This window comes from Priestia sp. KCTC 13724 (assembly GCF_056820425.1).
Genome location: NZ_JBXDLD010000084.1, coordinates 1 through 45,581, shown reverse-complemented (window position 1 = coordinate 45,581; position 45,581 = coordinate 1). Strand labels below are relative to the sequence as shown.

Genomic DNA, 45,581 nt, shown 5'->3' with positions numbered 1-45,581 from the left:
AAGATTAAAGGAAAAACCGTTCCTTAAAAATAAATTGTCGTCGTCGCACAAGTCTAATTGTAAATAATTCCCAAATGGATAGAGCCACCTTTAATAAGGTATTTACTTTTTTGGCTCTAAACAGGAAAAAACATTAAACTGAAAATTGCGTCAACATTTATGCAACACTAGTGGTATTTTATCTATAAAAGAGGCAAAAATGGTAGAAGTAAACAGCATTTATTTAAATTTCTAATGTCTTTAGCTAGATGGTTTTCAAAACGTCCTAGAAAATAGTATTATAGAAGATAGAATAAATAGTTGATTTTATTTTTGTTCGAAATACAAAATACTGTATTTGGGAAGTGTTTAAACGGATTTTGGAGGTTATACAGATGGGAAATAATACGTTTTACATTACCACGCCAATTTATTATCCAAGTGGTAAATTACATATAGGACATGCGTATACAACAGTTGCAGGGGATGCAATGGCTCGTTATAAGCGATTAAGAGGATTCGATGTTCGTTATTTAACGGGTACGGATGAGCATGGGCAAAAAATTCAGCGCAAAGCAGAAGAAGAAAATGTGACTCCTCAGCAGTATGTAGATAATATTGTAGCAGGGATTAAAGACTTATGGGGGAAAATGGACATCTCCTATGATGACTTTATTCGCACCACAGAATCTAGACACAAAGAGGTTGTTGATAAAATCTTCAATCGTTTACTGGAGCAAGGTGATATTTATCTAGATGAATACGAAGGCTGGTATTCAGTTCCTGACGAAACTTACTATACGGAACTTCAATTAGTAGATCCAATTATTGAAGATGGAAAAGTAGTGGGAGGAAAAAGTCCAGACAGTGGGCACCCTGTGGAATTAGTAAGAGAAGAATCTTATTTCTTTAAAATGGGTAAATATGCAGATCGTTTATTAGCTTTTTATGAAGAAAATCCAACCTTTATTCAACCGGAATCTCGTAAAAATGAGATGATTAATAATTTCATTAAGCCAGGATTAGAAGACTTGGCTGTTTCACGCACAACCTTTGATTGGGGTATTAAAGTTCCAGGGAATCCTAAGCACGTTATTTATGTATGGGTTGATGCATTATCAAACTATATTACAGCATTAGGATACGGCACTGAAAATGACGAATTATACAAAAAGTACTGGCCTGCTAACGTTCATCTTGTAGGAAAGGAAATTGTTCGTTTCCATACAATTTATTGGCCAATTATTTTAATGGCACTAGATTTACCTCTTCCAAAGAAAGTCTTTGCACACGGATGGTTATTAATGAAAGATGGTAAAATGTCTAAGTCAAAAGGGAACGTCGTTGATCCAGTAACATTAATTGATCGCTACGGCTTAGATGCTTTACGCTATTATTTATTAAGAGAAGTCCCTTTCGGTTCGGACGGAGTGTTCACACCTGAAGCATTTGTAGAGCGTATTAATTTTGATTTAGCAAACGATCTTGGTAATTTAGTTAACCGTACAGTAGCAATGATTAATAAGTACTTTGATGGTGTCATTCCTATGTATGAGGGGAATGTAACAGGGTTTGATGCTCAGCTTGTGCAAGCTCAAAAAGATATGGTGAAAAAATACGAAGAATCCATGGAAAATATGGAGTTCTCAGTGGCATTATCAGCGGTTTGGCAGTATGTAAGTCGTACAAATAAATACATTGATGAAACAAAGCCTTGGACCCTGGCTAAGGATGAAGAGAAGCGTAATGAATTAGCTTCAGTAATGGTACACTTAGCAGAAGCTATCCGTCATACAGCTGTTCTCCTACAACCATTCTTAACGAGAACACCAGAAAAAATCTTTTCACAGATTGGTGTGAAAGAAGATGTGTTAAAGAGTTGGGAAAGTATTGAAACGTTTAACATGCTTCGTGAAGGTACGAAAGTAGAAAAAGGTGAACCAATGTTCCCACGTCTAGATCGTGATGAAGAAATTACATTTATTAAAGAAAAAATGTTAAGTTCATTGCCAGCACAGGAAGAGAAAAAAGAAGAGGTTCAGCCAGAACAAAGTGAAGAAATTAGTTTAGATGACTTCTTAAAGGTTGATTTACGCGTAGCAGAAATTATTCATGCTGAGCCTGTAAAGAAAGCAGATAAGCTATTGAAAATCCAGCTAGACTTAGGCTATGAAAAACGTCAAGTTGTATCAGGCATTGCTAAATTTTATAAGCCAGAGGAACTCATTGGCCGTAAAGTCATCTGTATTGTGAATTTAAAGCCAGTAAAATTACGTGGAGAACTTTCACAAGGAATGATTTTAGCGGGTGAGGATGCTAATGGCTTATCACTTGCAGAGGTTGACCAATCTTTAAGCAACGGAACTAAAGTAAAATAATAAGATAAGGGGGCGTTTCACGTGGAACACGGGAAAGCCCTCTTTTATTTCGTAAATGAAAGGAGCACTAATATGTTATTTGATACACATGTACATTTAAATGCAGACCAATTTAATGATGATTTAGAGGATGTTATTGAAAGAGCAAAAGAGCGCAATGTAGAAAAGATGGTCGTGGTTGGGTTTGATGAACCAACCATTAATCGAGCGATGGAACTTATTGGAAAGTATGATTTTATGTATGCTAGCGTTGGTTGGCATCCCGTAGATGCTATTGATATGAAAGATGAACATTTAACTTGGATTGAAGAACTAGCAGCACATCCTAAAGTGGTGGCTATTGGAGAGATGGGATTAGATTATCATTGGGACAAGTCACCTAAAGATATACAAAAAGAAGTATTTCGTAGACAAATTCGTTTAGCGAGAAAAGTAAATCTTCCAATCATTATTCATAATCGTGATGCAACAGAAGACGTCATAACCATTTTAAAGGAAGAGTCAGTGGAAGAAGTTGGTGGTATCATGCACTGCTTTACTGGGAGCATTGAAGTTGCTAAACAGTGTATGGATATGAATATGTACATCTCATTTGGTGGACCTGTCACGTTTAAGAATGCGAAGAAGCCAAAAGAGGTAGCAGCTGAAATTCCACTTGATAAATTATTAATAGAAACAGATTGTCCATATTTGACACCTCACCCTTATCGAGGAAAGAGAAATGAACCAGCATATGTCTCATACGTAGCAGAACAGATTGCGGAATTAAAAGGTATTAGCTACGATGAATTAGCAAAGCATACTACTGAAAATGCGCTAAAATTATTCCGAATTAATGACTAAATGTTTAACATATCTATTGGTTTAAAACAATGTTAAAATAAAAAGTATTAAATGGAATAACACTTGCAGAGGGTCTTGCAATCCTCTGCCTTTTTTCAGTTGATTTCATACTGATAGGTTAGAAGCAAAATGAAGAGAGAAAGACTTCATTTTTGAGGAGGTTCATAATGAAGATTAAAGAAATAATTGTGGTTGAAGGTAGGGATGACACTGTTACAATTCGTCGAGCAGTACAAGCTGATACAATTGAGACGAACGGTTCAGCCGTAAACGATGAAACCATTGAAAAGATAAAGCTAGCACAACAAACGAGAGGCGTTATTATCTTTACAGATCCTGATTATCCGGGTCAGCGTATTCGTAATATTGTTTCAGAAAAAGTTCCGGGATGTAAGCATGCATTTTTGTCAAAAGAACAAGCAAAAGGTAAAAATGGAAAAGGTATAGGCGTTGAGCATGCGTCTGTTGAAGATATTAGACAAGCTTTACAAGACGTGAAACAAGAATGGCAAGGAATCGATGAACAAATTACACAAGAGGATTTAATTGTTGCTCGCTTAATAGGTGATAGTGAAGCAAAAAGTAGGCGTGAGAGAATAGGTAAATCTTTGAAAATTGGTTATGCAAACGGAAAACAGCTACACAAAAGACTAAAAATGTTTCAAATTCCAAAAGATGAGTTTATCAAAGCTGTTCAGAAAATTAATCAGGAGGAACAAAAATCGTGACAAAAGATATTGCAACCCCAACTCGTACGAAAGAAATTTTAAAGAAATACGGATTTACGTTTAAAAAGAGCTTAGGACAAAACTTTTTAATTGATACTAATATTTTAAATCGTATTGTTGACCATGCTGAGTTGACAGATGAGACAGGAGCTATTGAGATTGGTCCTGGGATTGGGGCTCTAACTGAGCAATTGGCAAAGCGCGCAAAAAAAGTATTGGCTTTTGAAATCGACCAACGCCTGTTACCCATTTTAGCTGACACGCTTTCACCTTATCCGCACGCTAAAGTCATTCACCAAGACGTACTTAAAGCCAACTTGAAAGAGACCTTAGCACAAGAGTTTGAAGGTATTGAAGACTTAATGGTAGTAGCAAACTTACCTTATTATGTTACAACTCCAATTCTAATGAAGTTGCTAGAGGAGCAGATTCCTGTTCGAGGAATTGTTGTTATGCTACAAAAAGAAGTAGCTGACCGTATCGCAGCAAAGCCAGGGACAAAAGATTATGGTTCTCTTTCTATTGCTATTCAATACTATACGGAAGCTGAAACAGTTATGGTCGTCCCCAAAACGGTATTTAACCCTCAACCAAATGTTGATTCAGCTGTTATTCGCTTAATTCGACGTAATGAACCAGCCGTAAAGGTTGAAAATGAAGCATTCTTCTTCAAAGTTGTCAGAGCAAGTTTTGGTCAAAGACGTAAAACCATCTTAAATAATCTAGTGAATAATTTACCTAATGGAAAAGCAAATAAAGCTGCGATTGAACAAGCTCTTTCAGAAGCTTCAGTTGATCCAAAAAGAAGAGGAGAAACATTATCAATTGAAGAGTTTGGTAAGTTAAGCGATGAGCTAGGAAAATCGTTCGCATAGAATAATCACCTTTTTGCTTCGTGTTCATAGGCTATGAAGAGAGTTGAATATTTAGCTTTTAAGTAGTAAAGACGGAGTGAAGTTTATGAATATCAAAATTGGTGATATTGTAACACGTCCTTCTTATGATCGCGATTTGTTATTTCGCGTAATCTCGGTTAATGAAGGAGAGGAACAATATGCAACATTAATTGGAGAAGATATCCGCCTTATTGCTGATGCTCCTTTAACCGATTTAGAAGTTGTAGATGTTCAAGAGCAACAGCGACGAAAAGAACAAGAAAAGCAACTGTTAGAGAGGTCTCTAAAGCTGTTACGTCAAGATTACGACCTCATTCGAGAAAAAGCCGAATATGGTATGACAAATGGGTATAATCATTCACACCGCCTTTTTCAGATGCCAGGCAAGGTGCTACATGTAGATGGAGACCCTAACTATTTACAGAAATGTTTAGCAGTGTATGAAAAGATAGGCGTTCCTGTATATGGTGTACATTGTACAGAATCGGAAATGCCAAATAAAATAAGCGCCTTATTAGAAGAAGTGAGGCCTGATATTTTAGTATTAACTGGACATGATGCCTATTCAAAGTCAAAAGGTAATAAAAAAGATTTATTAGCCTATCGCCACTCTAAATACTATGTAAAAACGGTATACGAGGCAAGACGTAAAATTGCAAATCTAGATCAGCTTGTGATTTTTGCCGGCGCTTGTCAATCTCACTTCGAACAGCTAATACAAGCAGGTGCAAATTTTGCAAGTTCACCATCCAGAGTGAACATTCATGCTCTAGATCCTGTATATGTTGTAGCAAAGTTAAGTTTTACGCCTTTTAATGATCGTATTAACGTGTGGGATGTATTGCGTAATACATTAACAGGTGCAAAGGGGTTAGGTGGAATAGAAACCAGAGGACTTTTACGAACAGGTATGCCTTATGAAGCGGAATAATGAGTATAAGTCTGTTATGCAAAAGAGGATTTTAACCTTTTGTATAGCAGTTTTTTTATCTATATCTATATCATAGGTGAATTTATGTGCTATACATTTCTTTTATAAGAATTATTTTAAATAAATGTAAAACTTATACATATTGTAAGTTTGTTTGCACAAAATATAAAGGAAATGTAGATTTATGTAGAAAATTATTTGTTGACATCATTAGACATACATTGTTATAATTTTATGTTTTTGACTTTTTTATCTTTTTGTGTTACACTACGTATAGTGAGGTGGACCAATATGGCGAAAACTTTATCTGATATTAAGCAAGCGCTGGATTTGCACCTAGGTCAACGATTGACTTTAAAAGCAAACGGTGGACGAAGAAAAACGGTAGAGCGTTCAGGAGTCTTAACTGAAACGTATCCTTCTGTTTTTATTGTGGAGCTAGATCAAGAAGAAAACTCTTTAGAGCGAGTTTCTTATAGCTATGCCGACGTGTTAACTGAAACGGTTGAGCTAAAGTTTTTTTAAACCAAAAGTAATATAGTACGTAGCGGTGAGCAGTGGACGTTTTTGGTTTACTGCTTTTTTTATTGGGCTTTTTTTCAAAACATACTCTCTCTTTGGTGATTTATACTATAAGTACGGTTTGAGGTGTTTTAAAGGAGGCTTTACTAAATGAGCAGACGTCGAGGCGTTATGTCAATGAAATGTAAAGAGGAATTGGCTAAAGAACTTGATTTTTATGATGTTGTAAAAAGCCATGGATGGGGTGCTATTCATTCCAAGGATGCAGGTAACATGGTAAAGCGTGCCGTAGAGATAGCGAAAGAATAGCTGGCTAAGTCTTAGGTAGTAAACATGTTCTACTTGCTTTTTTAGAATAAAGGAATGAGGATCCGAAGTGGAAATCACTTCGGCTTTTTAGTGGTTTTTATACTTTTATACACTGTTTATGTAAAGATATATAAACCTTCCCATTTTGTGATAAAATAACTTTACAATTGATTAGATGAAGTAGGTGAAAGATTTATGAAGTTAATGGTTAAGGCACCAGCTAAAATAAACTTGTCCCTTGATGTATTACATAAGCGTACGGATGGTTATCATGAAGTTAAGATGGTCATGACAACAATTGATTTAGCAGACCGTATTGAGCTTTCGGAGCGTGAAGATGGTCGAATCGTTATTTATTCACATAATCGTTTTGTTCCTGATGATCAGCGGAATTTAGCATATCAAGCTGCACAGCTGCTTAAAAAGCGTTGCAAAGTGGACAAGGGTGTCAATATCTTAATTGATAAGCAAATCCCTGTAGCGGCTGGTTTAGCAGGAGGAAGCAGTGATGCAGCAGCTACCCTTAGAGGGCTGAACCAATTGTGGGACTTAGGTTTGTCTCTAGATATGCTTGCAGAGCTTGGAGCAGAAATTGGGTCTGACGTATCGTTTTGTGTGTATGGTGGCACAGCCCTTGCAACAGGAAGAGGAGAAGTAATTGAACATATTGAAGCACCTCCAAACTGCTGGGTGATTTTAGCAAATCCAGAAATAGGTGTATCAACAGCAGATGTATATCGCAATTTAAAGGTGCAAAATGTGAGTCATCCTAATGTAGAAGGGATGATTGAAGCAATTGAAGCAGGAAATTATAGGGAAATGTGTAAATGTGTAGGGAATGTATTAGAAGAAGTAACGTTAAAGATGCATCCGGAAGTTTTATTAATTAAAGAACAAATGAAGCGATTTGGAGCAGATGCAGTTCTCATGAGCGGTAGCGGACCAACGGTTTTTGGACTTGTACAGCATGATTCTCGTATGCACCGTATTTATAACGGCTTACGAGGTTTCTGTGATAAGGTATACGCTGTCCGGCTTATTGGAGAACGAATAACGCTTGAATAAATACGTATATTAGTGTTATATTTGTAATAAAATATTCGGATTTTAGGGAGGAAGTTATGAAGTTTCGACGTAGTGGACGTTTAATTGATATGACGAATTATTTCATTCAAAACCCTCAGCGCCTTATTCCTCTGACATATTTTGCAGATAAATATAACTCTGCAAAATCATCTATAAGTGAAGATATGGCGATTATAAAGCAAACTTTTGAACAACAAGGTATTGGTACGCTTGTTACTTTACCAGGGGCAGCTGGTGGCGTGAAATTTATGCCAAAGATGTCAAATGAAGAAGCAAGTCAACTTGTTGAAGAGTTATGTGGGATGATTGAAAAACCAGAGCGACTATTACCCGGTGGATATTTATATCTCACAGATATTTTAGGAGACCCTCGTGTTGTAAATAAGATTGGTCGTCTATACGCATCTTTATTTGCTAATCGCAAAATCGATGTAGTTATGACTGTGGCAACAAAAGGAATTCCAGTTGCTTATGCAGTAGCACAATACTTAGATGTACCGGTTGTGGTAGTAAGAAGAGATAGTAAAGTAACTGAAGGTTCAACGGTAAGTATTAATTACGTATCCGGTTCTTCAAAGCGTATTCAAACCATGCTGTTAGCCAAGAGAAGCCTAGCTGTAGGGTCGAACGTTTTAATTATTGATGATTTTATGAAAGCAGGCGGAACAGTTAATGGGATGATTAGCTTGCTTGAAGAGTTTGATGCAACAGTTGCGGGAATTGGAGTTTTAGTTGAATCAGAAGACATTGAAGAGCGTCTAGTAGATGAATACATCTCTCTTGTACAACTGAAAGATGTTAACATAAAAGAGAAACATATCAGCGTACAGGAAGGGAACTATTTAAAATATATTTAAGGTTGGGGGAGGAAGTAATCATGTTACAAGTTCAAACAAAGCAAGCGCCACAGGCTATTGGACCTTATTCTCAGGGAATTGTTGTTAATAATTTATTTTACAGTTCAGGGCAAATTCCTTTACGTCCAGATGGAACGCTAGTTGAAGGGGATATTAAAACACAAACTGAACAAGTATTTCAAAACCTTAAAGCAGTTTTAGAAGAAGCTGGTGCTTCACTGAATACGGTAGTAAAAGCAACTGTATTTATTAAGGATATGGATAATTTTGCTGACCTTAATGAAGTATATGCACAATACTTTGGTGATCATAAACCTGCGCGTTCATGTGTAGAAGTAGCAAGGTTACCAAAAGATGTTTTGGTTGAAATTGAAGTAGTTGCGCTAGTAAAAGGATAAATTAACTAACTAAAACCAAATTATTTCCAATTGTTCACTTTTTTTGCGAAAATTTTCTAAAAACTTTTCTGTAGAAGCAGGAAAAACAAAAATTCCGTGGAATTTATGTAGTAAAGCTTCGCATAGGAAAAGGTGGTGAACAAAATGGAAGTAACTGACGTTAGATTACGCCGCGTAAACACTGAAGGACGTATGAGAGCGATTGCTTCAATCACATTAGATGGTGAATTTGTTGTTCATGATATTCGAGTGATTGATGGTAATAACGGCTTGTTTGTAGCAATGCCAAGTAAACGTACACCTGATGGTGAGTTCCGCGATATTGCACATCCAATTAATTCTAATACTCGCGGAAAAATTCAAGATGCTGTTTTAGCAGAGTATCATCGATTAGGTGAACTAGAAATTGAATTTGAAGAAGCGGGTGCTTCATAACATATGATAGATTAAAAGCCTACTTGACAGTAGGCTTTTTATTTTGTCCGTCTCTTCTATCCATAAACTTTCTTCATTATAAAAATTTAACAAAATTTTAAAATAAAATGAATGACTTTCGAATGATTTCTTGAAATGAGGTCATTTTTGATATAATATTCTTAATGGATAAAAAGGTAAAATTGGAGGCCTGTTATGTCAAAAAGATATGCAGTCATATTGGCAGCTGGTCAGGGTACACGTATGAAGTCATCTTTATATAAAGTGTTACACCCTGTGTGTGGAAAACCAATGGTACAACATGTAATCGACCAAGTGTCAAATGTTTCATTAAGTAAATTAATTACTGTTGTAGGCCATGGTGCCGAAAAAGTGAAATCACATGTTGGAGATAAAAGCTTATTTGCTTTGCAAGAAGAGCAATTAGGAACAGCTCATGCAGTCATGCAAGCAGAATCTTTACTTGCACATGAAAAGGGTACGACAATTGTTGTTTGTGGTGATACGCCACTTATTACAACGGAAACAATCGAAGCGTTGCTCAAGCATCACGAAGAGACAAATGCAAAAGCAACAATTTTAACAGCTCATGCTCAAGATCCAACTGGATATGGGCGAATTATTCGCAATAGCTCTGCCACAGTTGAAAAGATAGTTGAGCACAAGGATGCAACTGAACAAGAGAGAGCAGTAAAAGAAATTAATACAGGTACGTATTGCTTTGATAATGAAAAGCTATTTGAGACGCTTTCAAAAGTATCAAATAACAATGTTCAAGGTGAGTATTACTTGCCGGATGTGATTGAGATTTTGAAAAATGAAGGGGAAATCATTTCAGCTTATCAAACAAGTGACTTTGCTGAAACATTAGGTGTAAATGATCGCTTTGCGCTTTCACAAGCAGAAGAAACAATGAAGAAACGTATTAATAAGAAACATATGTTAAATGGGGTAACAATCATTGACCCATCTAACACATATATTTCAGCAGATACAGTCATTGGACGCGATACGGTTATTTATCCAGGAACAGTAATTCAAGGTGCTGTATCCATCGGTGAAAACTGTGAAATCGGACCTAACAGCGAAATCAAAGATTGCCAAATCGGACATAATACATCTATTCGCCATTCAGTCGCTCATAATAGTGAAATTGGTCAATCCGTAACGATTGGACCATTCGCGCATATTCGTCCACAATCTATGATTGATGATGAAGTAAGAATAGGAAATTTTGTCGAGATTAAGAAAGCATCATTTGGTAAAGGAAGTAAAGCTTCACATTTAAGTTATATTGGGGATGCAGAAGTAGGTCAGAATGTAAACTTGGGGTGCGGATCAATTACCGTTAATTACGATGGGAAAAACAAATTCTTAACTAAGATTCAAGATGGTGCATTTGTTGGTTGCAATTCAAATTTAATTGCACCAGTAACGATTGGAGAAGGCGCTTATGTAGCCGCTGGATCTACCGTTACAGACGATGTGCCGGGTAAAGCTTTATCAATTGCTCGTGCAAAACAAGTTAATAAAGAGAACTACGCTGAAAAGCTTGATATTAATAAAAAATCCTAACGGAGGTTTTACAACAAAATGCCAAATGTATATGCTGATGAAAATTTGAAATTGTTTACGTTAAATTCTAATAAGGCTTTAGCTGAACAAATTGCTAAGGTGATTGGTGTTGAATTAGGAAAGTGTTCTGTAGATCGCTTTAGCGACGGAGAAGTTCAAATTAATATTGAAGAAAGTATTCGTGGTTGCGATGTATTTATTATTCAATCAACAAGTGCCCCTGTTAACGAACATTTAATGGAGTTACTTATTATGATTGATGCTTTAAAACGTGCATCTGCTAAAACAATTAACATCGTAATTCCCTACTACGGTTACGCTCGCCAAGACCGTAAAGCGCGTGCTCGTGAGCCAATCACAGCTAAATTAACAGCAAACCTTATTGAAAAAGCTGGTGCGACTCGTATCATCACATTAGATCTGCATGCTCCACAAATTCAAGGTTTCTTTGACATTCCAATTGATCATTTAGTAGGTGTTCCAATCTTAGGTGAATACTTTAAGAGTAAAAACCTTGATGACGTTGTCATCGTGTCTCCAGACCACGGTGGTGTAACACGCGCACGTCGTTTAGCAGAACGTTTAAAAGCACCAATTGCTATTATTGATAAGCGTCGTCCACGTCCAAACGTTGCGGAAGTAATGAACATTGTTGGTCAAGTAGAAGGCAAAACGGCAATTTTAATTGACGATATGATCGATACAGCTGGTACCATTACATTGGCAGCAAATGCACTTATTGAGTCAGGTGCAAAAGAAGTATATGCATGTTGTACACATCCAGTCCTATCAGGACCTGCAATTGAGCGCATCCAAAATTCTAAAATTAAAGAATTAGCAGTTACAAACTCGATTGCACTAACAGAAGAAAAGAAAATTGACAAAGTAACAGAGCTTTCAGTTGCTCCTTTAATGGCTGAAGCAATCATTCGTGTTCATGAAGAGGAATCAGTGAGCACACTATTCGATTAATTTGTTGAAAAGAGGCTGGGACATAAGTAATTCAGCCAATGATAAACCTGAACGATTGAGAGTTTCTCACTTTTAATCGTTCAGGTTTTTTGGTTGATTGTGAAAACAATGTTGGGGCCGTAGCGCAATGGAACGAACGTGTTCAGACAAACCAAAAAGATTGGAACAGCTATTGTTCGTCTCTTAGAAGCAATCATTTTGTTATGTCCCAAACTCTTTTTTATTGTAATCATAGCACTAATACAAATTAATTTGATTTTGAAGTTTAATCATTTTCTAATTAGGGTACATTTTAATATAGAAAACATACTGGAAGGTGAAGAATATGAGTATTTCAATTCAGGCAAAAGAAAGAACGAGCTTTCAAAACTCTGTAAATAGAAAAATTCGTGAAGAGGGTAATTTTCCAGCAGTTGTTTATGGTAATAAAGTAGAACCTACGTCAATTTACTTAAATAGCGCTGAGTTTATTAAAACGATTCGCGAAGCAGGTCGAAATGGCGTATTAACGTTACATGTAGGCAAGAACAAACATTCAGTTATCTTGCATGAAATTCAAACTGATCCATTAAAAAACGAAATTGTACACGCGGATTTCCAAGTTGTTGATATGTCTGTAGAAATTGAGTCTACGGTTACTTTATCGTTAGTTGGGGAAGCTAAAGGTACAAAAGAAGGCGGCGTGTTACAGCAGTCCCTATACGAAGTAACAGTGCAAGGTTTACCGCAGGATATTCCATCATCAATTGATGTAGACGTAACTGAGTTGGGGGTTAACGATGTATTAACCCTACAAGATGTAAAAGTAGATGGTAAAATTGAAATTACACAAAGTCTTGAAGAGCCAGTTGCTTCAGTACTACCTCCACAACAAGAAGAATTACCTGATAGTGGAGAACAACAAGGTGATGAAGAAAATCAAGAAGTAGAAGCAACAGAACAAAAAGACAAAGAATAATACAAAGGCGTAACCAAAAGGTTACGCCTTTTATGATGAATTGATTATAATAAGAAGGGTAGAGTGTTTAAAGAGAAAGGAGCATTTCGTTGAAATTAATTGTTGGATTGGGTAACCCTGGAAAAGAATATGATCAAACACGTCATAACATCGGTTTTATGACAATTGACGAACTTGCAGATTACTTTGATATTAAGTTGGATCGTACAAAATTTAATGGACTTTATGGCATGGGAATGGTGCGAGGAGAAAAAGTTCTTTTATTAAAGCCATTAACATATATGAACCTCTCGGGAGAAAGCATTCGTCCGCTGATGGAATATTATGACATCGATGTGGAAGATTTGCTTGTTATTTATGATGACTTGGATTTGCCTTGTGGAAAAATACGCTTGCGAACAAAAGGCAGTGCAGGTGGTCATAATGGAATTAAATCAATTATTCAGCACTTAAAAACACAAGAATTCAACCGTGTTCGCATTGGCATTGATCGTCCTAAAAATGGCATGAAAGTTGTAGACTATGTACTTGGAAGGTTTACATCTGAAGAGATGATTGAAATGAATGGAGCCATGGAGAAATCGGTTAAAGCTAGTGAAGAGTGGTTATCTAAACCGTTCTTAGAAGTAATGAATCGATATAATTAACAGGAATAAAGCTCTCTCTAAATGCTAATACTAACAATAAAACATTTAGGAGGGCTTTATTCTGTCTATTCATTATTTCTGTAGACATTGTCATGCAAAAGTCGGTATGATAGAAGGGAAAGAATATAGCACAGAAAAACTAGGCTTTCATCATTTGACAGCTGATGAAAGGCAAGAGCTAGTTCAATACCAAGCGAATGGCGATTTAATTGTCAAAACAATTTGTGAAGATTGCCAGGAGGCTTTAGATCGAAACCCAGACTATCATCAGTATGAAACATTTATACAATAAAAAGCTTTGGTTATATACCAAAGCGTTTTTCTATTTACTTACATAGCAACATGGGAGGAGGGAATTCCTTGAGAGGGATTATACAACGTTTCGTTGAAAATGGTGAAATAAATACAATTGTTAATAGCTTAAAAGAAGGTCTAAAAGAACAATTAATAACGGGAATTTCTGGTTCAGCACGTTCAGTTTTAATGGGGCTACTGAATGAAAATGAAGGTTATCCGTTGTTAGTGGTTACTCATAACTTATTTCAGGCTCAAAAGGTGTATGAAGATTTAGTACATCTTTTACCGAACAAAGATGTGTTTCTCTATCCAGTTAATGATCTTGTAGCAACAGAAGTAGGAATTGCTAGCCCAGAGTTAAAAGCACAAAGGATTGAAGCATTAAACCATTGGAGCCATAAACAATCTGGTATTGTTGTAACCACTGTATCAGGAGTAAGAAAAATTCTTCCACCTAAAGCTAGGTGGGAACAAACTCAGTTAATATTTCAAAATGGTCATGATATTGATGTTGACCACTATTTGCAAAAGTTAATTCAGTTGGGATATGAACGAGTGTCAATGGTTTCAGCTCCAGGAGATTTTAGCGTACGTGGAGGAATTATTGATGTTTACCCACTGACAGAGGAACTTCCTGTTCGAATTGAGCTTTTTGATACGGAAATTGATTCTATTCGTACTTTTACGCTTGAAGATCAACGTTCTCAAAAGCAGTTAAATAAAATTAGTATTGGACCTGCTACAGAGTTTATTTTCTCAGAGGATGAGTTAAAAGATGGAACAGTGGAACTTGAAAAGCGTTTAAGTGATAGTTTAGCCAAAGTAAAAGATAAAGCAATAAAGGAAAAGCTGATTGAAAACATTCAAGGGGAAATTGAACAGCTAAAACAAGGACAAACATTAGACAATATGTTTAAGTATTTGTCTCTGTTCTATAAACAGCCCGCTAGTTTGCTAGATTATCTTCCAGAAGGTGGAGTTGTTTTTTTTGATGAGACAACTCGTATCCAAGAGACGTCTGAACAACTTGATAGTGAAGAAGGCGAATGGGTAACGGAGCTGCTGGGACAAGGTCAGGTTGTACGAGATGTACAGCTTTCGCATCCGCTTGCAGGATTAATTCAATCAACGCCACATCAGCTAATTTACACATCGTTATTTCTAAAACATGTTTCATATACAAATCCACAAAATATCGTGACTATTTCATATAAGCAAATGCAGCAGTTCTATGGGCAGATGAATTTATTAAAAGGCGAAATTGAACGATGGAAAAAAGTAAACTACACAATTGTTATGCTTGGAGCAGATCGTGAGAGAGTTACCAAACTAGAGAGTGTATTAGCTGATTATGATATTGAAGCAGCTATTTTAGACGGCGATGGCCAGTTAATGCCAGGGATTGTTCAAGTCATTGAAGGGGATCTTCAGGCTGGGTTTGAACTTCCAATGCAAAAGCTAGCGGTATTAACAGAAGAGGAACTATTTAAAAAGCGTGTAAAAAAGACAAAGAGACGCCAAAAACTATCTAATGCAGAGCGTATTAAGAGTTACTCTGAATTAAATGTTGGCGACTATGTCGTACACGTGAATCACGGAATTGGTCGCTATTTAGGTATGGAAACTCTTGAGATAAATGGAAATCATAAAGACTATATCCATATTAAATATGAAGGCTCTGATAAATTATATGTTCCTGTTGAACAAATCGACCAAGTGCAAAAATACGTTGGCTCCGAAGGCAAAGAGCCAAAAGTATACAAACTAGGCGGTAATGATTGGAAGAAAGTGAAGCGTAAAGTAGAATCTTCTGTCCAAGATATTGCTGACGATTTAATTAAACTGTATGCAGAGCGTGAAGCCAGCAAAGGATACGCTTTTTCTCCAGATGGAGACCTACAGCGTGAATTTGAACTTTCATTCCCGTACCAAGAAACTGAAGATCAACTGCGCTCTATCCAAGAAATCAAAAAGGATATGGAAAAAGAGCGTCCAATGGATCGCTTACTATGCGGTGACGTTGGGTATGGGAAGACGGAAGTCGCTATTCGTTCTGCTTTTAAAGCGGTCACAGATGGTAAGCAAGTCGCAATACTCGTGCCAACAACGATTTTAGCTCAACAGCACTTTGAAACGATTCGAGAAAGGTTTCAAGACTATCCGATTAATATTGGGCTCTTAAGTCGCTTTAGAACTCGAAAGCAACAGCAAGAAACAATTAAAGGTTTAAAGGACGGTACGGTTGACGTCGTAATTGGAACCCATCGTTTATTATCAAAAGATGTGATATATAAAGACTTAGGACTACTAATTATTGATGAAGAGCAACGTTTTGGTGTAACCCATAAAGAGAAAATTAAGCAAATGAAAGCAAATGTAGACGTGCTAACGCTGACTGCTACGCCAATTCCACGTACACTGCACATGTCAATGCTAGGTGTAAGGGATTTATCAGTAATCGAAACGCCGCCTGAAAATCGTTTTCCAGTTCAAACGTATGTAGTAGAGTACAATCCTGTATTAGTACGTGAAGCAATTGAGCGTGAACTAGCGCGAGATGGCCAGGTATACTTTTTATATAATAGGGTTGAAGATATTGAGAGGAAAGCTGAAGAGATTTCGATGTTAGTACCCGATGCTCGCGTAACGTATGCTCATGGTAAGATGAATGAAACGGAATTAGAAGCTGTTATTTTAAGCTTCTTAGAAGGCGAATATGATGTGTTAGTTAGTACGACAATTATTGAAACAGGTGTTGACATTCCAAATGTTAATACGCTTATTGTTAATTATGCAGATAAAATGGGATTATCGCAGCTGTATCAGCTCAGAGGGCGTGTAGGTCGTTCTAACCGCGTTGCGTATGCATATTTCACATACCACAAAGATAAAGTATTGACAGAAGTCGCTGAGAAAAGGCTACAAGCAATTAAAGAGTTTACCGAGCTTGGTTCAGGGTTTAAGATTGCGATGCGCGACTTATCTATTCGTGGGGCTGGAAACCTTCTAGGTGCACAACAACATGGATTTATTGACTCAGTTGGTTTTGATTTATATTCTCAAATGCTTAAAGACGCCATTGAAGAACGACGCGGCACAGATGAGCAGAAAAAGAAAATACAGGTTGAAATTAATCTAGACCTAGACGCATATATACCGGATCAATACATTACAGACGGGCGTTTAAAAATTGAAATGTACAAGCGTTTCCGTGCTATTGAAACATTTGATGATATTCAAGACTTACAAGATGAGATGATTGATCGTTTTGGTGAATATCCAGTTGAAGTGATGCATTTATTTACGGTAGCTGAAATAAAAGTATATGCCAATACGAACCTAGTGGAATCCATTACTCAATCAAAGCAAGACGTTACGATTTTATTATCTGAAGAAGCTAGCTCTACTGTAGACGGTCAAAAATTATTTATGTTAGGTAATGAGTTTGGCAGAATGGTCAGCCTAGGTATGGAAGGTAAAAAAGTGAAGGTTGTTATTAATACAAAAGAACTTGCACAAAAAGAATGGCTGAAAATTGTTCACCATTTAACGCGTGATTTAGCAAAAGTTAAGAAGGAACAAGTTCCAAATTAAAAAACAAAACCATTTGTCGCTTTTAAACAAATGGTTTTGTTTTTTGAGAAAAAGGGAACTTTTTAACAAAAAAGAGATGGTTGGTGAATAGAAGTTGCATAGTAACGCATACTAACCTCAACACCGGTGAATGATTAATGAATTATTTCACTCATTCACCTACTATTTTTAATCATCAGATGAAAGAGAGGCTTTAATCAATGAAAGCAACAGGTATTGTTCGTCGTATTGATGATTTAGGGCGTGTCGTAATTCCAAAAGAAATTCGAAGAACGCTCCGTATTCGTGAAGGCGATCCATTAGAGATTTTTGTTGATCGTGATGGAGAAGTCATTTTGAAAAAGTATTCACCAATCAGCGAGTTAAGTGATTTTGCTAAAGAATATGGTGAGGCTCTTTACGATAGCCTAGGTCATCCCGTATTAATTTGTGATCGCGATACATTTATTGCTATTGCAGGTATTTCAAAAAAAGAGTATTTAAATAAAAACATTAGTTCTCTAGTTGAATCTACAATGGAAAGTAGAAGCTCAACTTTAGTGAAAGAAGGCAAAAGCTTAGAGTTTGTTGATGGGCATGAAGAAGAAATTTCATCTTATACAATTGGTCCAATTATTGCGAATGGAGACCCGATTGGAGCGGTAATTCTCTTCTCAAAAGAGAAATCCCTTGGTGAAGTAGAGCATAAAGCTGCTGAAACTGCTGCAGGTTTCTTATCTCGTCAAATGGAGCAATAAGCGACAGATCTAATCAATGTTATTTTAATTTATCTATGAAAAGACAGCAGAACTGCTGTCTTTTTTCTATGTGGTTTTTTCTGTAAAACACATAAAGAGCACGCAATGAGAACGTGCTATAATATAAAAGTCTTACAATACCAGGTTAACTGCATATGCCTTTAGAGGTTGATATTGCAAGGTCATCATAAAGAATTGGTATAATACGAAAGGTGTCATGATGCAGAAGAAATCAAATGTTTTAATGTTACTAAATGGCGCTGTTATCTTAACCTTAGCTGGTCTTTTTACAAAGATATTAAGCGCTAGTTACCGAATTCCATATCATCATATTGCAGGTGATGTTGGGTTTTATATTTATCAACAAGTATATCCTTTATACGGGATTATCTTACAAATTAGCACGTATGGATTTCCCGTCATTATTTCAAAACTGGTCTCAGAACATGTGGCGAATAATGAAAAAAAACAAGCTATCCAGGTTATTCAAGTCAGTTTTGTGTTTTTGAGCATGTTAAGCCTCATGCTGTTCGGTATTCAGTATGGGTTTGCAGAGAATATTGCGACCTTAATGGGAGATAAAGAGTTAACGCTATTAGTTCAAATTATTTCATTTTCATTTTTATTTGTTCCATTTGTCGCAAGCATTCGAGGATACTATCAGGGGTTAAATGAAATGCTCCCAACAGCTGTGTCTCAAGTATCAGAACAAACGCTTCGCGTAGCAACAATTTTACTGTTATCTTTTCTGCTCGTTAAAAATAACTACAGTCCTTATATAGTAGGCGCAGGCGCAATATTTGGTTCAGTTGTAGGTATTACTTTTTCATTAATGGTACTCATTTTCTTTTTATTTCGAAGTCGTGTAGTTACTACATGGAGTTTCTCGAAACAAACGTTTACAGGGGCAGTTCCTATTTTAAAAAAGGTAGCCGTTCAAGGCATAATCATCTGTATTAGTGGGATGGGGTTGCTATTAATTCAACTGATTGATTCCTTTACCTTATATCCTTCTCTTCTGACAAGCGGAATTGACGCTGAAAAAGCTAAGGGAATGAAAGGTATTTATGACCGAGGCGTGCCTTTAATTCAGCTTGGAACGGTTGTTGGAACAGCATTCTCACTTTCACTTGTTCCGGTTATATCTTCAGCTATCGCTCAAAATGATTGGGCATTTGTAAAAAGTAAGGTTAACGTTTCAATCAAGCTTTCGTTGGTTGTTGGTGTCGGTGCATCTTGTGGACTAGCGGGCTTAATGGAACCAATTAACCACATGTTATACGGGAACATTGAAGGTTCGCAAGTCCTTAAAATGTTAAGTATGCTCGTTATTTTTACAACGATATCTGCTACTATAGCCGCTGTACTGCAAGGGATTGGTCGAATGAAAGCACCTGCATACGCCATTTGTATCGGTGTGGTTATCAAAACCCTGCTTAATTTGTGGCTTGTTCCTATTATGTACACAGAAGGGGCCGCGATTTCGTCTGCTATTAGCTTCTTAGTTATTACCGTTATGAACAGCATATTTTTGTATAAAGTACTTGGCCCAAAAAACAAGCTCATTCGTCATGCGGTAAAAATTATAGCAGTCGGTCTCTTAATGGTAATGGTATTAAGAGGGTATTTGTGGACAATGAATGGTATACTAGATGCACATTCAGTCAGTAGAGGATTAAATGTGGGTATTGCACTATCAGGTGTTATGTTTGGTGGCCTTTTTTATTTAGCTTTAATTATCAAAAGCAGCATTTTTACCAAAAACGAATTAAGAGACGTTCCCCTAGGAAAGTGGCTCATAAAATACATCTTATAGTTTAACTAGAACATGAAGGAGGATTCCATGACTAATAAAATAACCATTGTTGGTTTAGGTGCAGGAGATCTTGACCAGCTTCCAGTAGGAATTTATCGTTTATTAAAACAAAATCAGAGCGTGTTTTTAAGAACGAAAGAGCACCCAGCTGTGAGAGCATTAGAAGAAGAAGGTTTTTCTTATCAATCTTTTGATGGTGTCTATGAATCATTTGATTCATTCGATGATGTATACGAAAGTATTACAAAGCAACTGTTAGAACAAGCTAAGAATGGCAATGTTCTTTACGCTGTTCCAGGTCATCCTCTAGTTGCTGAAAGAACAGTTCAGCTGTTACTGCAAAACGAAGAAGGTATTGAAATTGATGTGAAAGGTGGACAAAGCTTTCTAGATCCTATTTTTACGTCATTGAAAATTGACCCAATTGAGGGCTTTCAGCTTTTAGATGGCACTGCACTACATCGTGATGAGCTAAGGTTGCAACAGCATATTTTAATAGGGCAGGTGTATGACCAGTTTGTAGCTTCTGATGTAAAGCTTACACTAATGGAGCAGCTGCCAGATGAATATGAAGTATACATTGTAACAGCGGCAGGTAGCTCGGATGAGCATATTAAAAAAGTCAAACTGTATGAGCTTGATCATGGAATGGAGCTCAATAATCTAACAACGGTTTATGTTCCACCTGTAAAAGACTCTGCATTGTTATATCACCAATTTGAAGAATTTCGCCGTATTATTGCGATACTGAGAGGGCCAAATGGGTGCCCATGGGATAAAAAGCAAACGCATGAATCGTTAAAGCGTTATTTAATTGAAGAAGCTTATGAGCTACTAGATGCTATCGATCAACAAGATGACGACCATATTGTTGAAGAGCTAGGAGATGTTCTGCTACAAGTAATGCTACATGCTCAAATTGGTGAAGATGAAGGAATGTTTACCATTGAGGACGTCATTTCTACCGTAGCAGAAAAAATGGTTAGGCGTCATCCACACGTGTTTAGCAACGTAAAAGCCGATAATGAGGAAGAGGTTCTTCAAAACTGGGATGAAATTAAAAAGCAAGAAAAAGGGGAAGAACCTTCTTCATTATTAGATGATGTACCGTCTACCATGCCTAGCTTGATGAGAGCATATAAATATCAAAAGGCAGCTGCTAAAGTCGGGTTTGATTGGGAAACGATTGAGCCGATGTGGGATAAAGTAAAAGAAGAGCTTCAGGAATTTGAAGAAGAAGTGCAGGCGGAGAATCTGGAAGAGATGAGCAATGAGTTTGGCGATCTTTTATTTGCGTTAGTAAACGTATCTCGCTACTACAAAATTGATCCGGAAACCGCATTAGCTAAAACGAATGAGAAATTTGGTGCGCGTTTTCGCTATATTGAAGAGCAGGTAAAGAAATCTGGTCAGTCATTTGCAAACTTTACATTAGAAGAGTTAGACCAATTTTGGAATGAAGCAAAAAAAATAGGTTTGTAATAAAGAAAGGTGAGGGAACTATGAGATTAGATAAGTTTTTAAAGGTATCTCGTCTAATTAAACGTCGTACGTTAGCAAAAGAGATTTCAGACAAAGGAAGAATTTCCATTAACGGAATTGTTGCAAAGGCAAGCTCAAACGTAAAAGTAGGTGATGAGTTAGCTATTCAATTTGGGACAAAGATTGTGACAGTAAAGATAGAAGCCCTTCAAGAAAACGCTAAGAAAGAAGAAGCTGCTAACTTATACTCTTTAGTAAGAGAAGAAAAAGTATCAAACTCATAAAACAGTTAGGACATCTGTGAGCTTGTTCTAAACTTCATTCTCACTTCATATGTTTAAACCAAACGTAATGAAGAGCTTAATAATGAGGTGGGGATGAAGATGAGTCAATTTTACGAAATGGGCAGTGCAAATAAAGATCAAACTCCAAATCATGATTTAGTAATGAAGGGGAGACGCCTCTTAGATATTACCGGAGTCAAGCAAGTAGAGAGTTTTGACAATGAGGAATTTTTGCTTGAAACTGTGATGGGGTTTTTATCTGTACGTGGTCAAAACCTTCAAATGAAAAATTTAGATGTTGAAAAAGGAATTGTATCGATAAAAGGAAAAATCTTTGATATAGTTTACTTAGATGAGAACCAGTCGGAGAAAGCTAAAGGATTCTTTAGTAAGTTGTTTCGATGAGCCTTAATATACAATTCTATACTATGCTTGCGATGATTTCGATGGGTGGATGTGTTGGAGCATCATTGGATACATATCGCTACTTTGTAAATCGGGCTCAAACAGTAAGGTGGTTCGTCTTTATTAGCGACTTACTGTTTTGGGTAGTTCAAGCACTACTCATCTTTTATGTGTTGTTTTTAGTTAATGAAGGTGAGCTAAGATTTTATGCATTTCTTGCTTTATTATGCGGATTCGCAGCTTATCAGAGCTTAATTCAATCCATTTATTTAAAAGTTTTAAAATTTATTGTTTCAAGTGTGTTAGCCGTTTATCGAGCTTTACTAACGATTCTTACTATTATATTGGTCAAGCCTGCTCGAATGCTGTTAAGGTGTATAAATGCCTTGGGCTTATTATGTTATCGCTTTGGATACGGCCTTGTTTCATTTATACTAAAGGTAATTTTTGTACCAATAAGATGGGTATTCTTAATTTCTTGGAGAATCATGCCTAAATCTGTAAGACGATTTCTACAGAGGTGTTTTACGTATTTAGAAGGAATTTTTCAACGTGTAAAGAATACCATAATGAGAGCTGTATCATGGTTAAACACTTTTAAAAATAAGGAGGACGACTAGGTTAATGAGTGCTGAACGCAAGAAAAATGTAACAAAGTTAAATACAGAATATAGCCAACAGCAACAAAATTTTAAAAAACAAACAGATCGAAAGCGCATTGGCTTAATTAGACGTCTAACTTTCTTTGGTGTTTTGGCTCTACTTATTGGTATAGGTATTGTTACAACGTTGATTACTCAAGCATCAGCTATCGAAAATAAAAAAGCTGAAAAAGAAAAGTTAGAACAACAGTTAACAAAGCTTGAAAGCAAGGAAAAGCAACTTGAATCTGAAATTGTTAAATTAAATGATGATGAGTATATTAAAAAAATTGCGAGAAGAGATTACTTCTTATCAGAAGACGGTGAGATTATCTTTAACATCAAAAAAGACTAAATCCACGGTGCGTTGACAGCATATTTTCGCTTTTTGTATAATAGAGTAAATTGATTTCTTTTATCATTTTAAGGAGGAGCATTTTTTTTATGTCAATTGAAGTAGGCAGCAAGTTACAGGGAAAGGTAACAGGTATTACAAACTTTGGAGCTTTTGTGGAGCTTCCAGGGGGAACAACAGGCTTAGTTCATATTAGTGAAGTGGCTGATAACTATGTAAAAGACATTAACGACCATTTAAAAGTCGGCGATGAAGTTGAAGTAAAAGTTATTAACGTAGAGAAAGATGGCAAGATTGGTCTTTCAATTAAGAAAGCTGTAGAGCGTGCAGAACGCCCAGAACGTCCAGAGCGACCAGCGCGTGCACCACGCTTTGACAGACCTCGTGACTCACATCGCCCACAGCGTAATAATCGCGGTGGTGGTAATGACTTCCGTTCAAAAGAAACGTTTGAGCAAAAAATGAATCGTTTCTTAAAAGATAGTGAAGAACGTTTATCTTCCCTAAAACGCCATACAGAATCAAAACGTGGCGGACGCGGCGCGAAACGCGGCTAACTTGCTGCTTATCACGTTATAGATAGCGAGTTCTAAAAAGCACCTTCAGTGAAGGTGCTTTTTTTGCATATAAAAAAACATGTACATCATTGTACATGTTTTTGGATGACCCGTACGGGATTCGAACCCGTGTTACCGCCGTGAAAGGGCGGTGTCTTAACCACTTGACCAACGGGCCTTTATAATAAGTAGCGGCGGAGGGGATCGAACCCCCGACCTCACGGGTATGAACCGTACGCTCTAGCCAGCTGAGCTACACCGCCATAAATTCTTTATAAAAGACATGTATAATAATATAAAAATCCTCATTGGTTGTCAATAACATTTTTTAAAATAATGGCAAACCAAAAAATATAAATAATAAACTTCATAAATTTAAATAAATTAGTGCAAGAAAATACTAGTTTAGAGCATAACTTCTAAAATATTTTAAGTTGCAATGTAATATTATACATATTTTTGTATGGTTTTCGGTCTCTAACTAGAAAGTCGTCGAACGATTCTTGTACGAGAGAGAGTCGATTTGACAAAATATTAATCCCTTTCTCGCTATAATAGCTTATAAGTATAATTAGCGGGTGGTGGAAAAATGCAAAAAACTGAGCGGAACTTTGCCGGTCCAGCAACTGAAGCTGTTTTTAATCGTACTAGATTAGAAATGGCACGCATTTTTACGAAAACGAGTCTGAAAACAGAAAAGGTATTGTTCCAATGGGGATTAATTTTATTAGCAGTAGGATTTTTATTAGGACGAGCTTTAATTTTAATGGAAATTATGCCGTTTGCATTACCATTTTTTGCGGCTGTACTTGCTATTAAGAAAGATAAGGCAGCTCTTGCAGGCCTGGCCATCTTGGCTGGAGCATTTAGTCTATCCTTACAAAACGGTGGGGTTGTCTTCTGTTCTCTATTCGTATTTTTACTTCTTCATCGCTTTAGTGGTTTTATAACCATAGATCCTCTTAAAAAGTTACCGTTTACTGTGTTTATTTCTATGTTTCTAACGAAATTAGGAATTTTCTACTTGTTTTCACAAGGAGTCACAATGTATGACTTTGCATTTATAGCTGTAGAAGCGGGCTTGAGCTTTATTCTAACAATGATTTTTCTACAGAGTGTACCTCTTATTTCGTATCGAAAGCGAAAGCAATCTCTTAAAACAGAAGAAGTTATTTCTCTTATTATTCTTTTAGCATCGGTCATGACAGGAACCATTGGTTGGGTCATGTACGGTTTATCGGCAGAACACGTACTATCACGTTATTTAGTATTAATCTTTGCTTTTGTATCAGGTCCGACAATTGGAGCTACTGTTGGTGTAGTCACGGGATTAATCTTAAGCTTTGCTAACGTAACGAGTTTATATGAAATGAGCTTACTAGCTTTTTCAGGTTTGTTAGGAGGATTACTAAAAGACGGCAAAAAAATGGGTGCATCTCTAGGATTGATTGTGGGATCTCTTTTAATTGGGCTCTATTCACAAGCTGAACAGGCACTTTCAACCAATTTATATGAGTCGCTTATCGCTGTCGCTTTATTTCTATTAACACCAACATTTCTTTTGAAAAACTTAAGTAAGCTCGTTCCAGGTACATCTGAAAATATGATGGAGCAACAGCAGTATATTCGAAAAGTAAGAGATGTAACGGCAAATCGAGTAGAACAATTCTCCAACGTATTTCAGGCTTTATCTGATAGTTTTACTCAAAATGGATTTTATGAAGAAAAGCGAAATGAAGAAAAAGAAATAGATTATTTTCTAAGTAGCGTAACGGAGAGAACGTGTCAATTCTGTTTCAAGAAAGAGCAGTGTTGGGCTCAACAGTTTGATACAACCTATGAATATCTGAAAGAAATTATGCTAGAAATTGATAATAATTCATTAGAACAAAATCCCAAGCTAGTCAGAGAGATGGACAAGCATTGTGTGAAGTCCAAAAAAGTAATCGATGTTATTGAGCATGAGCTGACGTATTTTAAAGCCAATCAGCAGTTGAAATCTCAGATTCATGAAAGTCGTCGGATTGTAGCTGAGCAGTTGCATGGAGTTTCGCAAGTCATGAATAATTTCGCTCAAGAAATAAAAAGAGAAAGAGAAAACTTAAATGTTCAAGAAGAACAGATTGTCGAAGCATTGAGAAGCTTTGGCATGGAAATTAACCAAATTGAAATTTATAGTTTAGAGCCTGGTAATGTAGATGTAGAAATGTGGGTTCCTTACTGTCACGGCAGAGGTGAGTGTGAAAAAATTATTGCCCCAATGCTTACGGATATACTTGGTGAAAGTATCGTGGTAAAAAATGAAGAGTGTGCAAAATATCCACAAGGTTATTGTCACGTTTCCTTTGGTTCCACCAAAGCGTATGTAGTAGATACAGGGGTTACTCACGCTGCAAAAGGAGGAGGATTTGTGTCAGGAGATAGCTATTCAATGATTGAATTAAATGCTGGTAAATATGCATTAGCGATCAGTGATGGTATGGGGAACGGTGAAAGAGCTCACTATGAGAGTAGTGAAACACTACAATTACTGAAACAAATCCTACAAACCGGGATTGAAGAGACAATTGCAATAAAATCTATTAATTCTATTCTGTCGTTGCGAACGAGTGATGAAATCTTTTCGACGCTTGACTTGGCAATGATTGATTTACAAGATGCAAACGTAAACTTCTTGAAAATTGGCTCGACACCCAGCTTTATTAAGCGTGGTGATAAAGTAATCAAGGTACAAGCAAGTAATTTACCAATGGGGATTATTGAAGAGTTTGAAGTAGACGTTGTGAGTGAACAAATGAAAGCACAGGACTTGCTCATTATGATGAGTGATGGGGTGTTTGAAGGCCCAAGACATGTTGAGAATTACGAGATGTGGATGAAGCGTAAAATTGGAGAGCTACAAACCGATGATCCACAAGAAATTGCAGATTTAATTATGGAAGAAGTCATTCGAACAAGGTCCGGTTTAATTGAAGATGATATGACCGTGGTGGTTGCTAAACTGAAGCATAATACGCCAAAATGGTCTTCCATTCCAACATATGCGTATCGTAAAAAAGCACAGTAGATTATAGAGTATAAATTATCCCTTCCTCGTCTATCATGTTAATACTGATAATGAGGAGGGGATTTTATTTATGAAAAAAGGAACGTTAAAGCAAATGTTAGTCATTACAGATGGAGGTTCTAATACAGGAGAAGATCCAATTGCAATGGCAGCACTAGCAAAGGAACAAGGCATCAGTGTGAATGTTATAGGAGTTATGGAAGAAGACGTGATTGATGAACAAAGTCAAAACGAAATTGAAGGTATTGCTATGTCTGGTGGAGGAGTTAGCCAAATCGTTTATGTAAAGCAACTTTCTCAAACCGTTCAAATGGTTACAAGACAAGCGATGACTCAAACGTTACAAGGCGTAGTAAATAAAGAACTTCAACAAATATTAGGTGCATCAGCTTCAAAAATGGAAGATTTACCTCCGGAAAAACGTGGAGAAATTATGGAAGTTGTTGACGAGTTAGGTGAAACAGTTGATTTAGAGATTCTCATTTTAGTTGATATGAGTGGAAGCATGAAGTCGAAGCTTCCAACTGTTAAGGAAGCATTATTAGATTTATCCCTCAGCCTCAACGCTAGAATTGGGTACAACCAATTTTCAGTATTTTTATTTCCAGGGAAAAAGAAAGATGTTGAAAAGCTTATGGACTGGAATCCAAAGCTAGAATCGTTATCTACTATATTTCCGAAGTTAACAGCTGGTGGTATTACACCTACTGGTCCAGCAATTAAAGCGGCAACAAACCACTTTGTTCAGAAGAAACGTTCCTTAAGGGGGATGTTAAGAAGTGATGAACACTACAATGAAGAATCTGGTATGTAATTTATCAGCCGGTACAACATTAACAGGGAAGTGGCATCATAATCAGTACACCATTATGAAACAACTAGGCACAGGTGCAACTGGAGTTGTGTATTTGGTTCAATCACCAAATGGAGAAACTGCAGCGCTAAAGTTAAGCTTTGACAACAACTCAGTAACGGCTGAAGTAAATGTATTACGTAACTTCTCAAAGGTCCATGGCAAGTCTCTTGGGCCTTTCTTATTCGATGTAGATGACTGGGTTTATCGTAATCAAGCACTCTCTTTTTATGTAATGGAATATGTAAAAGGAACATCGTTAAAAGCTTTCGTTGCGAAAAGAGGAAAGGAATGGGTAAATGTACTGGTCATGCAGCTATTGGGGGATTTACATGAATTACACAAAGCGGGTTGGATTTTTGGAGACTTGAAGCCGGAGAACTTGGTTGTTACCAATCACCCTGTCAAGATTCGTTTAATCGATGTAGGTGGAACAACAATGCAAGGGAGAGCTATCAAAGAGTTTACCGACTACTATGACCGAGCATATTGGGGGTTTGGCTCTCGAAAAGCAGAACCAGCATATGATTTGTTTGCTGTAGCTATGATTATAATCGAGCTATTAATCGGCGAGCGTTTAAACAAAGCTGATAAACCTAATGAACAGCTAAAAAGATTATTAAAAACGCATAATGCTCTGTCAGCACATCGTTCGATTTTGTATAAATCGATTCATGGCAACTATCTTACAGCTCATGAGATGAAGCAAGATTTGATTGAAGGGATCAAGAGTGGTGAATCTGTTAAATCTTCAGGAAATCAAAAGGTTCGTCAGCATAGTCCAAAGCGTGTTAAAGTAAAGAAGAAGCGTACACATTTCCTAGAAACCGTTTTATTAGGAGCATCCGTCATGTTTATGTACTTGTTATATCTTTTCATTCAAGTATTATAAATGTGAAACTTTTTAATGGAATATCCGTAAAATGAGAAAGGGATAGTGGTAACTAGTCTTAATCACGTAAGGATGAACAGAATAATGGAAAGGGAAACAACAGAATTTATTGATAAACATAACCTTTTACCAATTAATGCAACAGTCTTAGTGGGTGTTTCTGGAGGTCCAGATTCCTTAGCGTTGCTTCATTTTCTACATAGGGAGCAAGTGCACAGAAGTTTAAATTTAGTGGCGTTACACGTTGATCATATGTTTCGAGGAGCAGAGTCTAAAAATGACTTAGAATATGTGCAAGCTTATTGTAGAGATGCAGGTATTGCATTTGAAGGCGTTAGTATCGATGTAACAACTTATCAGAAAAAGCACAAAGTATCTGCTCAGGTAGCAGCTAGAGAATGTCGGTATGCGTTCTTTGAAGAGATGATGAATAAGTACCGTGCAGAAGTACTAGCTTTAGCTCATCATGGAGATGATCAAGTAGAAACAATACTCATGAGGTTGGCACGTGGTAGTACGATGAGAGGGTATGGAGGGATGGAGGCAAAGCGTCCTTATGCCACAGGGTCTCTCGTTCGCCCTTTTTTATCCGTTACAAAAGAACAAATTTTGTTATATTGCAGGAGATTTAACTTAAATCCTAGAATGGACCCTACTAACGAGAAGGATACGTATACTCGTAATCGCATTAGACAATATATATTACCTTTTTTAAAGGATGAGTATCACGATATACATGAAAAATTTCAAGCTTTTAGTGAAAACTTATATGAAGATCAAGCCTATTTAGAGGAATTAACAACTCGAGAGATGAATAAGGTAATTAAACAGCAAAGACAAGGATATCTTTTAATGAGTCGAGGGTCTTTCCTTAATATAAGCAAACCTTTACAAAGGCGTGGGATTCAACTAATATTAAACTATCTCTATAAAAAAATCCCTTCAGATCTTTCCTCAGTTCATATTAATAACTTATTGAGGTTTTTAGAAGCTGATAAACCTTCTGGTGTGCTTCACTTTCCAAACAAGCTGACCATTTCTCGTTCGTATGACGATTGTGTGTTCACTTTTGAGTTAACGCAGTCTATTCCAGCATATGAATATGATATCCCCATTCCAGGGGTCATTCAGCTGCCGAATGGTCATTCCCTTACTGCTAGAATACATAATGGAAAATATGATAAGAAAGAAACTGACATCTTTTTAGTAGATGAAAGTAAGGTTAGGTTTCCAATTCGAGTTCGGACGCGAAGGCCAGGAGATAAAATTCAATTAAAAGGCATGAAGGGGCATAAAAAGGTAAAGGATATCTTTATTGATGAAAAAGTGCCTTTAGAGAAAAGAGATGCGTGGCCGGTTGTAGAAGATAGTAATGGTACAATTTTATGGCTGCCAAAATTAAAAAAATCTGCTTATGAATTACACACTCATAAGTTAAGATATGTTATTTTATACTATAAGTAGGGAAAACTTCTAGGAGGCAAGCAAGGAATGAAGCATGATATTAAAGAAATTCTAATTTCAGAGGAACAAATACAGGCAAAGGTAAAGGATTTAGGACAACTACTCACTGAAGAGTATGAAGGTCGTTTTCCTTTAGTAATTGGTGTATTAAAAGGTGCAATGCCTTTTATGTCTGACCTAATTAAACGCATCGATACATATTTAGAAATGGATTTTATGGATGTATCAAGCTATGGTAAAGAAATGGTTTCTTCTGGTGAAGTGAAAATCTTAAAGGATTTAGATACTTCTGTAGAAGGTCGAGACATCTTAATTTTAGAAGATATTATTGATAGCGGATTAACTCTAAGCTATCTAGTAGAGTTATTTAAGTATCGCAAAGCAAAATCAATTAGAATCGTAACACTATTAGACAAACCAACGGGTCGTAAAGCGGATATTAAAGCAGATTACGTTGGATTTGAGGTTCCAGATGCTTTCGTAGTAGGGTATGGGTTAGATTATCAGGAAAAATATCGTAACCTACCTTACATTGGTGTTTTAAAACCAGAAGTGTATAGTAATTAATTAGCATATTTGCAAATGCAATTTGTTGGATAGGATATAGGTTCTATGGTACTATTGAATACAGTATTTGTTTATCGTGGGAGGAGGTAAGAAATGAATCGGATCTTCCGTAATACCATCTTTTATTTACTTATATTTTTAGTCATTATTGGCGTGGTCAGTTTCTTCAGTGGTTCCAACCAGAAGACTGAAGCAATGCGATATGACACATTTGTAGGACACTTGGAAAGTGGAGATATTGAATCATTAACATTGAAGCCTGAACGTGGGGTTTATGTCGTACAAGGGAAATTAGAATCTTATAATGAAGATCAGAAATTCCAAACTTACATTGTAGATGGTGATCAAGCGTTGGAGCGTATTAATGCCGCTGCAACTAGTAAGGACATTCAGGTGAAGGTTGACCCCGCAGATGAAACAAGTGGTTGGGTAACATTCTTTACATCAATTATACCTTTTGTCATTATCTTCATCCTCTTCTTCTTCTTACTAAACCAAGCTCAAGGTGGCGGTAGCCGTGTAATGAACTTTGGTAAAAGTAAAGCGAAACTTTACAGTGAAGAAAAGAAGAAAGTTAAGTTCAAAGATGTTGCAGGTGCAGACGAAGAGAAACAAGAACTTGTTGAGGTTGTAGAGTTCTTGAAAGACCCTCGTAAATTTGCCGACTTAGGCGCTCGAATTCCAAAAGGTGTACTTCTTGTAGGTCCTCCAGGAACGGGTAAAACATTATTAGCGAGAGCTGTAGCTGGTGAAGCAGGCGTGCCTTTCTTCTCAATCAGTGGTTCAGACTTTGTTGAAATGTTTGTTGGTGTCGGTGCATCACGTGTGCGTGACTTGTTTGAAAATGCAAAGAAAAACGCGCCTTGTATTATCTTTATCGATGAAATTGATGCTGTAGGTCGTCAACGTGGTGCTGGTCTAGGTGGAGGTCACGATGAGCGTGAACAAACTCTAAACCAATTGCTTGTTGAAATGGATGGCTTTGGTGCTAATGAAGGAATCATTATCATTGCAGCAACAAACCGCCCTGATATTTTAGATCCAGCTTTATTACGTCCAGGACGTTTTGACCGTCAGATTACTGTAGATCGTCCAGATGTAAATGGTCGTGAAGCAGTGTTGAAAGTACATGCTCGCAACAAACCTTTAGATGAAAATGTAAATCTAAATGCCATTGCGATGCGTACACCAGGCTTCTCAGGAGCCGACTTAGAAAACTTATTAAACGAAGCTGCCTTAGTAGCTGCGCGACAAGATAAGAAAAAGATTGATATGAGCGATATTGATGAAGCAACGGACCGTGTAATTGCGGGACCAGCTAAAAAGAGTCGCGTTATCTCTAAAAAAGAACGCAATATTGTCGCGTACCATGAAGCTGGTCACACAATTATTGGTGTTGTATTAGATGAAGCGGACATGGTACATAAAGTAACGATTGTTCCACGTGGGCAAGCAGGTGGTTATGCTGTAATGCTTCCGAAAGAAGATCGCTATTTCATGACAAAACCAGAGCTTTTAGATAAGATTGTTGGTTTATTAGGTGGACGTGTTGCTGAGGAATTAATCTTTGGCGAAGTAAGTACGGGTGCACATAATGACTTCCAACGTGCAACAAGTATCGCAAGACGTATGGTTACTGAATACGGTATGAGCGATAAGTTAGGTCCAATGCAGTTTGGTCAATCGCAAGGTGGCCAAGTGTTCTTAGGACGTGACATCCAAAATGAACAAAACTACAGTGACGCAATTGCTCATCAAATTGACTTAGAAATTCAACGCTTTATTAAAGATAGCTACGAGCGTGCAAGACAAATTCTAACTGAAAATCGTGATAAGTTAGAACTTATTGCTCAAACGTTATTAAAAGTTGAAACGTTAGATGCTGAGCAAATCAAGCATTTAGTTGATCATGGGACGCTTCCAGATCGTTCTCCAAAAAGCAGCGATGAAGATGTAAAAGTAAACATTCAATCGAAGCCAGATCAAGAGGAAGAGCCTAAAGAATAAAAAGTAAGATGTTCCTAGGAGCATCTTACTTTTTTTGTTTTTTATACGAACATTAGTAAGGAAAAGGAAAAGCTTCTTTTACTGTACACCCCTTTTTCTTAGTTATGGTATGATGGTTTCAGTGTAAATATTGATTAAAGGCGAAGTGGTGATTAACATGATTTTTGTATTAGACGTTGGAAATACGAATACTGTATTAGGAGTATATGATGGTGATGAACTAAAATATCATTGGCGCATTGAAACGAGTCGTAATAAAACAGAAGATGAATACGGAATGACAATTAAGTCACTCCTTGAGCACGTTGGTTTATCTTTTAAAGATATTCATGGTATTATTATCTCCTCTGTAGTGCCACCAATTATGTTTGCATTGGAACGTATGTGCCAAAAATATTTTCATTTAAAGCCGCTTATAGTAGGTCCTGGTATTAAAACAGGTTTAAATATTAAATATGAAAATCCAAGAGAAGTTGGGGCAGACCGAATCGTAAATGCAGTAGCAGGTATTAAGCTTTATGGCAGCCCATTAATTATTGTGGATTTTGGAACAGCAACAACTTACTGTTACATTGATGAAGACAAACAGTATATGGGAGGAGCTATCGCACCTGGTATTAATATTTCCACTGAAGCGCTATATTCTAGGGCATCTAAACTTCCGAGGATTGAAATTGCTAGGCCGAATAGCATTGTAGGTAAAAATACAGTTTCTGCGATGCAAGCGGGAATTTTATATGGATATGTTGGACAAGTTGAAGGTATTGTTACACGAATGAAAGAGCAATCAAACGTAAATCCTAAAGTAATTGCAACAGGTGGTTTAGCAACATTAATCGCAAAAGAGTCAGACATTATTGACATCGTAGATCCGTTTTTAACACTAAAAGGTCTACAGATTATTTATACGAAAAATATGGAATAAGAGGAGTTAGTATTATTATGAGTGACTACTTAGTCAAGGCTTTAGCATATAATAATCAAGTTCGTGCCTACGCTGTGAAAACAACGGAGGCAGTAGGTGAAGCGCAGCGGCGCCATTATACATGGCCAACAGCTTCAGCTGCATTAGGACGTGCGATGAGTGCCGGTGTAATGATGGGTGCGATGTTAAAGGGAGAGCAGAAGTTAACAATAAAAGTCGAAGGTGGCGGACCGATTGGCGCAATCCTTGTGGATAGCAATGCCAAAGGGGAAGTTCGTGGTTATGTTACAAATCCACAAACACATTTTGAATTAAACAAATACGGTAAATTAGATGTCGCTCGTGCAGTAGGTACGGGAGGCACGCTTAGTGTCGTAAAAGACGTTGGAATGAGAGATCAATTTAATGGTCAGGTACCGATTGTATCAGGTGAATTAGGAGAAGATTTCACGTATTATTTTGTAACATCTGAACAAGTTCCTTCATCAGTTGGCGTTGGTGTGTTAGTAAACCCTGATAACACCATCTTGGCTGCAGGAGGCTTCATTATTCAGCTGTTACCAGGAACAGATGAAGCGACAATCTCAGCAATTGAACAGCGCTTGCAAACCATTGAACCTATCTCTAAGCTTATTCAACGTGGATTAACACCAGAAGAAATTCTTGAAGAAGTTCTAGGAAAAGATAACCTTAAAATTCTTGAAACCATGCCTGTGGAATTTAAATGTCAATGTTCTAAAGAGCGCATTGGTAATGCAATTATTAGCTTAGGAAAAGATGAAATTCAATCAATGATTGATGAAGATGGCAAAGCTGAAGCGCAATGTCACTTCTGTAATGAAATGTATCACTTTCCTGCAGAAGAGCTAAAAGAAATGAAAGAAGAAGCTATATAAATAAGTCTCTGAAAAGACATCGCATGCAGCCGGTGTCTTTTTCTTTTGAAGTTTGGTCTGAAAATGGTACAGTAAGGATATAATGGTCTAGAAAAATAGAAAAAAAAGTCATTGTCACAAAACAAAATGATTGACAATTTAGAAAATAACTGATAAATTGTATACAAATTCAATAAAATTACTCGGGATTAGGAGTGGAGATATGGCACGCGTAGCAAATTCAATTACGGAATTAATTGGTCAAACACCAATTGTTAAATTAAATCGTTTAGTTGAAGAAGATATGGCAGATGTATATTTAAAGTTGGAGTTTATGAACCCAGGAAGCAGCGTGAAAGATCGCATTGCATTGGCAATGATTGAAGATGCGGAAGCCAAAGGCGTTTTAAAGCCTGGCGACACAATCATTGAACCTACAAGTGGTAATACAGGTATCGGTCTAGCTATGGTTGCAGCAGCAAAGGGATATCGCGCAATCTTAACAATGCCTGAAACAATGAGTATTGAACGTCGTAACCTACTTCGTGCATACGGCGCAGAGTTAGTCTTAACACCAGGACCTGAAGGAATGAAAGGAGCTGTTAATAAAGCTTCTGAATTAGCAAAAGAACATGGTTACTTCATTCCTCAACAGTTCCAAAATGAGGCAAACCCTGAAGTGCATCGTAAAACAACAGGTAAAGAAATTGTTGAACAATTCGGTGACCAACTGGATGCTTTTGTAGCTGGGGTTGGAACAGGTGGAACAATTACGGGTGCTGGAGAAGTATTGAAAGAAGCTTACCCAGAGATTAAGCTTTATGCTGTAGAACCAGCTGACTCACCAATTTTAAGTGGTGGTCAGCCAGGACCTCATAAAATTCAAGGAATTGGTGCTAACTTCATACCAGGTGTGTTAAATACCGACCTATATGACCATGTTATTCCTGTGAAAAATGAAGAAGCATTTGACTATGCTCGAAAAGTAGCTAAAACTGAAGGTGTATTAGTCGGAATTTCTTCAGGTGCAGCAATTTTTGCAGCATTAAAGGTAGCAAAAGAATTAGGAAAAGGTAAAAAAGTGTTAGCCATTATTCCAAGTAACGGTGAGCGCTATTTAAGTACACCATTATTCCAATTCGAAGAGCAAACACAAGGTCAGTCTTGATAAGCTACGATAAATAATTTTTATTTAGCTACCCCCTTAAGTCATAGTAACTTTGTGGCTTAAAGGGGTAGTTTTTTTCATCTAGTGAATAACTTTCTAAAATCATGTAAAATAAGGATAGGTGATTCATTTTAGGAGAGTGAGCAAATGCAGCAACGAATGACATGGGGTGAATCGATTTCGATTCCTAAGGATAAATGGTTTAGTAAGTATCAAGAATTATCTGTAGATGAGCCGCATCATATATTGTTGGAAAGTGGGCGAGGCGGTAACTTTCATATTATGGGCCTTAATCCTATCGCTATTTTACGAGGAGAGTCTAACGAGCTTCATATTATAGAGCAAGGAAGAAGAAGTGTTGAAAAAGGTAATCCAATGCATTTAATGCGTAAATGGATGAAGAAGTACCAAACACCTCAGCGTAAAGAGCTACCTCCGTTTCAAGGCGGGGCCATTGGTTATATTAGCTATGATTACGTAAGGTATGTAGAACATGTACCAACAATAGCGGATGATCCGTTAAAGATGCCTGATATTTATTTCTTAATTTTTGATGATGTTTTTGTATATGACCACCATAAAGAAGAGCTATGGATAATGGTTAACCATACAGATGAAGAGAATGCTAAAGCTCGTTTAACTTCATATAAAAATCAATGGTTGTCTGAAACGAAGTATACTCCTGTTTATGAGAAAGTGAAGAGTGTTAATACACACACAACTTTGTCAATGTCAGAAGAAGAGTTTGGTGTGGCTGTTGAAAGGATAAAGGAATATATTGGACAAGGTGATGTGTTTCAAGTTAACTTATCTGTAAGACAGTCACAGCCTCTTAATACACATCCAATGCATATTTACGAACAAGTCCGAAAGATTAATCCTTCTCCATACATGTCGTATATGCAAACCGATGAGTTTCATTTAGTGAGTTGCTCACCAGAGTTATTAGTTAAAAAATCAGGAGTTGAGCTTAGTACAAGACCAATTGCAGGAACACGGTCTAGAGGGAAGACAAACGAAGAAGACAGTGCACTGGCTAAAGAGTTAATTGAAAATGAGAAAGAGCGTGCGGAGCACGTAATGCTTGTTGATTTAGAGCGAAATGACTTAGGTAGAGTAAGTAAGTATGGGACTGTTTGTGTAGATGAGTTTATGGTGATTGAAAAATACTCCCATGTTATGCACATCGTATCAAATGTCAAAGGTGAAATTGCTGACAATAAAGACATTGTAGATGTAGTAGATGCAGTATTCCCAGGAGGAACCATCACAGGTGCACCTAAGGTTCGGACAATGGAAATTATTGAAGAACTAGAGCCCGTTCGAAGAGGTGTCTATACAGGATCAATTGGTTGGATAGGCTATAACGGCGAGATGGAACTTAACATCGCAATTCGTACAATGGTCGTTCAAGATGGTCAAGTACATGTACAGGCGGGAGCTGGTGTTGTTATTGACTCCAACCCTAAGTATGAGTACAAAGAGTCATTGAAAAAGGCTATGGCTTTATGGAAAGCAAAAGAGCAGAGTGAAAAAGAGTTGAGTGGAGGATGAGAACAGATGATTTTAATGATTGATAACTACGATTCATTTACATTTAATTTAGTACAGTATTTAGGTGAGCTAGGCCATGAGTTAGTCGTCAAGCGTAATGATGAAATTACAATTGAAGAGATTGAAAACCTTAACCCTGACTTTTTAATGATTTCTCCAGGGCCATGTAGCCCAAATGAAGCTGGTATTAGCTTAGAAGCAATTAAATATTTTGCTGGTCAAATTCCGATTTTTGGCGTTTGTCTTGGACATCAGTCCATTGGTCAAGCATTTGGTGGAAATGTTATCAGAGCTGATAAGCTTATGCATGGTAAGACGTCAGAAATGCACCATGATGGAAAAACAATCTTTGAAGGGTTGGACAATCCGTTTACAGCTACTCGCTACCATTCTTTAATTGTAGAAGCTGGATCTCTGCCTGATTGTTTTGAGGTGTCAGCATGGACAGATGAAAATGAGATTATGGCTATTCGCCATAAAACTATGCCAATTGAGGGCGTCCAATTTCACCCTGAATCCATTATGACTTCATATGGTCGAGAAATGCTGCAAAATTTTATTAATACGTATCAGAAAAAGGGCGTGTAACCTTTGTACATTTATGTAAACGGAGAGATTTTAGAAAGAAGCAAAGCAACTATTTCTCCTTTTGATCATGGTTATATGTATGGCCTGGGTTTATTTGAAACAATGAGAATCTATAATGGTCATCCATTTTTATTAGATGATCATCTGAGTCGATTACAAAGTGGTTTATCGCTTTTAAATATTGAATGGACATATTCAAAGGAAGATATACTTACAATTCTTAATGAGTTGCTGCAAAAGAATAATCTTCAAAATGCGTATGTTCGACTAAACGTATCAGCAGGTGTAGGTGAAATTGGACTACAGGTAGAAGCATATACTCGTCCATCACTTATTGTTTATATGAAGTCTATGCCTGATAAGAAAACCCCTCTTATAAAAGAGGGGGTTATTCTTGAAACAAAAAGAAATACTCCCGAAAGTAATGAACGGTTGAAATCTCATCATTATTTAAATAATATCTTAGCTAAAAGAGAAGTTGGAAACGATATAAGTAAGGAAGGGATTTTTTTAACAAAGGAAAGGTTCTTAGCGGAAGGAATTGTTTCAAACCTTTTCTTTGTGAAAGATAACACCGTCTTTACTCCTGCTGTTGAAACGGGAATATTAAACGGTATTACTCGCCAATTTATATGTAAGCTTTTAAGTGTGAAGGGGATTTCTATTAAAGAAGGATTCTTTACACTATCAGAGCTTCTTGAGAGCGAAGAAATCTTTATGACAAATTCAATTCAAGAAATTTTTGCTATCCATAAAATTGGAGAGAAAGAGTTTAAAACGGGTGAACAAACGCTAACCTATACATTACAGCGACAATATGAGAAATATACTTCGCATTTATGGAGTAAAGAAGGCGTACGAAAGGAAGTCTTAGATGACAAAAACGGTAGTAAATAGTCAATTTATCGATTGTGGCTCCTATAAGTTAGATTATTCTACAAAGACATTGATTATGGGGATCCTGAACGTAACCCCAGATTCGTTTTCAGATGGTGGTTCATTTAACCATATCGATAAAGCAATTGAGCATGCTAAACAAATGGTCATAGATGGCGCAGACCTCATTGACATCGGTGGTGAATCAACACGTCCAGGAAGCGATAAAGTAAGTGTGGAAGAAGAATTAGAGCGTACAATTCCTGTTATCAAAGAATTATCTCGAACTCTAGACGTACCTATCTCTATTGATACGTATAAATCTGAGGTAGCAAAGCAAGCAATTGAAGCAGGTGCACACATTATTAATGACGTGTGGGGAGCAAAGGCTGACCCGGAGATGGCAAAAGTAGCTGCTGATTATAATGTACCTATCATCCTCATGCATAATAGAGACAATAAAAATTATCAAAACCTCATTCCAGATATGATTGCTGATTTATATGAAAGCATAAAAATCGTTAAAAGTGCTGGTGTAAAAGATAAGAATATTATTTTAGACCCAGGGATTGGATTTGCTAAGACAGTAGAGCAAAATATTGAAGCTATTCAAAATGTAGATAAGTTTACAGCACTAGACTATCCTGTGTTGTTGGCTACATCTCGAAAGTCAACAATTGGACACGTCCTTAATTTGCCTCCAAAGGAACGAATAGAAGGAACTGCTGCTACTATTGGAATGGGTATTTCTAAAGGTATTCATATGACAAGAGTACACGATGTGAAAGAGATTGCTCGCTTTACGAAGATGATGGATGTTTTAGTAGGTAAAGGAGTAATCGAGAATGGATAAAATTTATGTGAATAATATGTGCTTTTATGGTTATCACGGCGTTTTTACTGAGGAAAATAAGTTAGGTCAACGTTTTAATGTAGATTTAACAGTAGAATTAGATTTAAAAAAAGCTGGACAAGAGGATGATTTACAAGCAACTGTAAGTTATGCAGAGCTCTACGAAGTCTGTAAAAACATTGTGGAGAAAGAAACGTTTAAGCTGGTTGAAACTATTGCTGAGACCATTGCGTCAACGGTTTTATCCTCTTATCATCTAATTCAAGCTTGTACCGTAAAAGTATATAAACCCGACCCTCCGATTCAAGGTCATTATGATTCGGTTGCCGTCGAAATTACAAGGAGCCGCTAATGAACAATAGAGCTTTTATAGCCCTGGGGTCTAATATTAAAAGCCGCAGTAACTACTTAAAGCAAGCTGTTCAATCACTAGACAGTCATGAAGGCATTTTATTAGAAAATCTTTCTTCCGTATATGAGACGGATCCGGTTGGCTATACTAACCAAAGCGCTTTCTTAAATATGGTAGCCGAAATTAAAACAGAACTTTCTTCTCTAGAGTTGCTCGATGTTTTGCAGGCGATTGAGCTACAGCAGAACCGAAAAAGAGAGGTTGTATGGGGACCTCGTACGTTAGATTTGGACATTCTTCTGTATAATGAAGAGGTTATACATAGTTCTAGACTTATTGTTCCTCACCCTCGGATGACAGAAAGAGCATTTGTAATGGTCCCTCTAGCAGAAATTGCTAGTGACCTCATTATACCTATTGAGGATACATCGACAGTATACTTAGCGGAAAGACTAGCTGCAGAACAAGGGATTAAATTAATTGGTAACTTATATGATGTAACGGCTCCATAAAAACGTTTTTTATTTTTAAGAGCCAGGAGGTTTACTTGCTTTTCTTAGTTCGTTACAATAAGAAATTGATAACCAAACATTATTTAGAATTCGATAAGGTCGAAAGTGCGTAAAGAAAAGAAGCGATATAATTACGCATTAAGGCAGTTGGATTACTATATCAAGTTGTTTTAGCTTGAGACAAGAACACACTGTAAGTCTAAAGCGATTTGACATAGAGAAACGACTGAATTTATAATAATTTTAAAGAAACGTAGGAATTGCCAGTGGAAAAGCTGGCCTTTTTTCTGTTTTAGAAAATTAATTAATACGATGGAGATGAGCACATAATGAATCATGAAGAATTAAATGATCAACTTCTCGTTCGTCGTGAAAAAATGAACAACCTTCGAGAACAAGGTATGGATCCATTTGGAAAACGCTTCGAACGTACACATACATCACAAGAGATAATTGATGCATATGAAGAACTAACAAAAGAAGCTTTAGAGGAAAATGAAGTTTCAGTTTCATTAGCAGGACGTATTATGACAAAGCGCGGAAAAGGCAAAGCAGGCTTTGCTCACGTTCAAGATTTAACGGGTCAAATTCAACTTTATGTTCGTAAAGATTCAGTAGGGGACGAACAATACGAAATCTTTAAAACAGTTGATATTGGTGACCATGTTGGTGTACAAGGCGTATTGTTTAAAACAAAAGTTGGTGAATTATCAATTAAAGTAAAAGACTTCACGCTATTATCAAAAGCTTTACGTCCTTTACCGGATAAATATCACGGCTTAAAAGATATTGAACAACGCTATCGTCAGCGCTATTTAGATTTAATTACTAATCCAGAAAGTAAACAAACATTTATCTTGCGAAGCCGTATTATTCAATCAATGCGCCGCTACTTAGATAATAATGGCTACTTAGAAGTTGAAACACCAATGATGCATTCAATTGCTGGTGGTGCATCGGCTCGTCCATTCATTACTCATCACAATGCTCTAGATATGGAGCTTTATATGCGTATTGCAATTGAGCTACACCTAAAACGATTAATTGTTGGTGGCTTAGAAAAAGTGTATGAAATTGGTCGCGTCTTCCGTAATGAAGGGGTATCAACTCGTCACAACCCAGAATTTACAATGATTGAGCTTTATGAAGCATACGCTGATTACAAAGATATTATGGCATTAACTGAAAACTTAATTGCACATATTGCTCAGGAAGTATTAGGAACGACTAAAATCCAGTATGGGGAGTATGAAGTAGACTTAACTCCAGAATGGACAAGACTTCATATGGTAGATGCTATTAAGCAATATACAGGCGTTGATTTCTGGAAAGAAACATCTGTTGAAGAGGCACGTGCTCTTGCAAAAGAACACAATGTTGAAATTACAGAGCATATGTTATACGGGCACATTGTAAATGAATTCTTTGAACAAAAAGTAGAAGAGCAATTAATTCAGCCAACATTCATTTACGGACATCCTGTAGAAATCTCACCATTAGCGAAAAAGAATGAGGATGACCCTCGCTTTACTGATCGCTTTGAGTTATTTATTGTAGCAAGAGAGCATGCAAATGCCTTCACGGAGTTAAACGATCCAATTGATCAGCGTGAACGTTTTGAAGCGCAGTTAAAAGAAAAAGAACAAGGTAACGATGAAGCACATGAGATGGATGATGACTTCATTGAAGCGTTAGAATATGGTATGCCGCCAACTGGTGGTTTAGGAATTGGTATTGATCGATTAGTTATGCTATTAACAAACGCTCCTTCTATTCGTGATGTACTGTTATTCCCGCAAATGCGCCACCGTTAATAAAAAAGACAGCTAATTGGCTGTCTTTTTTATTTATTATTATCTATTTTTTAATAGGTCTTTTGGATTCAATTTTCAAAAATTCAAAATTTTATATTGTGCAAACGTTTTCAGTTTTTATATAATAGATTTGTTATCGACTATAAACAAAGGGGATGGGCTTTATGAAAATTAATCGATGGTTTGTTGTTCTAATCGTTTTTGCAATGTTTGCCTCCGCTTTTTCGAGCTTCCCTATGCAAACGTTTGCAAATACAGGGAAAGTAATTATTCATTATCAAGAAGCGCCGAATAACACAAAAGATTGGAACCTATGGATTTGGCCTGAAGGCGGGGAAGGGAAAGCGTACGACTTTACAGGGGAAGATGCGTTTGGAAAAGTTGCTGAGATTGAAATTCCTACAAACACCAAAAAGGTAGGATTTATTGTCCGGACAGATACTTGGGAAAAAGATGGGGAAGATCGCTGGGTTGATATCCAAAATGGTGAAGGGGAAGTATGGATAAAAAGTGGAGATAACACAGTATATAACGAGCCACCAGATGGAGAGTATCGTGATTTACCATCTTATGAGAACGTTAAAGTAACCATTCATTATGCACGTTATGATAAGAACTATAAAGACTGGGATTTGTGGGTCTGGCCAGATGGAAAGAGTGGACAAGCCGTTCAGTTTAAAGATGAAGATGATTTTGGAAAAGTTGCTACTTTTGAATTGAATGATCCCCAAGGTATTCAAAAGGTAGGGTTTATTGCTCGACAAAGCATAAATGGAAACGAATGGGGGAATAAAGAATTAGATAATCGCTATATCACGAAATTTAAAGAAGATGGATCAGCTGAAATTTGGATTGCTCAAGGAATCGAGCGTGTATTCTACGATCCAAGCCAAATTGATTTAAATCCAAAGATTGTTGGAGCTACTATTGATAAAATGAATGAAATTACGCTTCAAACAAACGTTCCATTCGCTATAGAAGAGGCAGATAACTCTGGTATTACATTAGAAGGAGTAGAAATTAAGGAAGTGATACCATTAAATAAGGAAGAAAAAACAACGAACAAGGTTCGAGTTGTGACGAAAAATAACTTAGATTTAACAAAGGCATATAAGATATCGAAATCCTTGTTTGGAAGCGCGACGGTTGAAATTGGAGCAGCAGTGCGTTCTAAAGAATTTGATGACATGTTTTATTATGACGGAAATGACTTAGGAAATACGTATAAAAAAGATAAAACGTCTTTTCGCTTATGGGCTCCTACTGCTACTGAAGCTAAACTAGTCTCATATAAAAAGTGGAACTCAACTAGCGGAACAGAAATTCCACTGAAAAAAGCAGAGCGAGGTACATGGACTACACAATTAAAAGGAAATCAAGATGGATTAATCTACACGTATAAAGTTAAAATTAGAGATAAGTGGAATGAGGCTGTTGATCCGTATGCACGTGCTGTAACTGTAAACGGAGATAAAGGTGTAGTGGTAGATTTAAAAACCACAAACCCAGAGAAGTGGCCAGCGAAAAAGCCATTCTTGAAAAACCGCGAAGATGCTATTATCTACGAGCTGCACGTACGGGATTTATCGATTGATCCAAATAGTGGAATTAAAAATAAAGGTAAGTTTTTAGGCGTTACTGAAGAAGGAACAAGAGGACCTGGTGGAGTTAAAACAGGATTAGATCATATTAAAGATTTAGGTGTGACACACGTGCAGTTTATTCCTATCTATGATTACCGTACAGTGGATGAAACAAAATTAAACGAGCCGCAGTACAATTGGGGATATGATCCAAAGAACTATAATGTGCCGGAAGGTTCTTATTCTACAAATCCATATGAACCTAAAGTAAGAATTAAAGAAATGAAGCAGATGGTTCAATCACTGCACAAAAATAATTTACGCGTAATTATGGATGTTGTGTATAACCATATGTATGCTGTAAGTGAGTCAAACTTTAATGAGTTGGTACCAGGTTACTATTTCCGATATAATGAAGATGGAACGTTAGCTAATGGAACAGGTGTTGGAAACGATACAGCATCAGAGCGTAAAATGATGAGGAAGTTTATTGTAGACTCTGTAAAATATTGGGCAACAGAATATAATTTAGACGGTTTTCGCTTTGATTTAATGGGAATTCATGATGTAGAAAACATGAAAGAGGTACGAGACGCTTTAAATAAAATTGATCCGAGTATTATTGTTTTAGGAGAGGGTTGGGATTTAAATACGCCTTTACCTGCTGACCAAAAAGCGAACCAGAAGAATGCAAACAAAATGCCAGGCGTAGCGCATTTTAATGATGTTATTCGTGATGGTTTAAAAGGTAGTGTATTTTATGATGAAGATAGCGGCTTTGTAAATGGCAAACAAGGTATGGAAGACACGATGAAAAAGAGTATAGCAGGTGGCCTTCAATACGATTCTTCAACATCTACTTATCAAGATCCTGAACAAGTAGTAACTTATGTAGAAGCCCATGATAATCATACTTTATGGGACAAACTACTATTAACGAATCCAAATGCTACTGAGCTTGAGCGTAAGCAAATGCATAAGCTTGCTTCATCTATGGTGTTAACTTCACAAGGAGTGTCTTTCATACATGCTGGTCAAGAGTTTATGAGAACTAAAGGTGGGGACCATAATAGCTACAAATCACCAGACTCTGTAAATCAACTAGATTGGGAGCGGCGTTTAGCATTTAATCAAGAGGTTGAATATATGAAAGGTTTAATTGAGATTCGTAAAAAGTATCCAGTATTTCGTATGACAACTGCCTCTGAGATTCGTCAGAACCTATCATTCTTAAATGCACCTAAAAATGTAGTAGCTTATACATTGGAAGGTAAAAACAAAAATCAACTAACTATCATACACAATGCCAATTCCAATGAGATAAAAATGAAAGTCTCTAGCAAAGGCAATCTATCCCTGCTGGTCGATGGAAAAAAAGCTGGTACAAAGTCTATAAAGAAAATAAAAAGTGATAATGTAACTGTACCGGCTTTTAGTACATTTATTTTAGAAGGTAATACTTTTAGGAAGTAAAGTTTAACTATTACTTAGAAAAAGATAGTTTAAAAGCTGTCTTTTTCCTTTTTATCCAACTGATATAACGAATAGAAGATATTAGAAAATTTAAACTTATTATTGTGGTATTGCTATATGATAATATGTCTGTTATATTTATAAATGTCCTTGAGAGACACAAACGAATCTCAAAGGAAATAAAAAACTATTGACACTGAGTTCGAAACTTGGTAAGATAGAAAAGTCGCTTAAGAGCGACGGTTGAACTTTGAAAACTGAACAAAGCGAAAAACGTCAACGTTAATTTTTTAAACTTTTATGAGCAAGTCAAACATTTCTTCGGAGAGTTTGATCCTGGCTCAGGATGAACGCTGGCGGCGTGCCTAATACATGCAAGTCGAGCGAACTGATTAGAAGCTTGCTTTTATGACGTTAGCGGCGGACGGGTGAGTAACACGTGGGCAACCTGCCTGTAAGACTGGGATAACTCCGGG

At 36.9% G+C, this 45,581-nt stretch carries 43 protein-coding genes, 2 tRNA genes and 1 rRNA gene; 44 read left to right on the top strand and 2 right to left on the bottom strand.

Features of this window, described 5'->3' with window-relative positions; all coding sequences use genetic code 11:
- Positions 1 to 344: 344 nt before the first annotated feature.
- From metG to AC1UFB_RS12380, 26 genes are all read left to right on the top strand, one after another.
- Positions 345 to 2,357 carry a methionine--tRNA ligase gene (metG, locus tag AC1UFB_RS12505; RefSeq protein ID WP_326046289.1) on the top strand — a complete coding sequence of 671 codons (2,013 nt, stop codon included), beginning with the start codon at positions 345 to 347 and terminating at the stop codon, positions 2,355 to 2,357.
- 72 nt (positions 2,358 to 2,429) lie between these two features.
- Positions 2,430 to 3,200, top strand: a complete 771-nt coding sequence (locus tag AC1UFB_RS12500) for a TatD family hydrolase (protein ID WP_100346506.1) — start codon at positions 2,430 to 2,432, stop codon at positions 3,198 to 3,200.
- Positions 3,201 to 3,367: 167 nt separating this feature from the next.
- A complete protein-coding gene (gene rnmV / locus AC1UFB_RS12495) occupies positions 3,368 to 3,928 on the top strand; it encodes a ribonuclease M5 (RefSeq protein WP_100346505.1) in 561 nt (186 codons plus the stop codon).
- A complete protein-coding gene (rsmA, locus tag AC1UFB_RS12490; RefSeq protein WP_025909817.1) occupies positions 3,925 to 4,803 on the top strand; it encodes a 16S rRNA (adenine(1518)-N(6)/adenine(1519)-N(6))-dimethyltransferase RsmA in 879 nt (292 codons plus the stop codon). Before rnmV ends, rsmA begins: the two co-directional genes overlap by 4 nt.
- An 85-nt stretch (positions 4,804 to 4,888) precedes the next feature.
- Complete coding sequence (gene yabG, locus AC1UFB_RS12485; RefSeq protein ID WP_100346504.1) at positions 4,889 to 5,755, top strand: sporulation peptidase YabG; 867 nt, start codon at positions 4,889 to 4,891, stop codon at positions 5,753 to 5,755.
- Positions 5,756 to 6,046: 291 nt separating this feature from the next.
- On the top strand, positions 6,047 to 6,280 hold the full coding sequence (gene veg, locus AC1UFB_RS12480; RefSeq protein ID WP_025909819.1) for a biofilm formation stimulator Veg: 234 nt from the start codon (positions 6,047 to 6,049) through the stop codon (positions 6,278 to 6,280).
- 147 nt (positions 6,281 to 6,427) lie between these two features.
- Positions 6,428 to 6,586 (top strand): protein sspF, encoded by a 159-nt coding sequence (locus AC1UFB_RS12475; protein ID WP_100346503.1) that lies wholly within the window; start codon positions 6,428 to 6,430, stop codon positions 6,584 to 6,586.
- Between the two features lie 195 nt (positions 6,587 to 6,781).
- Positions 6,782 to 7,651 (top strand): 4-(cytidine 5'-diphospho)-2-C-methyl-D-erythritol kinase, encoded by an 870-nt coding sequence (gene ispE, locus AC1UFB_RS12470; RefSeq protein WP_100346502.1) that lies wholly within the window; start codon positions 6,782 to 6,784, stop codon positions 7,649 to 7,651.
- Between the two features lie 56 nt (positions 7,652 to 7,707).
- Complete coding sequence (gene purR, locus AC1UFB_RS12465) at positions 7,708 to 8,529, top strand: pur operon repressor (RefSeq protein WP_025909822.1); 822 nt, start codon at positions 7,708 to 7,710, stop codon at positions 8,527 to 8,529.
- 20 nt (positions 8,530 to 8,549) lie between these two features.
- Positions 8,550 to 8,927, top strand: a complete 378-nt coding sequence (locus AC1UFB_RS12460) for a RidA family protein (RefSeq protein WP_025909823.1) — start codon at positions 8,550 to 8,552, stop codon at positions 8,925 to 8,927.
- A 144-nt stretch (positions 8,928 to 9,071) separates the two neighbouring features.
- A complete protein-coding gene (gene spoVG / locus AC1UFB_RS12455) occupies positions 9,072 to 9,362 on the top strand; it encodes a septation regulator SpoVG (protein ID WP_025909824.1) in 291 nt (96 codons plus the stop codon).
- A 195-nt stretch (positions 9,363 to 9,557) separates the two neighbouring features.
- Positions 9,558 to 10,937 carry a bifunctional UDP-N-acetylglucosamine diphosphorylase/glucosamine-1-phosphate N-acetyltransferase GlmU gene (glmU, locus tag AC1UFB_RS12450; protein WP_100346501.1) on the top strand — a complete coding sequence of 460 codons (1,380 nt, stop codon included), beginning with the start codon at positions 9,558 to 9,560 and terminating at the stop codon, positions 10,935 to 10,937.
- Between the two features lie 18 nt (positions 10,938 to 10,955).
- Positions 10,956 to 11,909: a ribose-phosphate diphosphokinase gene (locus AC1UFB_RS12445; protein ID WP_025909826.1), complete on the top strand. Its 954-nt coding sequence runs from the start codon at positions 10,956 to 10,958 to the stop codon at positions 11,907 to 11,909.
- Positions 11,910 to 11,998: 89 nt separating this feature from the next.
- Positions 11,999 to 12,160, top strand: coding sequence for a hypothetical protein (locus AC1UFB_RS12440; protein WP_482589358.1), 162 nt, complete (start codon positions 11,999 to 12,001; stop codon positions 12,158 to 12,160).
- A 74-nt stretch (positions 12,161 to 12,234) separates the two neighbouring features.
- Positions 12,235 to 12,867: a 50S ribosomal protein L25/general stress protein Ctc gene (locus AC1UFB_RS12435; protein ID WP_025909827.1), complete on the top strand. Its 633-nt coding sequence runs from the start codon at positions 12,235 to 12,237 to the stop codon at positions 12,865 to 12,867.
- An 89-nt stretch (positions 12,868 to 12,956) separates the two neighbouring features.
- Positions 12,957 to 13,514, top strand: coding sequence for an aminoacyl-tRNA hydrolase (gene pth / locus AC1UFB_RS12430; RefSeq protein ID WP_025909828.1), 558 nt, complete (start codon positions 12,957 to 12,959; stop codon positions 13,512 to 13,514).
- Between the two features lie 61 nt (positions 13,515 to 13,575).
- Positions 13,576 to 13,806, top strand: a complete 231-nt coding sequence (gene fin, locus AC1UFB_RS12425) for an anti-sigma-F factor Fin (RefSeq protein ID WP_025909829.1) — start codon at positions 13,576 to 13,578, stop codon at positions 13,804 to 13,806.
- A gap of 50 nt (positions 13,807 to 13,856) precedes the next feature.
- Positions 13,857 to 17,405, top strand: a complete 3,549-nt coding sequence (mfd, locus tag AC1UFB_RS12420; protein ID WP_412760574.1) for a transcription-repair coupling factor — start codon at positions 13,857 to 13,859, stop codon at positions 17,403 to 17,405.
- Positions 17,406 to 17,605: 200 nt separating this feature from the next.
- Positions 17,606 to 18,142 (top strand): stage V sporulation protein T, encoded by a 537-nt coding sequence (gene spoVT / locus AC1UFB_RS12415; RefSeq protein ID WP_025909831.1) that lies wholly within the window; start codon positions 17,606 to 17,608, stop codon positions 18,140 to 18,142.
- Positions 18,143 to 18,362: 220 nt separating this feature from the next.
- Positions 18,363 to 19,958, top strand: a complete 1,596-nt coding sequence (locus AC1UFB_RS12410) for a putative polysaccharide biosynthesis protein (RefSeq protein ID WP_100346498.1) — start codon at positions 18,363 to 18,365, stop codon at positions 19,956 to 19,958.
- A gap of 27 nt (positions 19,959 to 19,985) precedes the next feature.
- Entirely contained in the window at positions 19,986 to 21,440 is a 1,455-nt protein-coding gene (gene yabN, locus AC1UFB_RS12405; protein WP_025909833.1) for a bifunctional methyltransferase/pyrophosphohydrolase YabN, read from the top strand.
- 20 nt (positions 21,441 to 21,460) lie between these two features.
- Entirely contained in the window at positions 21,461 to 21,724 is a 264-nt protein-coding gene (locus AC1UFB_RS12400) for an RNA-binding S4 domain-containing protein (RefSeq protein WP_025909834.1), read from the top strand.
- Positions 21,725 to 21,823: 99 nt separating this feature from the next.
- Positions 21,824 to 22,129 carry a sporulation protein YabP gene (gene yabP / locus AC1UFB_RS12395; RefSeq protein ID WP_025909835.1) on the top strand — a complete coding sequence of 102 codons (306 nt, stop codon included), beginning with the start codon at positions 21,824 to 21,826 and terminating at the stop codon, positions 22,127 to 22,129.
- A complete protein-coding gene (gene yabQ / locus AC1UFB_RS12390; RefSeq protein WP_025909836.1) occupies positions 22,126 to 22,749 on the top strand; it encodes a spore cortex biosynthesis protein YabQ in 624 nt (207 codons plus the stop codon). Before yabP ends, yabQ begins: the two co-directional genes overlap by 4 nt.
- A 4-nt stretch (positions 22,750 to 22,753) precedes the next feature.
- Positions 22,754 to 23,125 (top strand): FtsB family cell division protein, encoded by a 372-nt coding sequence (locus AC1UFB_RS12385; protein WP_100346497.1) that lies wholly within the window; start codon positions 22,754 to 22,756, stop codon positions 23,123 to 23,125.
- Between the two features lie 89 nt (positions 23,126 to 23,214).
- Positions 23,215 to 23,682, top strand: coding sequence for a S1 domain-containing RNA-binding protein (locus AC1UFB_RS12380; protein WP_100346496.1), 468 nt, complete (start codon positions 23,215 to 23,217; stop codon positions 23,680 to 23,682).
- Positions 23,683 to 23,788: 106 nt separating this feature from the next.
- Here the strand turns inward: AC1UFB_RS12380 and AC1UFB_RS12375 are convergent.
- A tRNA-Glu gene (locus tag AC1UFB_RS12375) sits at positions 23,789 to 23,860 on the bottom strand.
- Positions 23,861 to 23,871: 11 nt separating this feature from the next.
- Positions 23,872 to 23,945: transfer RNA gene (locus AC1UFB_RS12370), tRNA-Met, on the bottom strand.
- A gap of 326 nt (positions 23,946 to 24,271) precedes the next feature.
- Here AC1UFB_RS12370 and spoIIE point away from each other — a divergent pair.
- From spoIIE to AC1UFB_RS12280, 18 genes are all read left to right on the top strand, one after another.
- Positions 24,272 to 26,749, top strand: a complete 2,478-nt coding sequence (gene spoIIE / locus AC1UFB_RS12365) for a stage II sporulation protein E (RefSeq protein WP_100346495.1) — start codon at positions 24,272 to 24,274, stop codon at positions 26,747 to 26,749.
- Positions 26,750 to 26,819: 70 nt separating this feature from the next.
- Positions 26,820 to 27,563 (top strand): vWA domain-containing protein, encoded by a 744-nt coding sequence (locus AC1UFB_RS12360; RefSeq protein WP_025909840.1) that lies wholly within the window; start codon positions 26,820 to 26,822, stop codon positions 27,561 to 27,563.
- Complete coding sequence (locus tag AC1UFB_RS12355; RefSeq protein ID WP_100346494.1) at positions 27,532 to 28,494, top strand: serine/threonine protein kinase; 963 nt, start codon at positions 27,532 to 27,534, stop codon at positions 28,492 to 28,494. Before AC1UFB_RS12360 ends, AC1UFB_RS12355 begins: the two co-directional genes overlap by 32 nt.
- Before the next feature lie 84 nt (positions 28,495 to 28,578).
- On the top strand, positions 28,579 to 29,958 hold the full coding sequence (gene tilS / locus AC1UFB_RS12350) for a tRNA lysidine(34) synthetase TilS (RefSeq protein WP_025909842.1): 1,380 nt from the start codon (positions 28,579 to 28,581) through the stop codon (positions 29,956 to 29,958).
- 27 nt (positions 29,959 to 29,985) lie between these two features.
- On the top strand, positions 29,986 to 30,525 hold the full coding sequence (gene hpt / locus AC1UFB_RS12345) for a hypoxanthine phosphoribosyltransferase (RefSeq protein ID WP_025909843.1): 540 nt from the start codon (positions 29,986 to 29,988) through the stop codon (positions 30,523 to 30,525).
- A gap of 93 nt (positions 30,526 to 30,618) precedes the next feature.
- The gene (gene ftsH / locus AC1UFB_RS12340; protein ID WP_100346493.1) at positions 30,619 to 32,532 is read left to right on the top strand and encodes an ATP-dependent zinc metalloprotease FtsH; all 1,914 of its coding nucleotides are present in this window, start codon (positions 30,619 to 30,621) and stop codon (positions 32,530 to 32,532) included.
- Positions 32,533 to 32,689: 157 nt separating this feature from the next.
- The gene (locus AC1UFB_RS12335) at positions 32,690 to 33,457 is read left to right on the top strand and encodes a type III pantothenate kinase (protein WP_100346492.1); all 768 of its coding nucleotides are present in this window, start codon (positions 32,690 to 32,692) and stop codon (positions 33,455 to 33,457) included.
- 17 nt (positions 33,458 to 33,474) lie between these two features.
- Positions 33,475 to 34,353, top strand: a complete 879-nt coding sequence (gene hslO / locus AC1UFB_RS12330; RefSeq protein WP_025909846.1) for an Hsp33 family molecular chaperone HslO — start codon at positions 33,475 to 33,477, stop codon at positions 34,351 to 34,353.
- 202 nt (positions 34,354 to 34,555) lie between these two features.
- On the top strand, positions 34,556 to 35,500 hold the full coding sequence (cysK, locus tag AC1UFB_RS12325) for a cysteine synthase A (protein ID WP_482589352.1): 945 nt from the start codon (positions 34,556 to 34,558) through the stop codon (positions 35,498 to 35,500).
- Between the two features lie 147 nt (positions 35,501 to 35,647).
- Entirely contained in the window at positions 35,648 to 37,054 is a 1,407-nt protein-coding gene (locus AC1UFB_RS12320) for an anthranilate synthase component I family protein (RefSeq protein WP_061785374.1), read from the top strand.
- Between the two features lie 6 nt (positions 37,055 to 37,060).
- A complete protein-coding gene (gene pabA / locus AC1UFB_RS12315) occupies positions 37,061 to 37,642 on the top strand; it encodes an aminodeoxychorismate/anthranilate synthase component II (RefSeq protein ID WP_025909849.1) in 582 nt (193 codons plus the stop codon).
- Positions 37,643 to 37,645: 3 nt separating this feature from the next.
- Positions 37,646 to 38,539 carry an aminodeoxychorismate lyase gene (gene pabC, locus AC1UFB_RS12310; protein ID WP_061785373.1) on the top strand — a complete coding sequence of 298 codons (894 nt, stop codon included), beginning with the start codon at positions 37,646 to 37,648 and terminating at the stop codon, positions 38,537 to 38,539.
- A complete protein-coding gene (gene folP / locus AC1UFB_RS12305) occupies positions 38,517 to 39,371 on the top strand; it encodes a dihydropteroate synthase (protein WP_482589349.1) in 855 nt (284 codons plus the stop codon). Before pabC ends, folP begins: the two co-directional genes overlap by 23 nt.
- Positions 39,364 to 39,723 carry a dihydroneopterin aldolase gene (folB, locus tag AC1UFB_RS12300; protein ID WP_328101415.1) on the top strand — a complete coding sequence of 120 codons (360 nt, stop codon included), beginning with the start codon at positions 39,364 to 39,366 and terminating at the stop codon, positions 39,721 to 39,723. Before folP ends, folB begins: the two co-directional genes overlap by 8 nt.
- Positions 39,723 to 40,235, top strand: a complete 513-nt coding sequence (gene folK, locus AC1UFB_RS12295) for a 2-amino-4-hydroxy-6-hydroxymethyldihydropteridine diphosphokinase (RefSeq protein ID WP_025909853.1) — start codon at positions 39,723 to 39,725, stop codon at positions 40,233 to 40,235. Before folB ends, folK begins: the two co-directional genes overlap by 1 nt.
- A gap of 329 nt (positions 40,236 to 40,564) precedes the next feature.
- Entirely contained in the window at positions 40,565 to 42,049 is a 1,485-nt protein-coding gene (gene lysS, locus AC1UFB_RS12290) for a lysine--tRNA ligase (RefSeq protein WP_328101416.1), read from the top strand.
- A 164-nt stretch (positions 42,050 to 42,213) separates the two neighbouring features.
- The gene (gene pulA / locus AC1UFB_RS12285; protein ID WP_482589346.1) at positions 42,214 to 45,105 is read left to right on the top strand and encodes a type I pullulanase; all 2,892 of its coding nucleotides are present in this window, start codon (positions 42,214 to 42,216) and stop codon (positions 45,103 to 45,105) included.
- A 318-nt stretch (positions 45,106 to 45,423) separates the two neighbouring features.
- A 16S ribosomal RNA gene (locus AC1UFB_RS12280) occupies positions 45,424 to 45,581 on the top strand; the annotation flags it as partial.

Coding starts and splice junctions, on each gene's coding strand:
- AC1UFB_RS12500 (WP_100346506.1), top strand. CDS start 2,430: ATGTTATTTGATACACATGTACATTTAAATGCAGACCAATTTAATGAT.
- rnmV (WP_100346505.1), top strand. CDS start 3,368: ATGAAGATTAAAGAAATAATTGTGGTTGAAGGTAGGGATGACACTGTT.
- yabG (WP_100346504.1), top strand. CDS start 4,889: ATGAATATCAAAATTGGTGATATTGTAACACGTCCTTCTTATGATCGC.
- veg (WP_025909819.1), top strand. CDS start 6,047: ATGGCGAAAACTTTATCTGATATTAAGCAAGCGCTGGATTTGCACCTA.
- AC1UFB_RS12475 (WP_100346503.1), top strand. CDS start 6,428: ATGAGCAGACGTCGAGGCGTTATGTCAATGAAATGTAAAGAGGAATTG.
- ispE (WP_100346502.1), top strand. CDS start 6,782: ATGAAGTTAATGGTTAAGGCACCAGCTAAAATAAACTTGTCCCTTGAT.
- purR (WP_025909822.1), top strand. CDS start 7,708: ATGAAGTTTCGACGTAGTGGACGTTTAATTGATATGACGAATTATTTC.
- AC1UFB_RS12460 (WP_025909823.1), top strand. CDS start 8,550: ATGTTACAAGTTCAAACAAAGCAAGCGCCACAGGCTATTGGACCTTAT.
- spoVG (WP_025909824.1), top strand. CDS start 9,072: ATGGAAGTAACTGACGTTAGATTACGCCGCGTAAACACTGAAGGACGT.
- glmU (WP_100346501.1), top strand. CDS start 9,558: ATGTCAAAAAGATATGCAGTCATATTGGCAGCTGGTCAGGGTACACGT.
- AC1UFB_RS12445 (WP_025909826.1), top strand. CDS start 10,956: ATGCCAAATGTATATGCTGATGAAAATTTGAAATTGTTTACGTTAAAT.
- AC1UFB_RS12435 (WP_025909827.1), top strand. CDS start 12,235: ATGAGTATTTCAATTCAGGCAAAAGAAAGAACGAGCTTTCAAAACTCT.
- mfd (WP_412760574.1), top strand. CDS start 13,857: ATGGGAGGAGGGAATTCCTTGAGAGGGATTATACAACGTTTCGTTGAA.
- spoVT (WP_025909831.1), top strand. CDS start 17,606: ATGAAAGCAACAGGTATTGTTCGTCGTATTGATGATTTAGGGCGTGTC.
- AC1UFB_RS12410 (WP_100346498.1), top strand. CDS start 18,363: ATGCAGAAGAAATCAAATGTTTTAATGTTACTAAATGGCGCTGTTATC.
- yabN (WP_025909833.1), top strand. CDS start 19,986: ATGACTAATAAAATAACCATTGTTGGTTTAGGTGCAGGAGATCTTGAC.
- AC1UFB_RS12400 (WP_025909834.1), top strand. CDS start 21,461: ATGAGATTAGATAAGTTTTTAAAGGTATCTCGTCTAATTAAACGTCGT.
- yabP (WP_025909835.1), top strand. CDS start 21,824: ATGAGTCAATTTTACGAAATGGGCAGTGCAAATAAAGATCAAACTCCA.
- yabQ (WP_025909836.1), top strand. CDS start 22,126: ATGAGCCTTAATATACAATTCTATACTATGCTTGCGATGATTTCGATG.
- AC1UFB_RS12385 (WP_100346497.1), top strand. CDS start 22,754: ATGAGTGCTGAACGCAAGAAAAATGTAACAAAGTTAAATACAGAATAT.
- AC1UFB_RS12380 (WP_100346496.1), top strand. CDS start 23,215: ATGTCAATTGAAGTAGGCAGCAAGTTACAGGGAAAGGTAACAGGTATT.
- spoIIE (WP_100346495.1), top strand. CDS start 24,272: ATGCAAAAAACTGAGCGGAACTTTGCCGGTCCAGCAACTGAAGCTGTT.
- AC1UFB_RS12360 (WP_025909840.1), top strand. CDS start 26,820: ATGAAAAAAGGAACGTTAAAGCAAATGTTAGTCATTACAGATGGAGGT.
- AC1UFB_RS12355 (WP_100346494.1), top strand. CDS start 27,532: ATGAACACTACAATGAAGAATCTGGTATGTAATTTATCAGCCGGTACA.
- tilS (WP_025909842.1), top strand. CDS start 28,579: ATGGAAAGGGAAACAACAGAATTTATTGATAAACATAACCTTTTACCA.
- hpt (WP_025909843.1), top strand. CDS start 29,986: ATGAAGCATGATATTAAAGAAATTCTAATTTCAGAGGAACAAATACAG.
- ftsH (WP_100346493.1), top strand. CDS start 30,619: ATGAATCGGATCTTCCGTAATACCATCTTTTATTTACTTATATTTTTA.
- AC1UFB_RS12335 (WP_100346492.1), top strand. CDS start 32,690: ATGATTTTTGTATTAGACGTTGGAAATACGAATACTGTATTAGGAGTA.
- hslO (WP_025909846.1), top strand. CDS start 33,475: ATGAGTGACTACTTAGTCAAGGCTTTAGCATATAATAATCAAGTTCGT.
- cysK (WP_482589352.1), top strand. CDS start 34,556: ATGGCACGCGTAGCAAATTCAATTACGGAATTAATTGGTCAAACACCA.
- AC1UFB_RS12320 (WP_061785374.1), top strand. CDS start 35,648: ATGCAGCAACGAATGACATGGGGTGAATCGATTTCGATTCCTAAGGAT.
- pabA (WP_025909849.1), top strand. CDS start 37,061: ATGATTTTAATGATTGATAACTACGATTCATTTACATTTAATTTAGTA.
- folP (WP_482589349.1), top strand. CDS start 38,517: ATGACAAAAACGGTAGTAAATAGTCAATTTATCGATTGTGGCTCCTAT.
- folB (WP_328101415.1), top strand. CDS start 39,364: ATGGATAAAATTTATGTGAATAATATGTGCTTTTATGGTTATCACGGC.
- folK (WP_025909853.1), top strand. CDS start 39,723: ATGAACAATAGAGCTTTTATAGCCCTGGGGTCTAATATTAAAAGCCGC.
- lysS (WP_328101416.1), top strand. CDS start 40,565: ATGAATCATGAAGAATTAAATGATCAACTTCTCGTTCGTCGTGAAAAA.
- pulA (WP_482589346.1), top strand. CDS start 42,214: ATGAAAATTAATCGATGGTTTGTTGTTCTAATCGTTTTTGCAATGTTT.